General features: G+C 42.6%; 44 protein-coding genes and 1 pseudogene. 25 read left to right on the forward strand and 20 right to left on the reverse strand.

The genetic code is table 11. The annotated features are described in order from the left end of the window. A partial coding sequence (locus LN893_RS14005) for a hypothetical protein (RefSeq protein ID WP_229971084.1) occupies positions 1–235 on the forward strand: 235 nt, incomplete at its 5' end. Positions 236–315: 80 nt separating this feature from the next. On the opposite strand, the gene LN893_RS14010 is transcribed toward LN893_RS14005, so the two are convergent. From LN893_RS14010 to LN893_RS14025, 4 genes are all read right to left on the reverse strand, one after another. Further along, positions 316–576 carry a hypothetical protein gene (locus tag LN893_RS14010; RefSeq protein ID WP_229971086.1) on the reverse strand — a complete coding sequence of 87 codons (261 nt, stop codon included), beginning with the start codon at positions 574–576 and terminating at the stop codon, positions 316–318. Positions 577–719: 143 nt separating this feature from the next. Then, a complete protein-coding gene (locus tag LN893_RS14015; RefSeq protein ID WP_229971089.1) occupies positions 720–1,400 on the reverse strand; it encodes an SMI1/KNR4 family protein in 681 nt (226 codons plus the stop codon). A 14-nt stretch (positions 1,401–1,414) separates the two neighbouring features. Beyond that, positions 1,415–2,233 (reverse strand): hypothetical protein, encoded by an 819-nt coding sequence (locus LN893_RS14020; RefSeq protein WP_229971092.1) that lies wholly within the window; start codon positions 2,231–2,233, stop codon positions 1,415–1,417. A gap of 81 nt (positions 2,234–2,314) precedes the next feature. Continuing rightward, on the reverse strand, positions 2,315–2,761 hold the full coding sequence (locus LN893_RS14025) for a hypothetical protein (RefSeq protein WP_229971094.1): 447 nt from the start codon (positions 2,759–2,761) through the stop codon (positions 2,315–2,317). A gap of 302 nt (positions 2,762–3,063) precedes the next feature. On the opposite strand from LN893_RS14025, the gene LN893_RS14030 reads away from it, so the two are divergent. Further along, the gene (locus LN893_RS14030; RefSeq protein WP_229971096.1) at positions 3,064–3,636 is read left to right on the forward strand and encodes a recombinase family protein; all 573 of its coding nucleotides are present in this window, start codon (positions 3,064–3,066) and stop codon (positions 3,634–3,636) included. 17 nt (positions 3,637–3,653) lie between these two features. Next, positions 3,654–4,292, forward strand: coding sequence for a class I SAM-dependent methyltransferase (locus LN893_RS14035; protein ID WP_229971098.1), 639 nt, complete (start codon positions 3,654–3,656; stop codon positions 4,290–4,292). A gap of 144 nt (positions 4,293–4,436) precedes the next feature. Here LN893_RS14035 and LN893_RS14040 read toward each other — a convergent pair whose 3' ends face one another. Further along, positions 4,437–4,679, reverse strand: a complete 243-nt coding sequence (locus LN893_RS14040) for a hypothetical protein (RefSeq protein ID WP_229971100.1) — start codon at positions 4,677–4,679, stop codon at positions 4,437–4,439. Positions 4,680–5,545: 866 nt separating this feature from the next. Between LN893_RS14040 and LN893_RS14045 the strand changes: the two genes are divergently transcribed. The 4 genes from LN893_RS14045 to LN893_RS14060 all read left to right on the forward strand — a co-directional run bounded on the left by LN893_RS14045 (position 5,546) and on the right by LN893_RS14060 (position 8,769). Continuing rightward, complete coding sequence (locus LN893_RS14045) at positions 5,546–6,538, forward strand: replication initiation protein (protein WP_255710069.1); 993 nt, start codon at positions 5,546–5,548, stop codon at positions 6,536–6,538. Between the two features lie 738 nt (positions 6,539–7,276). After that, positions 7,277–8,035, forward strand: coding sequence for a ParA family protein (locus LN893_RS14050; protein ID WP_229971105.1), 759 nt, complete (start codon positions 7,277–7,279; stop codon positions 8,033–8,035). A gap of 3 nt (positions 8,036–8,038) precedes the next feature. Further along, positions 8,039–8,377 (forward strand): hypothetical protein, encoded by a 339-nt coding sequence (locus LN893_RS14055; RefSeq protein WP_229971107.1) that lies wholly within the window; start codon positions 8,039–8,041, stop codon positions 8,375–8,377. A gap of 65 nt (positions 8,378–8,442) precedes the next feature. Continuing rightward, on the forward strand, positions 8,443–8,769 hold the full coding sequence (locus LN893_RS14060) for a GIY-YIG nuclease family protein (RefSeq protein ID WP_229971109.1): 327 nt from the start codon (positions 8,443–8,445) through the stop codon (positions 8,767–8,769). Between the two features lie 642 nt (positions 8,770–9,411). Here the strand turns inward: LN893_RS14060 and LN893_RS14065 are convergent. Next, complete coding sequence (locus LN893_RS14065) at positions 9,412–9,972, reverse strand: hypothetical protein (protein ID WP_229971111.1); 561 nt, start codon at positions 9,970–9,972, stop codon at positions 9,412–9,414. 1,245 nt (positions 9,973–11,217) lie between these two features. On the opposite strand from LN893_RS14065, the gene LN893_RS14070 reads away from it, so the two are divergent. Continuing rightward, positions 11,218–11,997: a hypothetical protein gene (locus LN893_RS14070; protein ID WP_229971113.1), complete on the forward strand. Its 780-nt coding sequence runs from the start codon at positions 11,218–11,220 to the stop codon at positions 11,995–11,997. Between the two features lie 439 nt (positions 11,998–12,436). Here the strand turns inward: LN893_RS14070 and LN893_RS14075 are convergent, their stop codons facing one another. Continuing rightward, a complete protein-coding gene (locus LN893_RS14075) occupies positions 12,437–12,952 on the reverse strand; it encodes an SOS response-associated peptidase (RefSeq protein WP_229971114.1) in 516 nt (171 codons plus the stop codon). A 317-nt stretch (positions 12,953–13,269) separates the two neighbouring features. Between LN893_RS14075 and LN893_RS14080 the strand changes: the two genes are divergently transcribed. From LN893_RS14080 to LN893_RS14095, 4 genes are all read left to right on the forward strand, one after another. Further along, a complete protein-coding gene (locus LN893_RS14080; protein ID WP_229971117.1) occupies positions 13,270–15,348 on the forward strand; it encodes a C1 family peptidase in 2,079 nt (692 codons plus the stop codon). Between the two features lie 245 nt (positions 15,349–15,593). Next, positions 15,594–16,028 carry a hypothetical protein gene (locus tag LN893_RS14085; RefSeq protein ID WP_229971119.1) on the forward strand — a complete coding sequence of 145 codons (435 nt, stop codon included), beginning with the start codon at positions 15,594–15,596 and terminating at the stop codon, positions 16,026–16,028. A 142-nt stretch (positions 16,029–16,170) separates the two neighbouring features. Next, positions 16,171–16,893: a DUF8737 domain-containing protein gene (locus LN893_RS14090; RefSeq protein ID WP_229971121.1), complete on the forward strand. Its 723-nt coding sequence runs from the start codon at positions 16,171–16,173 to the stop codon at positions 16,891–16,893. A 46-nt stretch (positions 16,894–16,939) separates the two neighbouring features. Beyond that, the gene (locus tag LN893_RS14095) at positions 16,940–18,148 is read left to right on the forward strand and encodes a pentapeptide repeat-containing protein (protein WP_229971124.1); all 1,209 of its coding nucleotides are present in this window, start codon (positions 16,940–16,942) and stop codon (positions 18,146–18,148) included. Positions 18,149–18,164: 16 nt separating this feature from the next. On the opposite strand, the gene LN893_RS14100 is transcribed toward LN893_RS14095, so the two are convergent. After that, the gene (locus LN893_RS14100) at positions 18,165–18,326 is read right to left on the reverse strand and encodes a hypothetical protein (protein WP_229971126.1); all 162 of its coding nucleotides are present in this window, start codon (positions 18,324–18,326) and stop codon (positions 18,165–18,167) included. A gap of 362 nt (positions 18,327–18,688) precedes the next feature. On the opposite strand from LN893_RS14100, the gene LN893_RS14105 reads away from it, so the two are divergent. From LN893_RS14105 to LN893_RS14120, 4 genes are all read left to right on the forward strand, one after another. Beyond that, positions 18,689–22,447 carry an NACHT domain-containing protein gene (locus LN893_RS14105; RefSeq protein ID WP_229971127.1) on the forward strand — a complete coding sequence of 1,253 codons (3,759 nt, stop codon included), beginning with the start codon at positions 18,689–18,691 and terminating at the stop codon, positions 22,445–22,447. Positions 22,448–22,693: 246 nt separating this feature from the next. Further along, entirely contained in the window at positions 22,694–22,903 is a 210-nt protein-coding gene (locus LN893_RS14110) for a helix-turn-helix transcriptional regulator (protein WP_229971130.1), read from the forward strand. A gap of 5 nt (positions 22,904–22,908) precedes the next feature. After that, on the forward strand, positions 22,909–23,244 hold the full coding sequence (locus tag LN893_RS14115; RefSeq protein WP_229971132.1) for a HipA N-terminal domain-containing protein: 336 nt from the start codon (positions 22,909–22,911) through the stop codon (positions 23,242–23,244). Next, a complete protein-coding gene (locus LN893_RS14120) occupies positions 23,241–24,263 on the forward strand; it encodes a type II toxin-antitoxin system HipA family toxin (RefSeq protein ID WP_229971134.1) in 1,023 nt (340 codons plus the stop codon). Before LN893_RS14115 ends, LN893_RS14120 begins: the two co-directional genes overlap by 4 nt. 274 nt (positions 24,264–24,537) lie before the next feature. Here the strand turns inward: LN893_RS14120 and LN893_RS14125 are convergent, their stop codons facing one another. Beyond that, a complete protein-coding gene (locus LN893_RS14125; protein WP_229971136.1) occupies positions 24,538–24,978 on the reverse strand; it encodes a hypothetical protein in 441 nt (146 codons plus the stop codon). An 82-nt stretch (positions 24,979–25,060) separates the two neighbouring features. After that, a complete protein-coding gene (locus tag LN893_RS14130; RefSeq protein ID WP_229971138.1) occupies positions 25,061–27,061 on the reverse strand; it encodes an NHL repeat-containing protein in 2,001 nt (666 codons plus the stop codon). Between the two features lie 1,931 nt (positions 27,062–28,992). Between LN893_RS14130 and LN893_RS14135 the strand changes: the two genes are divergently transcribed. Next, positions 28,993–29,577, forward strand: a complete 585-nt coding sequence (locus LN893_RS14135; RefSeq protein WP_229971140.1) for a DUF2256 domain-containing protein — start codon at positions 28,993–28,995, stop codon at positions 29,575–29,577. A gap of 683 nt (positions 29,578–30,260) precedes the next feature. On the opposite strand, the gene LN893_RS14140 is transcribed toward LN893_RS14135, so the two are convergent. The 5 genes from LN893_RS14140 to LN893_RS14160 all read right to left on the reverse strand — a co-directional run bounded on the left by LN893_RS14140 (position 30,261) and on the right by LN893_RS14160 (position 35,936). Further along, a complete protein-coding gene (locus tag LN893_RS14140; protein WP_229971142.1) occupies positions 30,261–32,720 on the reverse strand; it encodes a TonB-dependent receptor in 2,460 nt (819 codons plus the stop codon). A 344-nt stretch (positions 32,721–33,064) separates the two neighbouring features. Further along, positions 33,065–33,772 carry a DUF4097 family beta strand repeat-containing protein gene (locus tag LN893_RS14145; protein WP_229971145.1) on the reverse strand — a complete coding sequence of 236 codons (708 nt, stop codon included), beginning with the start codon at positions 33,770–33,772 and terminating at the stop codon, positions 33,065–33,067. 30 nt (positions 33,773–33,802) lie between these two features. After that, positions 33,803–34,633: a DUF4097 family beta strand repeat-containing protein gene (locus LN893_RS14150; RefSeq protein ID WP_229971147.1), complete on the reverse strand. Its 831-nt coding sequence runs from the start codon at positions 34,631–34,633 to the stop codon at positions 33,803–33,805. Positions 34,634–34,666: 33 nt separating this feature from the next. Further along, the gene (locus LN893_RS14155; protein ID WP_229971149.1) at positions 34,667–35,437 is read right to left on the reverse strand and encodes a HEAT repeat domain-containing protein; all 771 of its coding nucleotides are present in this window, start codon (positions 35,435–35,437) and stop codon (positions 34,667–34,669) included. After that, a complete protein-coding gene (locus LN893_RS14160) occupies positions 35,424–35,936 on the reverse strand; it encodes a GFO_1088 family ECF-type sigma factor (RefSeq protein ID WP_229971151.1) in 513 nt (170 codons plus the stop codon). The genes LN893_RS14155 and LN893_RS14160 overlap by 14 nt, the downstream gene beginning before the upstream one ends. Before the next feature lie 116 nt (positions 35,937–36,052). Here LN893_RS14160 and LN893_RS14165 point away from each other — a divergent pair, with 116 nt between their 5' ends. The 3 genes and pseudogenes from LN893_RS14165 (at position 36,053) to LN893_RS20975 (ending at position 37,369) form a co-directional block, all read left to right on the forward strand. Then, on the forward strand, positions 36,053–36,358 hold the full coding sequence (locus LN893_RS14165) for a helix-turn-helix domain-containing protein (protein ID WP_229971153.1): 306 nt from the start codon (positions 36,053–36,055) through the stop codon (positions 36,356–36,358). Between the two features lie 96 nt (positions 36,359–36,454). Further along, positions 36,455–37,048 (forward strand): annotated as a pseudogene (locus LN893_RS14170) (IS630 family transposase); the annotation flags it as partial. A 66-nt stretch (positions 37,049–37,114) separates the two neighbouring features. Continuing rightward, entirely contained in the window at positions 37,115–37,369 is a 255-nt protein-coding gene (locus tag LN893_RS20975; RefSeq protein WP_439651214.1) for a TIR domain-containing protein, read from the forward strand. A gap of 360 nt (positions 37,370–37,729) precedes the next feature. On the opposite strand, the gene LN893_RS14175 is transcribed toward LN893_RS20975, so the two are convergent. Together LN893_RS14175 and LN893_RS14180 are read right to left on the reverse strand one after the other, a co-directional pair. Further along, entirely contained in the window at positions 37,730–38,605 is an 876-nt protein-coding gene (locus LN893_RS14175) for a DUF5694 domain-containing protein (protein ID WP_229971157.1), read from the reverse strand. A gap of 27 nt (positions 38,606–38,632) precedes the next feature. Next, positions 38,633–41,092, reverse strand: a complete 2,460-nt coding sequence (locus tag LN893_RS14180; RefSeq protein ID WP_229971159.1) for an outer membrane beta-barrel family protein — start codon at positions 41,090–41,092, stop codon at positions 38,633–38,635. Between the two features lie 213 nt (positions 41,093–41,305). Here LN893_RS14180 and LN893_RS14185 point away from each other — a divergent pair, with 213 nt between their 5' ends. Beyond that, the gene (locus LN893_RS14185) at positions 41,306–42,325 is read left to right on the forward strand and encodes a sensor histidine kinase (RefSeq protein WP_229971161.1); all 1,020 of its coding nucleotides are present in this window, start codon (positions 41,306–41,308) and stop codon (positions 42,323–42,325) included. A gap of 158 nt (positions 42,326–42,483) precedes the next feature. Further along, on the forward strand, positions 42,484–43,224 hold the full coding sequence (locus tag LN893_RS14190) for a LytR/AlgR family response regulator transcription factor (protein ID WP_229971163.1): 741 nt from the start codon (positions 42,484–42,486) through the stop codon (positions 43,222–43,224). Positions 43,225–43,906: 682 nt separating this feature from the next. Here the strand turns inward: LN893_RS14190 and LN893_RS14195 are convergent. Together LN893_RS14195 and LN893_RS14200 are read right to left on the reverse strand one after the other, a co-directional pair. Next, positions 43,907–44,632, reverse strand: a complete 726-nt coding sequence (locus LN893_RS14195; protein ID WP_229971165.1) for a LytR/AlgR family response regulator transcription factor — start codon at positions 44,630–44,632, stop codon at positions 43,907–43,909. Further along, positions 44,601–45,638 (reverse strand): sensor histidine kinase, encoded by a 1,038-nt coding sequence (locus LN893_RS14200; protein WP_229971167.1) that lies wholly within the window; start codon positions 45,636–45,638, stop codon positions 44,601–44,603. Before LN893_RS14200 ends, LN893_RS14195 begins: the two co-directional genes overlap by 32 nt. 373 nt (positions 45,639–46,011) lie before the next feature. Between LN893_RS14200 and LN893_RS14205 the strand changes: the two genes are divergently transcribed. From LN893_RS14205 to LN893_RS14215, 3 genes are all read left to right on the forward strand, one after another. Next, the gene (locus LN893_RS14205) at positions 46,012–47,334 is read left to right on the forward strand and encodes a serine hydrolase domain-containing protein (protein ID WP_229971168.1); all 1,323 of its coding nucleotides are present in this window, start codon (positions 46,012–46,014) and stop codon (positions 47,332–47,334) included. 141 nt (positions 47,335–47,475) lie between these two features. Continuing rightward, positions 47,476–48,387 (forward strand): ABC transporter ATP-binding protein, encoded by a 912-nt coding sequence (locus tag LN893_RS14210; RefSeq protein ID WP_229971171.1) that lies wholly within the window; start codon positions 47,476–47,478, stop codon positions 48,385–48,387. Next, entirely contained in the window at positions 48,384–51,944 is a 3,561-nt protein-coding gene (locus LN893_RS14215) for an ABC transporter permease/M1 family aminopeptidase (protein ID WP_229971173.1), read from the forward strand. The genes LN893_RS14210 and LN893_RS14215 overlap by 4 nt, the downstream gene beginning before the upstream one ends. Before the next feature lie 29 nt (positions 51,945–51,973). On the opposite strand, the gene LN893_RS14220 is transcribed toward LN893_RS14215, so the two are convergent. Continuing rightward, the gene (locus LN893_RS14220; protein WP_229971175.1) at positions 51,974–52,150 is read right to left on the reverse strand and encodes a hypothetical protein; all 177 of its coding nucleotides are present in this window, start codon (positions 52,148–52,150) and stop codon (positions 51,974–51,976) included. Positions 52,151–52,414 lie beyond the last annotated feature (264 nt).

A 52,414-nucleotide genomic window follows, 5' to 3' on the forward strand; every position in this document is an offset into this window, starting at 1 on the left:
CAGCTCAACTACAACCTCTTTCACGATCCACTGGCATAGAAGAGATCAACCCAATTTTCCTGAAGGAGCCATGACCCGTTCTGAAAAGTATTGCTCCCACCGCCCGTGCCTTTGGAACTGGAACACGGGTAGGCTGTGCAGAGGCATGCCACTCTTGGCAGCTAGTTTACTGTTGCTATGGGATGTCGTCTCTTGCGCTTTTCCCGAAATTAGAGGGTTAAATGAGACGAATTAGGTGAGGATTTAACGGCCGCGTTCTTAAGATGCCGAAGCGTCAGCGAGGTAACTTAAGCATTGTGTTGAGCAATCGTTTTTCTAATTATTTACCTTTCGCATGAAGACTTTAGCGTGCGAGCCGACTTCAATTTCAGCCGATTCTACTTCATAGCCTTGTTTCTTCAATTCTACAGTCATCGGAGGACAGCCGAAAAATCCACCACTTATACTTTCAACTTCAAAATGACCCTGCAGGTCAGTATAGCCGAAGTCATTCTCGTCATTTTGTTTGTACACATATACACTATCAATCGGCTCAAGTGTCTCTGCGTCAAGCACAGTTCCGTATACATCCTGCATACAATCGCATGAGCTCAGAAGAAATAGTAGGCTAAGTGATAGTGCTGTTCTTTTCAATTTCTATAATTATAAATGCTGCTCAACGGTCTCGTACAGGCAACGGGCGAGGCGCAAGCCAAGCATGAAGCCTGTGCTGTGTTGAGCTAAGAAATTTTTAAGGTGCCTTTACCTAAGAAGCCTTTCCAGTTCTGTACTGCTGGTCCATCAAGTAGAAGTATGTCCTGCTCTTCATCGTAGAACGGCTCGAACTGCCAATCTTCAGGACCGAAACAGCCAACATTAGACCATCTGGTTATAAAGTCGACGAAGTTATAGCCAAGCCTTTTCCCATGCATATCACTCCCATCATGGCTAAGAAATACTACTGGACAATCTGATGTTCCATTAGACATATCAAAGGCAATTAGGTCTCCAGTAGCTACTCGAATGAAAGGCACCTTGTGCTGCCATACCTTGTCATACTCATCGTCTGGGTTGTTGAAACACTCGTATATCCAACCATCATAACTTTCCTTTAAATCAGGGAGTGACTCAAAATCCCAAATCTGCTCGTAACCAGCTGAAAATATTTGGCGGTAATCACCTTCTGTTTCTTCCCCTTCAATTTGAAAGAAGAAGTTTATGCCAGAAGAATAGTTAGTAAAAACATCAACAAACTCTTCAGGCAAGGTTAGGTCGAGCTGCTTTTCTGTTTCACGAACTTCTTGAAGGGAGACAGGTGGCTTGATGGTTAAGTCATCTATAATTTCCCACTGTCTCTGTTTTGCTATGCTGAGAATCCATTCCCAGTTGCTTTTCCAGTTACTCCAGATTTCTTTATTCATGATTTTTATTTAGCTCAACGGCTCGTACATGAGGTGAGTAAGGCGTAGCCGAAGCTTTGCTCATGTGCTTGGTTAGGCACAGTGTTATTTATTATTGGCTTAAAGATTCCGTAGTCTGTAAAATCATCCGAGTAAAAGGTTTTTAGTGGCTTGAAATAATAGGTTCTTAAGCAAACTACTGGACTGTTCTCTTTTCTCTCAATGACTTCTGCCGTGCTTTTTTTATACTTGTGCTTGTTGGCTTTTCCCTTAAATAGCTCTTTTATTTCCAAGCGCATAAGTTTTCCATTTGAGTCAGTAATGAGCTTTATGTTGCCTTTTTGAAAACCAACATTCTCTTTTCCTTCCAGATTTACCCCAAAGATTTTTTGAAGGCCAAAAAGGTACAGGCTATCTTCTGTCTCTTTAAATGTCTGAAATCGATATTCATTCAGGATACATCCTGCATCAGAGTACCCGCTATACTCTTTGTAGTTATCAATCTCTAAATGAATATCAGAAATACGTACTTCTTGATTCGCTACAGGATTCAAAGAAATACTGTCATCACCAGCTTTTTGTAGGCTTATTGCATGGATTTGGCTACTGTTAGGAACTTCCGTGAAATATGAAATCGGTAGATTCCGCACCTTGTTTACTTCAAAATCTTCTGTCGAGTCCATTATCACAATTCCAAACTGATGTGAGTCTCGACCACCCCACGCATCATATTCATAGATAACTTTGTTACTATTCGGAATTCGTTGAACATGTAAATACGTATCCCATTCGCCGCCACCACAGGAAGACAGAAACAATGCAATTATACAAATGCTCTTTTTATGTTTCATCATATTGGGCCTAACGGCTCGTACATGAGGTGAACAAGGTTCTATCCGCAGTTTAACTCATGTGCTTTGTTAGGAGCAGACATTTTATTTAGTGACTACTTTCTGAAAATAATATCTTGTTGAGATACTATCATTTTCATAATAGGTCATGATAAACTCTTGATTTGTCAGCACTTCAATTATAGTTAAGTCGCCAGTAATTGGAATATAAATTTTATTTTGCTTTAACAGGAAAGGCTTAAATCTTAGCTCTTCATTACTTCTGTAAGTACTATCTCTAATTTCAAGAGTAAAATTCTTTACATCTACGATGCTTACTCTTTCTCCTTCCTTATTTAAAATTTTGTAAGCAGACCAGAGTCCCTGTAGTTGCTCGAAATTTATCGTGTCATTATTTGTTGTTAACCTGTTTTCATAAACTTCCCATTCCATATTGTTTTGAGTTGCTGAAACTGTTTTCGGGCTTGTATGAGAAGTACAGCTTAGGAGCAGAAGATTAAACAGTAATGGAGTACGATAAATCTGTTTCATTTTTTTATTGTTTGCTCCTAACTAGCGGATATACGGAATAAACATACGGTTTATTGTCGTTTTTGACAGATAACCGTAACTGGACTAACGAATATACTATATATTAAACTTACAATAACTGGATCCTCCCCTAAAACTTCCTGTCTCATAAAACCCCCGTTTTACGAGACTGCACCGACGCTTGCGGGCCACTTCCCAAATCAGCCCCCCAGAGCAGCTTAGGAAATCGATGTATTCCCGAATTGCCGTCTCACAAATCAAAAAGGATTTGCTATATTTGAGACGAGTTAATGATACAAATCATGAAGATAGGATACGCCAGGGTCTCCACCCAGGACCAGAAGCTGGAGCTGCAGACAGACGCCCTCTCCCACTACGGGTGCGACCAGCTCTACAAAGAAAAGAAGTCGGGCAAGAGCAAGGACAGGCCCGAGCTGGAGAAGATGATCTCCCAGCTCCGCGCGGGCGACACGGTGGTGGTGTGGAAGCTAGACAGGCTGGGCCGCTCGCTGCGTGACCTGATCGACCTGGTCTCGGAGTTCCAGGATAAGGGGGTGGACTTCGTGAGCCTGCAGGACGGTATCAACACGGCCACGGCCACGGGTCGCTTCACCTTCAACATCTTCGCCTCCCTGGCTGAGTTCGAGCGCGAGATCATCCGCGAGCGCACCAACGCGGGGCTCGCCGCGGCAAAGTCAAGGGGGCGGCGTGGCGGCAGGCCGAAGGGCCTTTCCCCAGCGGCCATGGAGAAGGCAAAAACGGCCAAGGTGCTCTTCGACGCAGGCACCAGATCAGTGGATGAGATCGCCAAGATCCTGGGCATCGGAAGAGCAACATGCTACCGCTACATCGACGGCATAAATAACCTAGATTGAAAGCAAGCTGAAAAGAGATGACGACAAGTGAAAACGAAACACCCGAGTTTTGGGAGAAGAGCTTTATCGAGAAACAGGAAATGTGGGGCTTTGAGCCGTCACATTCCGCCACCTTAACGAAAGACTTCTTTGTCGAAAATACCGTTAAGCATATCCTTATACCTGGCATTGGGTACGGGCGGAATGCACAGATTTTCAGGGAAAACGGTATAGAGGTGACGGGCATAGAAATATCCAAAACCGCTATTGAAATGGCAAGGAAGCATTACGGCGAAGAGATGACCATCTTCCATGGCTCTGTAACAGAGATGCCCTTTGACAACTCCCAGTATGACGGTATATTTTGCTACGCTTTGATTCATCTATTGGATAGCGCCGAGAGAAAGAAACTCATCCGTGACTGCTATAATCACCTGTCAGAGGATGGGTACATGGTCTTTACGGCCATTTCGAAAGAAGCCCACACCTACGGCAAAGGCAACTTCATCAGTAAGGATCGCTATGAGATATTCGATGGTGTTAGCATGTTTTTTTATGACAAAACCTCCATTCAGGCGGAGTTTGACGAGGTTGGACTATTTGAAATCACAGAAGTCACTGAGAATTTTCCGTTCTTTCTGATTAAATGCAGGAAAGGCCGCAACTTTACAACCTGACATTGCATGGCTATAAGCGGGTTAAGGGTATTTGACTGGACCGATCTTGGGCTGTTGATGCTGACGGCATACCCTCTACGTTCGTAGAGGGATGTAACAAAGGTCTGAAACATCTTAAAGCAGAGGCTCGGTGACATATAATGTTTACACATTCGGCAGCTCGATGCCTCCCAGGTACGCCTCCAGCAGCCTGGTGTCGGTAAAGCCTGAGGCCAACACGATTCCGTTGGACTTCGGGCAGTACCACAGTTCACAGAAGAAGGCGCCCAGGTGGTAGAGCGCCAGGCGGTACCCTCCCCTGGTGCGGGAGCCTAGAAAGGTGCCCTGCCGCCACACGGCCGCGACACGCTCGTCAAGCGCTAAGGAGTTGAACTCTTGCACATCCATATCAGGTGATTACGTTATTGGCCTGTACCAGTGCATGCGCGACGGGTAGTTATGGCTAGACTTTCTTTCTCATCTCTTGCAGCAGAAAACAGCTTCTCTTCTACTCGCTCAATTCATGATCATAACAAGTAATTAGGTTGTAAAAATCAAATTTGATATAAGTTGTTGAACTTTGAATTAAGCTTAATATGTAAATCTTATGGAATGCGTTAAGACTGTTAGCACACCTTTCGATGGTGGGTTTTACGACTTTCTATGGTGACTTTTACGAGTTCCGATGGTATATTCATCAAAAACTCCCTTTGCAGCCTTATTTGACCGTCTGCTATATATAAGATACGAAAAAAAACTGATATTACTCGTAATTCTCTCATAGAAAGATTTTGGTTTGCCTTACTTTTTCGCTCAAAAAGCTCGTAAAAGTCTAATACTTGCCTCAACTATGAGACTTTTACTTATCTAGATCAACTTAATTCCATTCTCTCTATCATCGAGTAATTCTTCTTTATAAAAAAATAAATAATTAATGGTAATTACTTATTAAATATACCTTTATTATATAGTATTATTTTATTTTATATTTAGAAGGCGTAACACTCATAAAATCAGAATTTTATAATGTTTTTGATGGTGACTTTTACGAGTTTCGATGGTAGGTTTTACGATTTACTGTGGTGACTTTTACGAGTTTCGATGGTGGCTTTTACGATTTACTGTGGTGACTTTTACGAGTTTCGATGGTAGGTTTTACTAATTCCGATGGTGGCTTTTACGACAACTATTAAAAATTAAGAATTTTATTCATAGTTAATAGTATTGTTATATATTTGCTTAAAATATAATGGAGCTATACGAATTTAATTCATATGCTAAGTGTAAGACAGTCAAGGTTAAATCAAAAAGTAGCACAGCATAACTACTTAATTAGAACACCCTTCAAAATGGGTATCATTGAAAGTCGGTTATTCACTTTGATGCTTTCTTCTATCAACAAAGATGATAAAGATTTCGGAGAGGTCTTCATTCCTGTCTCACATATAATTTCTTATAATCCTTCAAAAGCAGCCTATAGCATGATCAATGAGGCTTGTGAAAAGCTTTTCGACATGAAGCTGAATTTGAAAGACATAGAAAACCCTGATGTTATGATGGATAATCTTCATGTCTTTCGAAGAATGAAATTGGTAAAAGGTAAAGGTGTTTATGGATGGTTTGATGCTGAAATAAAACCTTACTTGCTTGAGTTACAGGGAAACTTTACTCTTGGTGAAATTGAAGAACTATTGTCTTTGAAGTCTGCACATGCTCACAAAATGTACTGGTTCTTACATTCCTTGAAAAGCTTGAATGAATTAAATAAAAAATTAACCAAACCAATTGCTGTCGACGAGCTTCGAGAGTTATTACTAAATGATACAAGCAAGTATAAGAAGTACGGAGAATTTAAAAAATTCATTCTTACTCCAGCTTATGAAGAGCTCTCTCGTACTGAGTTAAAATTTGAATTTGAAGAATTAAAAACTGGTAAGGCTATTACAGCTATACAATTTATCTTCCCCTATTCCGAAAATAAGAAGAACGGTAAGCAAATTTCAGATAAACAACCGTTACCATTACCTTCTCAATCAAACTTGTTTAGCCAGCCTGCTGCTGAGCTCACAGGTATTGAGCTGAATGCATGGAATCAAATGATAAAGTATGGTCTTGAGAGCAGACAAGCAGAATATTTTCTATCAAAGTTGAAGGGGGAGGAAATTACAAAAACGATTCATAAAGAATATATTCTTAAAAAGGATAAAGTTTCTAATTCCGCTGCTCATATATATGAGGAGTTAAAAAAGCTTATTGGAAGAAAATAAGGAAATAAGAATTACTAACTTGTTTGCAACTCTATTCTATACATCCTCTGTAAAATAAGAATTTAATAGCTCTAGCCCCTATATAACTTTTACGGTATTAACCTTCATTTTAGATAATATGCATATTTATATTCTAACACTCCTAATACACGTAACATATAAATATGTGTTATATGTGCTAGAAATGTTAGAATATAAATTATACATAGATACGCAATCTGATATAACTGTGTATTGAGTTTACTTCTATTGCTAAACCAGCTGGCTTGAAGGTGCATTACTTACTCAAGTTTTTCAATAGTATAAGACTTCTTGAGTAAAAGCTTATTCTTGTAAAGTTTATCATGTTACATATCAGGAGGCCTTTGGTCTCCTGATGAATCCTTATTGATTGCCTTCAATAAAGATGTTTTAGAAGCAGGAAAAAGAAAGGTAAAAGTAATATATGAGCTTATAAAAAATATCCTTCAAGTCTCAATATATAGTCTTTGTAATCTCTTCTCTGCCATACTGTGACCACGTACCCTTTACTGGGCTAGTGCCTCTTCCCTACATTAGTTTGATTGCTAATCAGAAACATTTGTTATCACAATTCTAGAATCTGGTTTTTATATTTCTTATCTATATATGTTAGAAATGATAACATATATAGATAAGAAATATAATCAAATGATGTTATTCTGTATTTATTTTCTATATTTGATTTAAAGTTTATAAGCACTAACCATTCTTGATTATATGGTAATAATAACAGTTATAAATAATAAAGGGGGTGTATCTAAAACTGTTACATCAATAAACATTGCCTCTTATCTTAGTAGAGATAGTAAGGTGTTACTGGTAGATTTAGATGCGCAAGCGAATGCTACTATTTCAACGATAGGTGAGACAAGCAATGATCATGTGGGGCAATGGCTGGTAGAAGAAAAAAAGTTTGCTGAGGTTGTAAAGCAGTATGATACATCCTTCGATGTTATGCCTTCTGCAAGAGCATTAGATAACTATTCTAAACTAATTGGAACCGAGCCAGATTATCAGTTTATTCTAAAAGAGAGAATAGAATCTGAAAAGCTTCAACAAGAGTACGATTATATTGTTATTGATAATGCCCCATCTTTATCAACTCTTGCTTATACAACGTTCTTAGCTGCTACACATGTGGTGATTCCGTCAGCCCCTGAAGAGCATAGTATATCAGGAATAGCGAACATCTTACAGACTGTGGTTAATGTAAAGAAGAGATATAATCCAGATTTAAAAGTCGCAGGCATTTTCTTTAGTAAGTATCATCCATCTTATAGAGAAAGGATTGATAATGACATGGTCAATGATGCCAGAGAAGCGTTTGGAGAGTTAGTGTTGCAGACGAGTATTAGAAAGAACGTTTCAATAAAAGAAGCTTTGGCCTATAAAAAGTCTGTCTTTGACTATGCTCCTGAAAGTGCAGGGGCCCAGGATTATCAAAAGTTAGTTGAGGAGATTAAAACCAAAATATAAGGAATGGCAAAGAATACTAAATCATTTTCAGGGTTGAACAAAACAATTAACAGTTTTGATGCTGAAATGTTAAGCACGCCGAAGTTAGACCACAAAGCTGATACCAAAGAGTCGAATAATGAGGCAGAGGATGAGGATGAAAATTTAATTCCTTTTGCAACCCGACTTCCTGAATCGCTAATAACAAGATTAAAGCAACATCAGTATTGGGATAGGGAATCTATAATGGATACAGTAATAAATTCATTGAATGAATATTTGGTGAAGTTTGAAGGATCTAACAAAGCTTTGCCTGAGTCAATAATTAACAAACAAAAGAAAAGAAAGTCCAGCAAGAAATAATTTATAATCTAACTAATATTTCATTTTTATCAATGTTAGAAATGAAATAAAGAATAGTATTTCTAATGAATATAGATGTGTTTCATAATTATAACCGAAAGGATTTATTGAAAGAGTTTAGGCATTTGAGATATGTTAAGAACAACAGATCGTACTTCCTTTACTTTATCTTTGAATGTGGTGAGTGTATTTATGTAGGGGAGACGAGCAACATCTTTTGGCGGATGGTTAAACACAAGGGTAAATGCTCCGATACTACTGTGATCTACCTGGAGGAGTACCAGGATAAGCAGGAAGTGCTGAAGCTGGAAAAACACTACATCCGAACCCTGAAACCAAAGTTCAACAACCGCTACTGCCTGGAAGGGCAGCTGGAGCTTTTCGCCGCCTAAACAGGGTAGGATAGGGGCATTATTACTCTGTAGTTATCTAATAGATCAAGCTGTAAGAAACATCCCCAGTAAAGATATTCTTTGCTGGGGATGTTTTGATTTACACTGGTTAAAGAATAAGGCAATTCAGCTCAGCTATCTCGCTTTATTAAATCTCCTTTACCCGTCTCAAAAGTAGCAAAGCTGTTTTGAATCTTAGGACGGGAATTAGGGAATCGTTGCATCGTGCTGCTCGGCAGATCAGGGACATTTTTACTTTGACCGTTACCGCTCAGATTCTTCCCAGCATTAGGGGGTATAACGATACGCCAAAAAGCGGGTTGGTTTTGGTTTGGTTTCGGTTGCAACTGGTTTGGAAAAGGTTGCTCAAACTGGTTGCTCTAGATTTGAAGATGTTTGTTTTTGGGTTGATTTGGTTTGCCTCTAGCCCAGGATATCCAAAGGCAACACCTAGAAATAAAATCTGGAGCGTTTAAACGGTCATTTGATACCGTTGCCAAGGAGAGGTAACTATTAAGTTGGAGTAACGGTGTTTCAAACAATGGACTTTCAGTGCCCCATTTTGGCTGAGGCAATGACTATTCTGTTGATAAAAAGGTCCAGAAATAGCCTTGTTTCAATCGTAGACCTAATATTTCTCTCCTATTCTGTAGAAGGCTTTTTCTTTTGACTACTAGGCGAAGGCTTTTGAACCAAATTTGGATTAAACTCTACTGACCCAATAATTTCTTCTCCTTCAAACTTAGCTTTAGCAAGTTCATCCAGAGTTATTGCACCTGTGTAGTATCGCATTAAAGCATAATTTAGCTTTCGCCATGCTTTTCTTGCATTGTTCCCTTTTGACCCAACATTGAAAACAGTTAACAATGTTAGGAAAACAGTAGAAGAGAAAGCCAATAGACGTGTAGGCAGTTCAGTCATCCATGGCATACCAACAAAGGCTGTCAATGCAAGGGAACTCACAGTTGCCAATGTGCCGAAAACAATTGTAAGACCATGAAGCTTAACAGCCGATTTATGCCAAACGTTAAGAGCATTTGTCACTTCATATAATAAAGCATTCTTATGTTCAGGATTTATATCCTCACTTCCCTTGGATGATACACCATTAAAGCCTAATATATTGCCAAGTGCGGCACCATCAGTGCCAGCCTCCCCATTTGCTCCTGGAACCTGTGGGTCTGTCTTAATTTCATCTGCCATGACTATCAATTTTTATAAATAAAAATAGTATAATTTTAACATTATTAATTTTATTTTACTTTTTTTTTAGATGTTTTTGCTAAAAATTCCAAACAACATACCTAAATTTTTGCCTGTGTATCAATAATGTAGTGTATTGGTTATGGAGGCATAATCCTAGAAGCGCTGTCTGTATTAAGGAATACCTGTCAACCTGGTATAGGATTAAAAATAATAGCCAGTCAACACTTTTTAGGAGAGGTTACGGTGGAGGCAGTTTCGCTTTGGTTTGAAGAACGTCTGCTCTTTGGGTACCAGAGGTTTGAAAGTGTTTGATTTCGGTTTGAAATGGTTTGGTTTTGTTTGCTACAGGGCCTATGCAGGCGCAGAGCAACGTCAGTTTCCAAACAAAGGCAATAAGGTAGCAACAGGCTGTTGCTACAGCCATTCTACTGGGTCTAGCCCTTTGGTTATGCGTTCAGCAGAAGATCACCGGAATCTGTAGCGGTAAAACGGCTGTATTGTGAGACAGTTGCAGTCAACCTATAGCAGGACTAGACATAGGGAAGATAAGCGTATGCCTTCGTTTAGCAAGTAATTGTGAGCAACTTCAGATATAAATACCTAATAGTAGGTATTACATTTAAAAAATAAAATAATTATAATTATATCATAAATTCTTAACAAAGAAGAATCTAATATTTTTAAAATGAAAGAAACTTTGTAAAATTTAGGTATAACGCAACTAGGAAACAGGTGTTTTTAGCATTTGCACCAAGTTTGTGATAAAACTGCCCACAACATATGTATAGGACTGAACTGCTAAAGTTGAGTTCGCATTACGCTTATACTTGACCTGTTTGTATGCACTTTATATAAGGAAGAATGGTAATTGATATAAATCAGAAGAAAATAGCCTTCGGTGATAGGTACACCTAATGGCGTACATTAGCCAAGACGTTGAGATAGTAATTGTAAAGGATTACCTGAAGTACTTACTATTTGTCTCATAAAACCGTCCTTCTAAGGTAACAGCAACCGAAAATTAATCCAATTTATAACTAATAATTAGCTTATATATCTGTTGTTCTGCCCTGGCTAATTCTGATTTTCATAAAGTTGCCTTTTTTTAAGACAGTTGCTGTTAACCTATATCAGGACTAGACAGCTATCAAAATTTAGTTCTTTAGTGCTAGAGGATCACAGCCAAATTTATGATGCCTGTCCCTTATCGAAGTTATAAATGCACAGTTTTAGAAGCAATATATGAAGCCAATTCAGCGTAAAGCCCTTGCAACTCTCATCGGTATCGTTTCTATCATAGCTTGCTTTGTTTGGATGGTATATGGAGGTATATTAAGTGAGGAATTGGCATGGCGCTTTGGTTTGATAGATCTTGCCGTAGGACCTGATGCCAATAAAGACGCTGGCACTGGTCCAATGCCAGCCAGAGTCCCAGACGAAGTGAAGTCTTATTACTTGGTGGTGCTTGGGGCTCTTCTTCTTGCTAGTGGATGTAGTGCGGCCCTTTTGGTCCTCAAGGGACATAGGAGATTCCAGCTTAGGTTGGGAATCTATCTTGGCTTCCTTGTAATTTTGCTTCCTGCAGCATTTTTTAATTACTTCCACGGATCAGGCGACTTAGCACTGGAAGCAAAATACCAAGTGATATTTAACCTGATTCTGGTCTTTCTAGGTGCAACTATCTGTTTAACAATATCTAGTTGGAAAGCTGATGCTCCAGATACTAAAGTATTGAAGGTTATGATTTTTACACTTCTTCTATTCTCCGCAGTTCTTGTACCCTCTCTGTTTACGTTACTCTGGATACTTTGGAGCTTTGGAGGTATGTCCCTTGAACAGGTACAGTTGGTAAGCTTAGACACAGTAATCAAGACTGCTGGGGTGATTTCTCCAGTGGTTACACTACTTAAGTATTTCCAAGAGCAAAGAAAACTTGCAGAGTTACCATCTACATCTCAAGGTGATACTCGTATGCTCCCCACTGGAGCGGCTGGCGTTCGCCGCCGAGGACGCCGTAACTAGATGTTCTTAGGAGGTATTTATTTGCCTACAATGTCTGGCTATCTTCCCCTTCTCTAAATATAATAAAACTCATTTACAGCCCCTACTTAATATAATTTCGCTTATGAGCCACTAGTAAGACTTCCGTTTTATAATCTCATTAAATCGGGGTATAACGATACGCCAAAAAGCGGTTGGTCTTAGTTTGGTTTCGGTTGCAACTGGTTTGGAAAAGGTTGCTCAAACTGGTTGCTCTAGGTTTGAAGATGTTTGGTTTTGGTTTGAAATGGTTTGCTACAGAGCCAGAGCAACGCCAGTTCTCTGGCAAAGGCAACATCAAGCAACACTGTCCGTTGCTCGATGTTGCCCATATGATCATGGCTGTCCCAAGCCCCTCTCTGGTTTGTGTACTTGTAAAACGGCCGTTTTATGGGACCACTGCTGTCAACCTATGTTGGGACTAGACAGTTTCTACTCCAAAACAAAAAGGTGGTGTAGGCTTACTTAAAGTTCGGCCATTTGGAAGTTGTAAAAACTCGTAACTGAGCTCCTCCCCCGTCTCTTTGTCCGCCCACTCGTCCCACAGCCCCGCAAAGCAGAAGAGGGCTTCGTCCTTCAGGAGGAAGCGGTACGGGACCTTGCCCGCGGCCGTCGTGCGCCACTCGTAGAAGCCGTCGGCGGGCACCAGGCAGCGCCTGCGGTTGACAAGCTCACGGAACATGGGCTTCTCGGTCAGCATCTCGGCGCGCGCGTTGATAGTTTTGTGTTTGTAACCTTTGTCCTTGGCCCAGTGCGGCAGCAGGCCCCAGGAGAGAAACTGCAGCTCGTCTGGCGCATCGCTGGTGATAACGGGCAGCAACTGTGAGGAGGCCGCATTGAAGCGATTCTCCGCCTCGGCCTGCTGCAGTAGCCTGACGGCTCTGACCGAGCCCTTGGGTTCCCTGTTCTTGCTGATGATGGAGTAGCGTCCGCACATGACTTTTGTGTTTGGTGTACGAAAATAAACTCTGCGTGTGCAGTAGGCAACAGTTCATGGTCATTTTAAAACGCAGCGAACCTCAAGAATACGCCTAAATTGGTTGGACGTTGCAAGCCTAATCAGGTTGAACTTAGATTGCTGGTATGCTTTTACTCTCTTTATTGTAATACATTTAAGTATAAATTTGTCTTGCATTTTAAAAATATAAATTATAACTTTTATAAAAATATACTTAGTAATGGTTGGTAAAGCTCTGTTAATGAAATTCTGATCCCCAAAACCGTTTTCCCCACATGTCTTAGAGGCTTAAACATATGTCAGAAGTTATCCAAAAACACAAAATGGAGCCGTACCGTGGCTATGTGCTTAACGCCAGGCCCGACACAGTGGATTTCAGGGACAAAATCTACTTGGCCACTTTGTTTGAAGTCCCTATGAGAAAGGATATAAAGGAGTACCAGTCCGTTGGGATCCCGATCCTAGACCAGGGAAGTGAGGGGGCCTGCACAGGCTTTGGCCTTGCCACTGTTATACACTTTCTGTTAAGGACCAGGAAGACGCATAGTTTCACCGACGAGATAAGCGCCCGCATGCTCTACGAAATGGCGAAGAAGTATGACGAGTGGGAGGGGGAAGACTATATCGGGTCAAGCGCGAGGGGCGCCATGAAAGGCTGGCACAAGCACGGCGTGTGCCTAGCCTCTAAATGGGCCTATGACCAGCACGTACCCGACAAGGACCTTACTGCGGAAAGGGCGGAAAACGCCGCTGGCTTTCCCCTAGGTGCTTATTACAGGGTAAACCACAAAGACATAGTTGACATGCACACGGCCTTGGCTGAAGTGGGAATCCTCTATGCGACGGCTCGGGTACATGACGGCTGGTTCAGTATCACCCCAGAGGGGGAGATCCCGTACATGGGCCAAGAGATAAGGGGTGGCCATGCCTTTGCGATCGTGGCTTTCGACGAAACAGGGTTTTGGATACAGAACTCGTGGGGGCCGACCTGGGGCAAGGACGGCTTCGCTCTGATCACCTACGATGACTGGCTAGCCAACGGCACAGATGTGTGGGTGGCCAGGCTAGGGGCGCCAATCACCTTCAGAAGTTCAAACAGTATCGCCAAGTCCTACTCTGTTGCTGCTTCCGCTCGGGACGGCATGTCCTTCAAAGACCTGAGACCGCATGTGGTAAGCCTGGGGAATGACGGGAAGCTGAAAACCACCGGCACCTACGGCAACTATTCCAGGGACATAGAGCGGATCTTTACAGAGTATATTCCCGCCATAACAAAAGGCTGGAAGAGGAAGAGGATCATGCTGTATGCCCACGGCGGTTTAGTTGACGAGGCAAGCGTGCTACAGCGTTTAGCGGATTACAGGCAAACATTATTGGCTAAGGAGATCTACCCCCTGTTTTTCGTATGGAACTCCGATTTGTGGTCCACCATTAAAAACCTGCTGCAGGATGCACTGAACCAGAGAAAGCCCGCGGAGCGCGTAGGTTCAGTGTTTGACTTCATGCTGGACCGGTTGGATGACGCCCTTGAGCCACTTGTTAGGTTTCCTGGAAAGCTTGCATGGGAGGAGATGAAAGAGAACGCTATGGCGGCGTCTGATACAGGCGGAGGGACGCTGTTCACCATACAGTGTCTTTTGCGGTTTATTAGGGATAACCCGAACACAGGAATACATTTAGTCGGCCACAGTGCGGGAGGTATCTTCTTGGCTCCTGTTGTCAGGCTGTTAACGGAACAGTACGGCCAAAGCATAGACTCCTGTACCCTATGGGCTCCTGCCTGCACTATGAATGATCTGGATAAGTACTATTTGCCCGCTGTGGCAAACAAGGCGATTGATAAGTTCGCCCTCTTCACTTTGACGGAGCAGGCCGAACAGGACGATAACTGCTTTCATATCTACAACAAGTCCCTGTTGTACTTAGTCTCCCATTCTTTCGAAACCATTGTCAGAGGAACAGGCATATTGGGGATGCAAAAGTACATCGAGAAGCACCGGGGCCTGCTGGAGTTGATCGGCACTGGGCGAATAGACTTAGTCACTTCCCCCAATAACAACCCGATTCCCTATGCCTGCGGGGCACGCCGCCACGGGGACTTTGATAATGACGAGCAATGCTTCAATTCCACTGTTGCCAGGATACTGAAGTCGGACCCTTTCCTGATATATGGAGACGCCGCCATACCTAGTGATAACATGCTGGTGGATGGAGGGGAAGCTGGAACAAGGGCTGGGGCTGTGCCATCAGGGGGAGAGCGAACCGATAAAGTACCCATTGGACCTTCACCGGTTGCGCCCCAGGTTAAGATGAGGCCCTCCAGGAGTGACATGGCAAGCAGAAGAGACTATATCAACAGAAGCTTGTTTCTGTAAATCAGCAGGCTAGATTTAATGATAGGAAATTCAGTTCTCCCCTAAGTAGGTAAGCTAGCATTTTCGAGACAACCAAGGGGTACGCGATTAACTCAGCTTCTCATATTAGCAAAATAGCATACTCTCTAGTGCGAATAAGGACTTGTCTTGGCAAGCCCAGTGGAAAACTGCAAGCAGGTAATATATTTTACGTTCTTCTTTACCTCCATTCGCAATAGACCTTAACATGTAAAAATCAAAGAGACATGAATGAATTAGAAAAGCAACAACTGAGGGATTCATTGAAATTGTTCTTTAGAAACCTTCAAGGATTCATAAATATAAAAGTTGAAAGCGAGAAGCATAATGAAGCCAGACAGAAGCTTGAAGACCTGGTTCTTGATTGTTTTGCTCATATAAATACAGCACCTGGTATTAAAAGTTCAGTCATCGATTCAATTATAGATTCAATCGATGATTTGTCAGAGAAAGAGCAAAAAGCTATCGTCTTACTGAAAATGGAAATAGAATATTACAATTTGAAATGTAAAGGAGAGAATAAATACAGTGCAAAAGATGGAATTGAAAACGGAAAGACTGTGAAAGACAGTATTGAAGACTTATTTTCACTTCCAGAATGGGTTAAAAAGATATTAAAGGTCTTGAACGAAATTCTAAGTATAGTTAAAACAATAGTTTGACAACAAAGCCCTATATAAGTAGCAGTCTCACTCTATGGTAGAATAATGAGAAGAGCATAATAATTACTTAGCACAATCACACCTTTACTGTAGCTGCGCCACAGCAAAGCCCAACACGTTGTACACTATTAAAAACAACAAAATGATAGAACAATTGCCTCACTGGGTAAATGTGTTGTTTCTGCTAACATTGGTAGCAACAGTTGTAATTTTCTATTATGCAAATGGTAAAAGAAAAAAACTGCTTGCTGGACTCATTCTTTGGGGCGTCTTGCAATCTATTTTAGCCATTACAGGGTTTTACCAAATCACTGACACGCTTCCTCCAAGGTTTATTTTGGTATTATTACCAGCCACCATAATGATTGTGGTTGGGCTTTTGCCTAAGTATCGTAATAAGCTGTTAAAAAATAGAAATCTAGTATTAAGCACCCTCCTTCATACTGTAAGAGTACCAGTAGAAATTGTTCTATTTTACCTCTTCATGTATGGAATGATACCAGAACTGATGACTTTCGAAGGAAGAAATTTTGATATAGCAGCAGGGTTAACAGCACCAATTGTCGGAATATTGATTGTTGCTAAAAAAGTAAGCAACACTATGCTGATTGCTTGGAATGCTTTGGCCTTATGCTTAGTTCTTTTCATTCTATTCAATGGTATACTGTCATCTGAATTACCCTTTCAACAGTTTGGATTTGAGCAACCAAATAGAGCCATAAATTATTTCCCGTTTATTCTCCTTCCAGCTGTCGTTGTACCGATTGTAGTTTATACCCATTTAACGGATTTGATAGCACTTTTAAGTGAAAGAACAACAGTGTACAACAAGGCACAGGTTTTGAAATCTGCTACCCCTCGTTAATAGCTTGTACTAAACGTTATGCGTAATAAAAAAGGACTAACAGACGATGAATTTAGTTTTGACAATTATAGCTGCCATCCTTACAATTCTAATATTGATATTCATCCCAAAGTTCATTTCTAAAAGGATAGAGAGACAGTTTGCAATAGATGATCTACAAAAAGCAGTTAGTCTACATGACCTAGAGAACAAAATTCGTCAAACAATTGCACAAATCATTGGTGGTGTAATTTTACTCTTTGGGGCTTATACTACTATTGAAAAAATTGGACAAGATCAAAAAGGGAGACTAGATAATAAATTCTATGAGTGTACAATTGAATTATCAAGAACAGATACTTTAAACAACTTGCGAAAACTGGGAGCAATTTATATGTTAGAGGATATAGCAAATGAATTGCCAGAACAGTATTACCATACTAGTATTGAAGTGTTTACTCAATATTTAAAAATCAATCATAATGTAATAAAATCTTTTGACACAATACCTGACGTTATGAAAGGGGCAGTTATGAACGTATTAGCGAGGCGGCAATTCTACTTTGGAAAAGGTGAGAAATTTCCGTTAAATCTAACAAGTTTAAATCTTCGAGGAGTTCAGGTTGAAAATTCTAATTTTGATGAAACACTATTCTTAAATTCAGATCTTTCTAATAGCCACTTTAGCAATTCATCTTTTAGTGGAGCAAATTTCAATGAAGCTATAGTCAAAAACGCTTCTTTTTTTAATTGTGATTTTACAAGAGCACAATTAGGCTCTGTTAAATTTAACTCTACAAATATTGCTGGATGCAATTTTTCAAATGCAAGTTTATGGTCAACTGACTTTCGAAAAGCTCAAATGGCTATTGCAATGGATAATTTCTTTTCCAACGAGGTTGATTTTACTGGCGCTGATTTGTTGTTTAGTAATTTGGATAGCTTAGATTTAAGATCTGTGATTCTCAAAGATGCAGACTTAGCTGGTGCAAGTTTGAGGTATTGTGACTTATCAGAGGTTAATATGGAAAATGCTAGGTTCTGGGGGGCGACTCAAAACGATAAACCTATTCCTACTGACTTGAGTTTTTCGAATTTGAAAAAAGCAAATTTATTAGGTGCAGATTTACAAGATGCGATCTTAATAAACGCTGATTTATCTGAATCAAATATTGAAAAGGCATATTCTTTAGAAGGGGCTAATTTAACATCAGTAAAGGGACTAACGATAGAACAAAAAAAGAAATGCAAGGAACTAGGTGCTATAGGATTATGATAACTACGCATAACAACTAGGTCTTCGTTGGGTGCGGAGTGACACTGTGAAGGCCAAGTTTCTGCATAATTTGCTTGGCATCTTCACCGCCAAAAAGTAAGCGAAAGGCTGCTGTTACCTCTTTGACTTCATCGCTATAATGATAACAGTTAATTAGTTTTCGAATGTGGTCTTCCATAGGGATAGTTTTTTGTAAACTGTCAATCTATTTCAGGAGAAGACCCGGTGGCCCGTCCTAAAAAATGTTGACCAACTTTGAAGTTCTAAGATTTTCCCTTCATACCTTAAAGATGTGGCAACATACCCATCCCCAGTTGATTTTACAATTTGTAAATGCTCTCCCTAGAGATGAAGGTGTAGCCTTTTGCACTTTTATACTCCTACAGGAATACATTTGATTATTTTTATTTATCTTACTTGAAATATAAAGTATATTCATTTCTCTTACTATAGCTATTTTCTGCTATAGATATGCTGCAAACAATTTATAATTTAGTCTATTATTAAAAGTCATCATAACCACGAACGTAGTTTTGCTATATGGATTATTTATTTGAGAATTTAGGTGATGAAAGATTTCAAGAATTCTGTAGTTCTCTCGTTGCTAAAGAATTCCCTAATTTTCAATCATTCCCAGTTGGACAACCTGATGGAGGAAGAGACTCTTTGGTGTATTTTATGGATTCACCTACCAAAGACTTTATTGTTTTTCAAGTAAAATATGTTCGTAATCCAAATTCAATTATAGACGTTCATAAGTGGTTAATAGAGACATTACAGGGAGAAGCGCCTAAGATTGATAAATTAATTCCTAGAGGAGCAAAGCAGTTTTATTTATTGACAAATGTAAGAGGTACAGCACATCTTGATGTAGGGTCAAAAGACAAAGTTAATTCCACCTTTGAAAAAAGCATCAAAATACCTTCCTTATGCTGGTGGAGAGATGATTTATCTAGGTTGGTAGAAAAGGATCCTATATTCAAATGGTCATTCCCTGAAATATTGAATGGACAAGACATCTTAAACTCTGTACTCTTCCAAAATATTAATGAAAATAAGGAAAGAAGAGAAAGTGTAGTTAAAGCATATTTGGCTGACCAGTTTGCTATAGACAATGAAGTTAAGTTTAGGCAAATTGATTTACAAAATAAACTACTTGATTTATTTACTGATGTACCGCTGAGAATAAAAAAGTTAAATCAGAAAAATAAGACTCTTAAAAGAACACTTGAATATTTTGAAAGCAATAACAGAAAAGTAATTTCCTTTGAAGATAGCTTTATAATTGAAGAACGTGAAAACCTTGGCGCAGCAAGCTTTCTGTTGCATCCAAAGATCCAAAACGAAATCCAAAGAATATTATTAGAAGGAGGCCCTGGTCAAGGTAAATCCACTATCTCTCAATATATCTGTCAAGTTCATAGAGCTCGATTATTAAATAAAACCTATGATCTACATTTACTCCCTGAACATTTAAAAAGTACACCAGTTAGGTTACCTTTCAAGATAGATTTAAGGCACGTTGCTGCATGGGTGGAAAATAAAAATCCTTATCAAGGACGCTTTGGGGAGGAGTACTTTTCGAGCATTTGGAAAAATTCACTTGAATCATTTCTAGTTGGTCATATTGTTTACCATTCTCAAATTAATGAGTTTAATTCTAGCGACTTGATAGCGATAATAAAATTAAGCTCTGTACTTTTTGTTTTTGATGGCTTCGATGAAATTGCAAATTTAAAGATACGTGAAGAAGTAATTGATTTTATTAATAAAGGAATAAACAGGTTATTAGAAAATTCTAAATCTATTCAAGTATTAATTACAAGTAGACCTGCTGCTTTTTCAGATACTATTGGCTTTTCTGTTGATACTTATCCTCACTTTGAGTTAACAGATATTACACCTTCTATCACAAAAGATTATGTTGAAAAGTGGATTAAAGCAAGTAGATTAGATAGTAGAGAGGCTTCCGACATAAGACGACTTGTTGAGGAAAAATTAGAAATGCCACACCTAAAGGACTTGGCAAAGAGTCCAATGCAGTTAGCTATTTTTATAAGCTTGTTAAGAACAAGAGGTGAATCACTGCCAAACAAAAGAACAGCATTGTATGATAGTTATATAGAACTTTTTTTTAATCGAGAGTCAGAAAAAAATCCAACAATAAGAGATCATCGAGACCTTATCATTGATATACATCAATATTTGGCATGGGTATTACATTCTGAAGCTGAACTGCTAAAAAATAGTGGCAGCATTCATATCGATGATTTAAAAGCTAGATTAAAAATTTATTTAACTAAAGAGGGGCATAAAACAGATATTGCAGACCAATTATTCCATGTTATGGAAGAGAGAGTCTGTGCTTTAGTCTCAAGGGTTCAGGGAACATACGAGTTTGAGGTTCAACCTCTAAGAGAATATTTCTGTGCAAAGTATCTTTATAACACCTCTCCATACTCACCAGCTGGAATGGAAAAAAAGGGGACCAAACCTGATAGATTTGATGCAATTGCACGTAATTTTTACTGGCATAATGTTGTTCGATTTTTTGCTGGCTGCTTTGATAAAGGCGAGCTTCCAATGCTAATACAGAAATTAAAGGAGCTTCAAAATGATGAAATATTGAAATACACTAATTATCCTCGTTTGATTACATCTCAAATTTTGTCGGATTGGGTTTTTACGCAATATCCCTTACTTCTTAAGGATGTCGTTAAAATAATTGTCGATGGAATTAACATTGGCAACATAATAAATCAAGAAGGCAGAAGAGCTAATAATGAACCAATTTTATTGCCTAATGAATGTGGTCGAACGGAAGTAATTGAAGAGTGTTTTGATCAACTTAAAAAGTTTCCGCATAATGATTATGCTTCAGAGTTGATAGGTCTAATTAAAAATAATCCTTATCAAACACTAGAATATTGGAGTAAAAATTTACAATACGTAGAAGGGAAAAAGCTTACAATATGGCTAGAATATGCTTATATGCTTGAAATTATTCATAAAATTGATGAATCAACACTTATAAATATTGTACAGAAAGATGATTATTCCCAGCAAATTAAAAAGCTACAAATATTAATTGATGGCAATAGATTGGAAGTAATCAACAAACAATTAGCCTTAAAAAAGAAAGTTCTTGATGGAGTAGTTGACAGTAAAATATTTGTTTATAATAGAAGATATTCATCTCATAGCTTACAATTTCTCACACTGATTTTACATCCATATTTATTATCAACTATTCTGAATAATGATAAACTAGATTTACCCTTCATCAATTTAATTTCTCGTAGAATTAGTCACTATCCTAACGGAAACAATCAATCTAAATTAATTACGGAGTTTACAGTACATGATGAAATAGATAAAGCTATTGAGGCTTTTTCAAATCATATAGCTCCGTCATTAAATAGAAATGTTTCTGAATGGAAGAATAGCATTGAGCCTTGGGATTTATTAGTTGAAGGTTTTAGGCATGCATTTCAAAATAGATGGTCTATAAATATTGTAGCAGTTATTGCAGCAGGTATAAAGTCCAAAGACGAAACTTATGAAAATTTTGATGTTCTTAATGATGATACAAGGTCTTTGTGTAAACGAGTGAGATGTGCTAGAATGAAATCAGGGAGTATTCGGTACTGGGAAAACCAATTAGATAATCCTCAAGATATTATATTTACATTACTAGTTTTATTCACTTGGGCAACTGCAAAGATTATAGTATATTTTTTTGATAAATTAGAATTGATTATAAGTGAGTTATCATCAGAGGAATTATCTATCTTACTCAATGGACTTAGTAAAACTGCTAGAATATCTATATTCAATACTGCTCAAAAATCTGAGATAGAGAAAAACTTAAAATCTAAGGATTTGGGTAACGGAATTTTACTCATACTAAGTCAAAGATTCTCGGAAGATTCTAAAAAGAAATTCATTTATGATAGTGTTAAATGTCGTGTTATCAAGTCAGAAGATATTTCTGAGCAAATATTAGACTATTTGATAGGAAAATATATTCACAATACAAAAGACAAAGAATTGCTAAGTGAAGTCAAAGCAATGTATTCTTCTATTTCAAACTACAACGAAAGGAACTTGTATTACAATAGACATTTTGTAAATGAAAAAATAGAAATTCCTATTGAACTTGCTAAAACTATAATGAATGATTCAAAAAGCTATCCTCGTATAATAGCATCTCATGCTGAAAGGTCATGTAGGCTATATGCTAATAAGCACCTTAAAGCTGTCGGACAAATAGCACAAGATGAAAAGTGGTTTGATTAAAGTAAACTAAACAATAAATAGTTTTTGAAAAAATTAAACTCTTTAATTTAAAATAGTATCAAAGATATAGGCTGTTCACTCCTCTTTTAAGTTTATCATACCCAGAATAAATAGCGCATCATACTGCTTTTTATTAAGTATTACATTTAACTAACTATATAAAAGCAACAAGAAGTGCATTATAATGCACTTCTTGTTGCTTTTATATAGTTAGTTTTTTAATTTCACATCAAAAAGGGCATTATAATGCACTATCTATTGGGGAAAACCATCAAGGAGCGAAGAAATATGTTACATCTTACTCAAGAGGATTTAGCAGCTATGGCAGGTGTAGCACTGCGTACGCTTAAATCATTAGAAGTTGGAAAGGGAAATCCTTCAATCAACACACTGCAAAAAATTTCAGAGGTACTTGGCATGGAGGTAAGGCTAGAGGTTAGAAAGTTAGATAACTAAAGTATATGAGAATAGCACAGGTATATTGGAACGACATACTAGCAGGCACATTAACAGAGGTAAATCCAAATGAATACATTTTCTGTTATGATAATGCTTACTTTATTGACTCGGCTCTTCCTGCTATAAGTCTGACCCTGCCTAAAAGGCAACAAGTGTACAAAAGCAATTTCCTGTTTCCTTTCTTCTTCAACATGCTTGCGGAAGGAGTGAATCGTAACCTTCAAAACCGGCAGCTAAGAATAGATGAACATGATTACTTTAGCCTACTGATGGCTACAGCGCAGTATGACACCATTGGAGCTATCACAATTAAACCAGAACAGGAGATTAAAAGATGAGCTTACCAGATATTCAATATTGTCCTGGCACCTTAGCCCTTAACTTTCACACATACAGTTCCGCCTGTCTTCGCAACATGTTTAGCGGCAAGAAAGTGAGTCATATCCTTTCTTACCTGCCCCCGCAGGAGAGTGAAGCAGACGCCGCACAATTTATGGAGAATCGTAAACGAATATCCATTTCTGGTGTACAGGAAAAGCTTTCACTGCTCCTAGAAAAAGATAAATTGCGCCTCACTAGGATGGGCGAACAAGGTCAGTACATTCTCAAGCCTATTCCTAGAGACGTAAAGCGCCCAGACCAAGTGCCAGCTAATGAACATCTGACCATGCAAATAGCACGTCAAGTTTATAAGATACAGGTGGCAGAAAATGCACTTACTTTCTTTGAAAATGGGGAGCCAGCCTACATTACAAAGCGCTTTGATTTAAAGTCTGATGGTACTAAGCACAGACAGGAAGACTTTGCCTCTCTGGCAGGTAGAACCAAACACACAGCTGGCAGTGACTTCAAGTATGAAGGTAGCTACGAAGACATAGCACAAATCATTAGAAAAACAGTACCTGCTTATCTAGTGGAACTGGAAAAGCTTTTTTCATTGATATTGTTCAACTATCTGTTCTCTAACGGAGATGCTCATTTGAAAAACTTTTCTTTGATAGACACAGAGTACGGGGATTATATCCTTAGTCCAGCTTATGATCTAATTTGTACCCGCTTGCATGTAGATGACAGTTACTTTGCTCTTAAAGATGGTCTATTCTCTGGGGACTATGAAACAGATAGCTTTAAAGCAAACGGCTTTTATGCGTATGATGACTTTAATGAATTTGCGCTGATGATAGGGCTTAAGGAGAAACGAGTAATCAAGATTATTAATACATTCAAACAGGATTATCAAGCGGTACATAGGCTTATTAACAGTTCCTTTCTTCGAGACGATATAAAAGAGGAATACAGAAACCACTACTTAGAACGGTTAAAAATGCTTAACTATTCAATGGAAAAGAGAAATTAACAGGCAAAGCCTCAACAATCAAAAAAAGCAGTAAACATATCAGGTAAGTATTATTTTCTAAAGGAGAATGATCCTATGTTGCTATTGCTCTTGTTTAACATAACCTTACTTATCGATCTGTAAACAAGGAAGGCTCCCCGATATGGAGAGCCTCCTTTTATAAGAACATCTTAGTATCCAGGTTTTGAACAAACAGATAGACAGCACAATTTTTCTGTCGCCTCATGCATGACCGTTCTCGCACAAGCAACTGCAAATCGATAGTGGCAGAATATTATTTTAGGGGTTTGTACCTCTCCCCATAAATAGAAACTCGTCCCAGATCTTTCAGCACCATTACTCCCATTAGGTCATACTTGCCCACCGGGTAATTGCCGTTATTGCCATCCATATATTGTATCAGAAGCGTGTACTGGTATCTTTCTTCAGATCCTACGCGCTTTCTGATGGTTCCTTGCTCATCACAGTCAATCCAGAATCTGATCTTGATCGGATCATTCATGTGTGGCTGGAAAAGACCTGTACCGTCGTTGTTCAGCAGGATGATCGGTTCCCCTTTCCCTTCATACAGGTATTTGCCTATTATTTCTTGCGGGAATTCCTTAGAAACGGTGTAAGTGTTGCCCATTACTTCAATGGACTCAACTTTGGTCTGTGCCTGGGTGAAATGCACTACTGCTATAAAGAAGATGAATAGTAAAGATAGCTTTTTCATTTGGTTATTTATGATGTTCCTGTTCTTGAGACTCTCTAGTTTAAAGCTAATTGGGACCACTATTTTCAATTCTATCATTTAATTACTTATCCCATCTTTGCACACGCTGATTGTGAGTATCAGCTATATAGATGTATTTTGAATCAACATATATGCTTGAAGGGTAACTAAGCTGGTCAGGCCCACTTCCAGATTTACCTCCAGCTACTGTGTACCCTTCACTATCTCCTGGAACATATGCAAGGACTTGATCATAATAAGAATCTGATATATAAATTGTTCCATTCTTATCTACAAATATATCTGTCACCTCAAACATGGCATTTACTGTGACAACGCGCGTACCACTAGAAGCACCAGGTGCCCATTTAGTAACATAGTCTGTTACATTATCTAGCACATATAAATTGTCATTATCGTCTACAAAGACTCCTATTGGGGATCGAAACTCATTGTCTCCACTGGCCACGGTCACGCCGCTTGTCGCACCGGGTGCCCACTTTTGAACTCGTCTATTGTCACTATCAGCCACATACACATTTCCAGCTTTATCGACAAAAATGTCATTAACGAGACCGTCTACTGGGTCTATAATAGTAGTCCCACTCATCGCGCCTGGAGCCCATTTCACTACCCGAAGATTACCTTCAACTATATAAAGATTACCTGTAGCATCTACAAAAATGTTCGTAGGACTGGAAATTTCACTCATAGGAGGACCTCCACCAGCCACGGTCACGCCGCTTGTCGCACCGGGTGCCCACTTCTGCACTCTGTTGTTCTCAGTGTCAGCTACATAAATATTGTTAGAAGCATCTACAAAAATCCCTTTTGGATTAATAAAACCTTCATTACCCCAAATAGCGCCATTGCCGCCTGCTACTGTCACTCCTTCTTTATATGCCTTAAAAGTTGCATTTATTTTTTTAGTGAGTGCCTTCTCTAATTTTGTGTCTGTGTAGACTATGTCGAATGAGAAAGCCTTGTCCTGTGTTATGGTGGCACTTTTTGCCGTCACGTTCATGCCACTCTCCGCAGTGGTGGCCGCAAGCTGTATAGCAGGATCTGATACATTCTTAATACTGAGCTTGCTTCCAGGAAGTGCGTACTCTTTTACAAGCGGCTTAGCCCCTATGGGGTTAGCGTACGCAGGTATGTCAGTGCCTGAAGTGGGAAACCAGCTCTTCACCTTGTTGGCTATACTGACAGTTTTGTCATACAGGTCCTGAAACTTGGTCACATAGGTGAAGAGGCTTGCAATCTCAGACACCGTCGAGTTCTTATCTGACTGGTTCAGGTTTCGGAAACTTGCCTTGACACTTAGAAGCTTCACTTTGTCCTTGTAGAACAAGATCTCTCCTGCAGTCGGCCCAGCCATGCGCTCTGCGCCTGTGATCTCTTCAAGCACACCCGTCAGGCTTGACACCTTCTTTAAATCAGAAAGTGCATGAAGTGAGTATACAAAACCGGCAGTAAGAAAACCAGCCGCGGCCACCTTGTCGACTAACCACGGTGATGGAAGCAAGATTAGCTTAAAGCCTGCATAAGTAAATGGAATAGCTTTCACAACGTTACGGCCAAAGCTCTTTGCTGTGCTCACCAGTTCTTCTCCTACGTCCTCTCCGCTTGTAGTCCCGGTTGTCCTTAAGTTACTTTCAGGCTTGCCTGTATTCAATATAAAGTCTTCGTCATTCGGCATGTTAGACCGAAAGAAATAGGCGACTTGCAGCTTTTCCTCGGCTGATAGCTTGGCGAAGTTCTCCTCCATTACTTGCCTCTGCTCATTAAGGACAGTTATGTACCGGGCATCCAACTGGATGTCAGCGTCATTCATATGCGCTTCCAACCGAGTGGCTATCTCCCCGATCTCATTTGTGAATTGCGCGGCCACTGCATCTGTATTGGTAATGGTGGCATAGTTGCCCACCGTTATCTCGGCCTGCTTTTGGAAGCCAGCACCAGAAAAGTCTACAGTGGCCTTTCCAGATGGCACAGCCGGCATGAGGAACATAAGCTGATTATCATCTGCAGCAACGGCTCTAACATCAATCCCAGCTACATTGATCATCGTAGTTTCTGTCACAGTCACGGCTTTCCCGGCCTGGGCGAACACAAACTGCCCAGGTGTGGCCGAAGTTGTGATCAATGAGATGGTGTCTGCCTCTGTTGGGGTTGGTTCTTCTTCTGATTTGCTGCAGGCGGCAAGGATGAACAGAAGAAAGACAAGGGTGTAAAGTCTCTTCATGTAATAAAGATTGGCTAATAGAAATTAAGTTGCTGATAATCTGCAAAATTAACTTTCAACCTCGAGGTGAACAATACCTACTTTTAGGTATATGTATAAATATATATTTTAATATAAAGCGCTCTATAGCTAGGGAAATAGAAGGTGGCAAAGATTTGGATAAAGCTTACAAACAATTTGTTTAAAGCGGTTTACAACTCACTCCAATGAGGATTGAAGTCTTTTTATTGCTGCCGGCTACCTGCAGTTATACCCGCATTTAAATGAGGAATGACGTTTAAGAACTCGTCTTCTAGTTTCAAACCCGATTTTTTCTTTTGACGGCCCTGATACACATGGATATAGGAAACCCGCAAAGCTCCTTGAGGACTTTCGGGTGTTCGGACGTCCATATTGGGAATGGCTTAGCGGCTCAACCTCAGACGCCAAGGCAGGATCTAATTTCCTGAAAGTTGTACTATATCAACAAATCTGTATTGATATACAAAATGATTGGCTCTTTTCGCTAATACTGGAATCAATACCGCCGTCTTTGTGTCTGTCCTTTAACTTTTAGCCAAAGTTAATATTTCATAGTGTTAGATTAGATTGTTGTGGTATGATAGGGTAGTCTGTGGCTACCCTTTTCTTTTCAGGAGACTCTGCAACTGCAGCAAGGAGCCTTAAAAGTAAGGCAGCTCTATATCCTTCAGGTACGGGTCCGGCAGTCTTTCGTCTGTGAAGCCCAGCGCCAGCTTGATCNGAGACTCTGCAACTGCAGCAAGGAGCCTTAAAAGTAAGGCAGCTCTATATCCTTCAGGTACGGGTCCGGCAGTCTTTCGTCTGTGAAGCCCAGCGCCAGCTTGATCTCGATGGACACTGGGCAGTACCACAGCTCACAGAAGAACCCGTCCAGGTGGTAGAGCGCAAGGGTGTACCCGTCTTGGGCGGCAGTACCCAGGAAGGTGCCCCGCCTCCGTACCGCTGCGGCACCGACTGCACGCCGAACCACCGCGCGTAGATGTAGGTAGGCATTGCCCTGCTCTCTTGTGGCGGTAATGGATGTGACTATCCTACATGGTACTGCCAAAGTAAGGCCTCAGCTCCGTCACTTTTATAGCTGGATAAGTTTGCACTTAGTTTAAGAAACCTCTGCTAGACATAAGATTACTTATCGGCAGCGCGGCGCCTCTGTGCCTAGGATGCGGTCATGGAATGCCCATTTTCTTTTTACGAACGCATGCTTGGGAAACGGTATAGCCAATGCCTATCAAGCCCCCTTCTTCAAATAAAGCAGCCAATTAGTGGCTGCCCTTCTTAGCTGGTTGCAGGTGCAGCGTCCTGAAATGCTGTCTGGCCAGGCCTCCCGCTACGCCTCCGGGCGCCTGCAGTTTATGGCAGACGACTAGCAAAAGCGGCAGTTTTGTATCGTTAAAAGGTATACCTTTTAACGATACAAAACGCGGGCAAGCGCGGCACTCGCAGCATATTAAAGCGGAATATACCGCTACAAACCTACGTGTAGCTTTTAGCGACACTATTATACTTATATAATTTAATATATACTATTGTATTACAGTTATATATGTTGTTTATATAAACCATTACTTTAACAAAAAGCCATGATCTGATGTATCAAGTTAATGCACGAATCTGTATCAATAAAAGGTTATCTAAAGCGTGTGTCGAATCTTGTTCTAACCTATCTAAAGCTAAAATAAATCATCTTTTACGTTATAATTACGTAATTATAACGTAATTTAAGCACGTTATAACCAACATCAGCACCCATGCCCAAATTCAGCAGAGAGGAGTATCCGCCGAACTCTAACCCCTTCGATAAAGTCTGCCCTTATTGCTCTCGCGCCTTCTGGACAATCAAACCCAGAACGATCTACTGCTCGCCCAAGTGCCGCGTTTACGCAAACAAGAAGAAACGCGAGGCCCAGGTGGCAGGCACTGCCGAGCACAAACAGCCGCACCCTACCCAAGGCGGAAGCAACACGGTTCCGATGATCACAGCCGAGGGCAAGAATATGCGCATGGTTTTCTACGACCCGTTCGACGAGAAGCTCAGGGAAATAGACCCTGTGGGGGAGCTGGAGCTGAGGCACCATAGCGGGGTGGCGGTTCTGTCTGAGGAGACGCTGGCGGAACTCTACAATCTGCGCCTGAGCAGTTGCGAGCTCCGTAAAAGGAACGCAAGGCACGTGCTGCAAGAGGACAGTATCATGAACCACAGGTTTCTGACACCGCAGCAGAGCAGGTTCCTGGCCCAAGAGCAGGCAAGGATGGAGGCTGAGACGCAGAGGCTGCGCACAATCCTGCAGCGCCTCGACCGAGCGAAAAACCCATCTCTGTTTGACATAATGTGAGTTATAAGCGAAACCCGCCTGATTGGCTGGAATCGCAGGTGCTGTTTTTGGTACTTTCGCAGAGTGCAGGAATTGCCTGCAGGGTGGATTATATTGACTGGGATATATCCTATATTCGGCAGCCCGTTACGGTTATTCATCGCAATCGACAGATAACCGTAACAGACTTCCATTTATTCCCTAATTACCAGCAATATTTCCCTGATACAAAGACACTATTTATGAATAGAAAATTATACCTTCTTGGGATCTTTTTTCAGGATTGTCCATTGTATGCGGCTTATTCCAGAGTTACATTCATTTCCTGTTCGATGGGGGTATGTATGTACTTCAGCCATTTGCATACTGGTATCTGGCAGTGAATAGTGTAGCTCTAATTGGAGCCGTGTTCCTGCTGAAATATTTCCATTACAAGAAATTAAGGGTGATGCTTTAATGTAAAAAGACGAATGGCTACAGGAGCCTTTCGTCTGACAAAGAATCGAGCGTTTCGATGGTAATATGATATGGTTCTGCACGGCACTATAAAGTAGCTCCCTGCCTGCTTCGTTCTTTTGTAAGCGAAAGGTCCCCACACTACGAACCTCATCCTTATCAGCGAGGATGAGGTTCCATATCTTGTACCATATCTAAAACATTTTCTGCTGATTTACATGATTTTAACAGTTTCAAGCACCATAATATTAGTTTGTGCGGTTTACTTCCTCAGGCCCGCTGCTTCTTCTTTTTTGTTCTACTTTTTGCCCCCGGCTAAAGTTGTACCTTAAACTAAGACTTATAGTTCTTACACGAAAGTACTGGTCAAAATCGCTGACATTACCTGCAATGTCTGCCGCCCACAGAAACCTGAACGATTCAAATACATCCACTACATTCAGGGCCAGGTCTATTTTGCTATCCATAAAGCTTTTCTTCAAAGCAAAATCCACCCGGTAGACCGGAGCCATTCTATACAACCCGTTTGCCTGAGGTCCTCTCACCAACAGGTTCAGCTCTGTTCTAAAATCCTTGGGCAACTGAATGGTATGCAGCGACTGGAGGGAAACCAAGAACTGTTCATTCACAATTTCACCTAAGTTTGACTGAAATGTGTTCCTGTTGTTAAAAAGCGTCAGTGTGTTTTGCGAATCCCATTTATTCATGATTTTAAAAGGGGCTACAGCAGTCAGGCCATACTCGGTCCCGCTATTCAGGTTACCCGTCGTGTATACAGTAACCCCTTCTTCCACATCAAGTGTCGGCACCTCTTCCAAGGCATCTTTGAAAATATTGTACTTGAAAGTAACGATATACTTGCTTTTGAACATCTGGGTAACGCTGAATGCATGGGTGTACTGAGGACGCAGGTAGGGGTTTCCCTGGTAGTAGGTAAAAGGATCACGATAAGCCTTGAAGACATTCAGGGATCCATAACTTGGGCGGTTCAGTCTTCGGGTATAATTATAGTTTATGGTATAGTTTTCACTGACATTTTGTTGAATGAACAAGCTGGGAAACAGATCGGTATAGTTCCGCTTGGTAACATCACCAGTGGTGATCAAATTAGCAATGGATGCCGTGTGCTCTACCCTTAGCCCCCCCTGTACACTGATATTTTTAGTTACAGGGCCACTCCAGTTGAGATAACCTGCATAGATGCTTTCTTTATATCTAAAATGGTTTGTTCTCTGAGGATCCAATACCAAAGCGTCGTTATTGAAATAAAAATCAAAATCATTGTCCGATGTAACCTGGCTTGCTTTTGTACCCAGTTCAACTTTGTACACTTTGTTGATGGGAAGTGTAAAATCGACCTTGCCCGAATAAATATCAAAGTTGCTTGGTGTATTGGAATATAGCAGATCTGTGGTTTGTTCCCCTGTTGCTACATTGGTATAGTAGTTGTCCATGTTGGTATGACCCCGGTTCCATATCCTGACATAATCGAAATCCGACGTCAGCATCGTGCCCAAGGTATCCAACTTGCCTGTGTAATGGAGATTGGTTGAAATATTACTGTAGGTGTTTGAACTGATGTTGTCCGCATCTATGAATTGGGAAGGATTACCAGGCTCATTGCCTATGTAGGTTTGGGTAAGAAAATCCTGTTCGACCCTGTTCTTAACAAAGGATCCCATCACCCCTATACTATGGTTATCATTTAAATTATAATCGGTACCCATACGCACCGTTGGAGGGCCCTGAATAAGGTGATTTCCTTCCGCTGTCTGATCGAAATAAATGGTTTCCCTTTCTCCATAAAAAATCCTTGTGAAGGTCGCATCCCTGCCACCTACCCTTCTGGAGAAATCAGTACTGACAAACGAGTTCCAGTTACCACTTTTATGATTGATTCGTCCAGATACCGAACCACCATGCTGTTGCCTGAAATTGTAATTGTAAGCAGTCTGCACAAACCCATTTGTACCCTGCAGTGTATTCTTCTTCAGATTTAAATTCAAGATGCCTGAAGTACCCTCAGCGTCATATTTAGAAGATGGATTTGTGATGACCTCTATATTTTTCAAATTCTCAGCAGGCATACTTTCCAGCATGGTACGCAGGTCTTGGGCCGATAAGTAGGTTAATTTGCCATCAATCATAACGGTTACCCCGCCTTTGCCATTCAACTGGATATTGCCTTCGCCGTCGACAAAAACCCCAGGTGCCCTGGATAAAACGGAAAAAGCTGTATTACCCGCTGCCATGGCAGTACCCTCCACGCTGACTACCATTTTGTCTGCTTCCATGGTTATGGTTGGGCGCAGTGCCGTCACATCAACGGTTTGTAAAGTTTTACTGTCTGTTTTGAGTATAGTGACTCCAAGGTCTATGGCCTTTTCTGAATTACTGATATCCATTGCTTCCGTTCTCTTTTCTATAAAGCCCAGGGAAATATACTTTATAAAATACCGCCCCGCATCCGGTACCGTCAACTCGAATTTTCCCTCATCATTGGTAAGGGTTGTTGTTGCCAGCGAACTGTCTACAGCTTTGAGTAAGACCACATTCACAAACGATAGTGGCGTCCCTTTATCATCTGTTATTTTACCATGGAGCCTGAATTTAGCCGAGACATTGTTTTGTAGGGTATCTGTTGTCTGAGCGTGGCTAAACGAAAGGGAAAAAAGGGCAACAATGAGGAGAATCAGCTTACATTTCATATAATTTATTTTATTGGGGCTTTCTAAATTTTACTGATAGGGCCAAATAGCCCCTTCCCGTTGATTCTTTAAGACAATGGATCAGTTCCATGTTCAGGATTCATGCTTTAAAATTTCCTGTTATAAACACGGTTGATTGCATGTCAGGGCGAACAGATTCTCCTCTCATACCTGGCTACTACCTGCGTTTAAAGCACGCTTTGCAGGTGTAGCTTAGTAACAGCATATAGGCTGCCTCATCACCTGCTTCAGGCGCTAACAGGAAATATGAAGTTTAGAAAGAAATTTTTATGCCGAAGTGCTAACCTAATGGCATGTCTTGTGTTATGCTATCCCACAAACTACTATTCCTGCTTCCGGAAATAAATATCGTTGCTGATGCTTTCCAAGTTGATAGAAGAACCTCCTTCATTTACTTTCCCTTTGAGTTGATGTCCTGCAACAGGAGCCTTTCCTTTATTTGGTAGGACTAGGTCCATGTCAGAGTAAATTTTCCCAGATGTTGTTTGCAAAGAGACAACGGCTCCTTGATACTGGGGCCAGTTCATATCCACAAAGCCACTGATGGACTTTGCTTCTACAGGGCCTGTTAACCCCTTGAGCTCAATATTGCCGTCGGTGGTTTCTACCGTCAAGTCCGCATTGCGGGGCACAAAAATTTCGTAGTCAATGTTTTTACAAATGAAACTTACGTCCTTCGTGCTTTCGATATACAACGTGCTCTCTGCCCCGTTTTGCGGGCAATCTTCCAGTTTTCCTGCTTTCAGGATTTCATAATCCAGGTCCATCTTTACGCGGGCACTTTTGTCGTCACTCTCAAACTCTAAGAGCACCACATCATTTAATCTGCCGCCGTTAATCTCATAGGTAGCTTTTACGGAGGCTTCTTTTTTATCCCAGGCGGTAATTTTGATGTTATCGCCGAACTTGAGTTGCAGCTCTACCTTGTTGCTCGCAGGTACCTGTAGTGTTCGCTCCACACTTTTAGGTTGGGCCTGTAGGTTTGCAACACTTGCCAGCACCAGTAATGCCAGAATTACCGTCTTTTTCATAGTTTTAAATGCTTTGGTTGAGAAATTGTTTTATTTGCTTTTTCGGATGAACATATCGCCGCTAATGGTGTAAAGTGTCATTTCAACGCCACCGCCGTTTGTTTTGCCCTGGATGTTGGTGCCTCCTGTCATCCTGGGTAAGTTGCTTTTCGGTTCTTTTGGGATATTCATATCAAGGTCGGAGTAGATCTGTCCCTGAACCGATTTCATTTTAAAATCTGCTTTGGTACCAGCGGGCAAATAAATTTCTACTGTACCGGTAATAACTGAGACAGCACTCGGTTTGCTCTGGTTCAGGCTAGAGAATTTAATGACGATGTCACTGTTGGTGGCATTTGCCACTACTGGTCCGGTAATGTTGGTCAGGCTGGCGTTCCAATTTTGGAGCTTCAGCTCTATCTCACCGTCCAGATCAGACATATTCAGGTTGCCATCAGTCCAGTTGGTTTCATGGAAGACCACAGCAACATTCTTGGGAACCTTAATTATGTACTTTCCGTCCTGGCGGGTTGTCTTGCTGATTTTAACCCCATTGTTTTCCTTTATGACGTGGAGCCCCAGTCCCGTATTGTCTTCTAATTGGTTGTAGAGTGGTTTTAACCCTGCAGCACGCGCGGGTGCCCCCTGATAGTTTTTTGCCTCTATCACTACTTCATTTGAGTTATGGCCTATTACCTGCACATCACTGTTGGACATAGTGACAACTACCTGGTTGCCCTTTGCGTTTTCCAGTTTTGTGGTGTGGGTCAGGGTCTTGCCCTGATTCCGTTGAACCCTGGTGCTACTGGTAGATATTTGTGCAAGGGTAGCAGAACTGTTTAGCAGCAGGCATAGCGATGCCAGTAACATTAATTTTTTCATGTTATCGTATTAAAAACTTGATTAAACTTGAGTCTATATCAGAATACCGATACCTTCTTCGGCTTTGCTTTTAACTATAGGAAGTAAACCTTTCTGTTGCGACAGTGCTTTTAACTGCTGCAGGGCACTTTTCTCTTTCAAAGCAATTAGTATATCAATCAGTGCAATCTGTACCAATGGGTCGGTCTGTATGGTTAAGGACTCTACAAAGGCACTCCTGACAGCGGCATTGTTACTGTACTGGTAAAGTGCTTCACTTGCGGCGAGCCGCACGTTCACGTTAGGGTCAGTGTTCATGGTGCGTATGAGCACTTTCAATAGGTCATTATTTGGGTCAGCGTTAAATTCCTGGCTTACCAGGCTGATGCGTTCACTAGCAGAAGAACTTGCATTTAGTGCTGCTTTTATTTCTTTTACTTCCTGGCGCAGGGCGGCTACCTCTGTGTTTGGAACGGTAGTATTGTTCTGCTTAAATTGAATGCCTGCCCAAAAAGCGCCTACCAGTAATAAGATGCCAGCTGCTACACGCCAGTAAACAGATAGCTGCTGTAGCGGGAAAAAGAATTGCTTTCCTTGTGAGTGGGCTTGATTTTCAATTTTTTCAAATAGCCAATCATCCGATAAAGCTTTATTTAAATGTTTGTCTCGCTGTGTATGTTGCTGGAATAAACCGGAATACTGTCTTAAATTTTCTGGCAGCAGCTTTGTCTTTTGGAAAAAGTCCCTTAGGTGATCTTCTTCTGCTAAGGTTGTTTCACCTTCGTAATACTTCTGAAGCAGTGCTTCTATGTTATCCCACTTCATAATTCTCCAATTTAAAAAAGCCGTCTCGTATACTTTTTCGAGCCCGCGACAGCAGAACCCGGATGTTGTTTATGTTTAAATTAGTTATCTGTTCGATTTCCTCGAAAGAGCAGCCTTCTTCTTCGCGTAAGTGCAGGATAAGTTTTTGCTGCTCTGGCAGCATGGCCACCAACCCTTGCACCTTATTCAGACTATCTACAACCTCTGAGCGCTGGTAGGGACTTGCCTCATCTGAACTAAGCTCCATACCCGCAATATCTATTTGTTTTCTTACCTTGCCCGCCTTCAATTTATTCAGGCACATGTTTTTGGTTACCGTCATGGCAAAAGCTTCTATACTGGTATAAGTATGTAATTTATGCCTGTTAGTCCATAGCTTTAGGAATACATCCTGCAGCATGTCCTCCGCCTCTTCTTTATTATGAAGCATGAGAACAGCCAACCTGTACAGCTTATCCTTAGCAGGAAGAACCTGGGTTTTAAACTCTTGTAGATCCATTCAATTAAAGAGACAACGCGGGTAGGCAAACATTACAGTAATCAACGAATTTATTTTTAAGTAATAGGAATGTTAAGTAGAGGGACAAAAATGGGTATATAGTTGTTACTGATGCTATGCGAACCATCAGATTAACAGATCAAGAAGAGAAAGAGCTGCTGGAGATTTACAAAAGCAGTGGGTATATCATCGAGCGCAAGCGCAGCCAGTGTCTGCTTCTTTCGCACCAAGGGAAGTCCATCAATGAATTAACCGGCATCTTTGGTGTTACCCGTTTAACCATCACCAACTGGCTTGACAAATGGAAGCAAGGTGGGCTGGCGGGCATTCGGCTGGAGTCGGGTCGGGCCGCAAGCAAAAATTGGCTGGTATCGGGCAGGAGCAGCTGGAGGCCTATGTTGAGGAGCATAGCTGGAATCTGAATGCCGTACTAGCTTTGCTAAAAGAAAAGCACGCAGTAGAGGTGAGTAAGAAGACCCTGCAGCGCTTTTTAAAAACGTAGCTGTTACTCTTTCAGACGGGTGCGTCACAGCTTGAAAAGCAAACAAAGGCCTGATGAGCTGGAGGCAAAGCAGCAGCAACTTCTGCAACTGGAATCCTTGCAGGAGCAGGGCTTCCTGCAGCTCTACTACTATGACGAAAGCGGATTCTCGCTCACCTCGGCACTGCCTTATGCCTGGCAGAAGAAGGGTAAAACCATAGAAGTACCTGCGGCCAGGGGCAAGCGGATCAATGTAGCGGGATTGCTTAATAAGCAGGGAGACTTTCATTACCAAACTCATACTGGCCCAATGGGCAGTAAAGAAATTATCTGTCTGCTCGACAGCTTTTGCCAGGGGCTAGAGCAAAAAACGGTGGTGGTTGTCGACAACGCGCCAACTCACCGCTCTAAAGCTTTTATGGAGAAAGTAAAATGCTGGCAAGAGCAGGATTTGTATATTTTCTTTCTGCCGCCATATTCTCCGGAGCTAAACAAGATTGAGATGCTCTGGAAGAAAATCAAGTACCAGTGGCTCGACTTCAAAGCCTATTTGTCTTGGAATAACTTACAGCAACACCTGGAACACGTGCTCCTTAACATTGGTAAAAAATATATAATTAATTTCGTCTAAGCACTTATATATGGGATATAGAAATGGAAATTACGCAGCGTTTTATGTTGCAGAGCCGTCTAACGAATGCGCACTTGGTGCACATGCCACAAGGGATTTTTGCTACTACAACATGCGAAAGGAAAAGACGCTTTATTTCCCTTTAATGACTCACATGATAAGACCTACAACGTCCGTGATAACAGCATTTGGGAGAAAACATTGAAGCCACGGCTGAGAGAGCGAATAAGAAATTCAAAAAATATCGTACTTTTCCTGAGTTCTAACACAGTTAGTTCAAGAGCGCTAAGAGAAGAAATTGATTACGGAATAAATGATTAGGGACTGCCGGTTATTGTGATATATCCAGAGTATTCCTCGAAGGAAAGTCTTCTGATGAATGGTTCTTTGAAACAGTCCATAAAAAGCCTTTGGGACAAATTGCCCACTTTTAGAGATTCGATGAATAAGGTTCTGACACTACATGTCCCTATCAAAAAGGAAATCATTGAGGCCTCTTTAAAGGATAGCGACTTTATGTTAGCGACTAAGACGACTGCCAATTACTACTGGTACAAACTATGAAAAAGGTTAGTATCTTCGACAGGAGGGTAGTTGGGAATTTCCTCAAGATTACCTCGGGGATTAGCACAACGCTGTCATTGCTAGTTCTATTTGTTGATATATACGGTATCTCATTCTTTACTTCACAAACTCATCTAGCCTCCGCAGTTTCATATCAGGAGCATTTTCCAGCAAGTGTTTGAGAATGGGCACATGCCCTGCTCCTACCAGTATTAAAATTCGATCGTTTTTGCTGGCAAGTCGCTGTAGGTTTGAGAACATACGAATGTTGCGGTTGTACCACCTGGTAATGAAACCGTCTGCCCCAGCTGGCTCTGCATTCGTGCCGATGCGGGTGTATACAAGGTATACACCGTGGTTTATGCGCAGTGCCTCATCCGAATTCATCAGGAGCAGGTACTCCTTCAAAGGCATCTGTTTTGCAATGGTATCGTCGTAAGCAAAAAATTGGTTATACTTGTTGTCCCAGTCCTTTACCAATGGTTCCCCCATCTCATACTGTTTCGCCATCCAGACAGAGTCCTCAGATGCAAGCGAAAAGCGGAAAGGGTTGGCATCGAAAGCATAGACTCTTTTGTGCTGCAGCTGCCTTGCCAACCTAAAACCAATCTGATAGGTTTCGTCCCGCTGTGTCTTCAGGTCAGCTGGCTTAAAGCTATCGTACAATTTATCCAGCTTCTGCTGCGAAGCCACTGGGTACTCTACTACAATTTTGGTTGGTTTATACTTTGCCAGCAGCTTTGCAAGTTCCTGTACCTGCTTTTGTCGCTCCTCAGATAATATGTCCACCTGCATGCTTTCCTCAGTTTTGTAGGCGTCCAACCCAGGGTAATCAAAATGAAACAGCCCCAGCAGCAGCACATCAGCTTTCACCAGCGAATCAGGGAAAATTTCCTGTACCCGCTTCTCGACTTGGTTTTTAGTTAGCTTTTGAGCCACTGAAATATTGACCATACTTAGCATTGCCAATAAGAGTATAAACTGCTTTTTCATATGTTGCTTCTGATATTTTAAAGATAATTACAGCCTTCCCTCCTCTTCGCCTGTGCCTGTGCGGCGGCTGCGGGCGGTTCTGACTTTGTTATTGCCGAACTTATAGTCGAATGTCAGGTTAAGGCGGCGGCTCTCCCACTGGTTTTGCCAGTACATGTTCACGTTGCCGTAGTTTAAGGTGGCTCTGGCACGGCTGGTGTCGAATACATCGCGCAGCTTCAGGCTAACGGTGGCTTTTCCGTCCAGAAAGGTTTTCTTGGCCCCTAAATCTATCTGGTAATTGGCTCTGGTGTTGTACAAACCCTCAACCGAAGGAGACCCGTAGTAGCCCGAAAGCTGCAGCCTGTAGTCTCTCGGCAAAGTGAAGCTCTGGTCTGCGCTGGCCGACCAGCTGATTTGCGACCTGCTGTAGTCTGTGCCTAAAACAGGTGTGGCAACGGTAGCGTAGCTTCCCTCCAACTGCAGCGTCGAAGTCCACCAATCGTTTACAGGCACCGTGCCGCCGCTGCTAAGGCTCAGGTAGGTGGATTTGCTCAGGTTCTCGGGCCTGCTGATGCTCACCTTCGTCTCGTCGTTCTGCTTGATCACACTCGTCACAAAGTTGCTGGACTCCAGATAGCTGATGCTCAGCAGCTGAAAGCTTTTGTAGGTATAGTTAAACTGCAGCGAGTTAGAGAAAGAAGGCTGCAGAAACGGATTTCCCTGCATGGCGGTGTAAGGATCGGAGTAAAACGTGAAAGGGTTCAGGCTGCTGTAAGAGGGGCGGCTGATGCGGCGGCTGTAGGAGGCCGAGAACTGGTTGTTGTCGTTGGCACTATAGCTAACAAAAACGCTCGGGAAAAACCGCAGGTAGTCACGGTCCACTGCCTCACCTGTGGTAACTGAATGGCCTTTGGCAGCTGTTTGCTCCGCCCTTAAGCCTGCCTTCATACTCAGCTTCTTGCTGAACTTTCGGCTCAGGCTAAGGTAGCCTGCGTGTATGGCTTCGCTGTAGATAAAACTGTTGGTGCGGCCCTTATCGTTTACCCAATCCTGCTCCTGTAGCTCTTCAAACCTGATGTCGCTGTCGTTGCTTACCCAGCTGGCCTTTACGCCCGCCTCCGCCCTGTAGCCTTTCCCGAAGGGGTGCACATAATCCGCTTTCAAAGATTTTATACTCGCCTCGGCGCCGCTGAAACCGCGCAATTGGGTGGACACCTGCGCCACTTCCCCCGCTGCACCGTAAAAGCTGTTTGTGAACAGGTCCTCGGCCTCGCTGCTGTAGTTCACATAATCCGCATCGAAAGAGAGCGTGCGCCCTGTGCTGTCGATCTCAAACCTATAGTTCAGGTTCAGGCTGTAGTTGTCGGAATTTGCTTCTTTGGGATTTGTCATGTCCATGCTCCCGAAGGCCGTGCCAGCCGCATCATAGTTAACAGAGTTACTGGTGGTGAGCGTGCGTTCAGGCGAGGCATAGCCTTTTGCCATCACGCCGACAGTATGCTTCTTGCTGATGAAATAGTCGGCTCCCGCCGTCACATTGTAGCTTTTGGTGATCGGGTGCCAGTAGTTTACCTGGTTGTAGAGGCTGTCGTTGATGTTGCGTTTCAGCGTCAGGCGGTTGAAGGAGTTATAGTGGCCCGCGTTCAGGCGGGTGAAAAAACTCACCTTGCCTGTGTTATAGTTCAGGTTCAGGCCTCCCCACACCTTCTCGTACTTGCCCTGCCCCACGCCCACGTTGGCCGTCCCGTTCATGCCCAGGGTCTCGTCTCTTTTAAGCTGAATGTTGATGATTCCTGCTGTGCCCGCCGCATCGAAAGAAGCAGGCGGGTTTGCCATCAGCTCTACTTTACTGACCGCCGAGGCAGGCAGTGATTTCAGGTAGTTCTGCAGCTCCGCTCCAGACATATAGGTCATCTTGCCGTTGATCATCACCTGTACGCTGCCGCTTCCCCTGAAGATGATGTTATCGTCCTTGTCCAGGCGCACGCCAGGCGCATACTTGAGCACCTCCAGCGCATTGTCGCCTGCGGTGTTCAGTTGCCCCACGTTCATCACCACGCGGTCCGCCTCCTGCTCCAGCAGCGGCTTCTGTCCTTTTACCACCACCTCCTGCAGGGCATTGGCTTTCTGCTGCATGGCTATGGTCGGCACCTGCACCTGCTGCTGCTTTACCTCAAAGGCGGTGCTCTGTGCAGGGGAAAAACCGACCATCAGGGCTTTGACGCTGTACTTGCCAGGCTTCACCTGGGCAAAGGCATAAGCGCCTGCGGCATCCGTCATCTCAGAGGCTACCACCGCCGAGTCTGGCAGCTGCAGCAGCAGCACCGACACATAGTCCAGCGGCTTCAGCGAGGCTGCCTCTGTAACCGTGCCATTGACTGCGGCGGCTGTCTGTGCCCTGGAAGTAAAGGCGGTTAAGCAGAAAGCGAGGCTGCATAACATGAAAAGACTTCTAAACGCCTTTTGTCCTTTGTCTTTTGTCGCGGTGGTAGATGTATTTTTCATGGCTCAGGTTTTTCGTTTCGTTGATGCTGAGCCAAAGGTGCGGCATACCCTGCACTATAGGAATTAAACTATCCGAACCACCCAAAACATTATCCGAAACCGAAAAAACGGCGAAACTGGGGGTGATATAAGAAAAGCAGGTGTTGGCATCACAAAGCAAGGGTTTGGGATAAAAAAGGTGCGGTTGAGGGAAGTTCTTTTTAGCTTTAGAACATGAATGCGACACAAAAAAAGATAGCGCTGCACCTGTTGGGCTGGATGCTCTACATCGGCTATACCTTTTTGGGCTACTTCCTCTACAACTGGGACTACAAAATCATGCTGCTTAACATCAGTCAGGATGTGCTGCACCTGGTGGAGTTTTACCTCTGCTACCTGCTGGTCTTCCCGCTATGGATGAAGTATAAAAACTGGCTGGTGCTGGCGGTAAGCGTTGTAGCCGTCATGTTTCTCTACACACTTCTGCGCTATACCATAGAGGAAGTGCTTTTCCAGGTATTCTTCGGTTTCAGCAACTATAGCGCGGGCACCTCGCTGTCCTATTACATTTTCGACAACCTGTACTGGGCCATGCCTGGCATCTTCCTGGGGGCCGTGGTGTGGGCTTTTGAGGCAACGCTGAAGCAGGAACGCGAGAACCGTACCCTAAAGCAGGAGAAGACACAGGCAGAGCTGGCTTTCCTGAAAACGCAGATCAACCCGCACTTCCTTTACAACACCCTTAACTACCTGTATTCACTGGCCTATCCTGTGTCCGACAAGCTGGCCGACGCCATCATCAAGCTGTCGGACCTGATGCGCTACATGCTCTACGAGAGCAAGGACGGCCGTGTGGAGCTGCAGAAGGAGGTGGATTACCTGGAGAACTACATCAACATTTACCGCCTCCGCTTCGAAGATAATTTTTTTGTGAATTTCAACATTCAGGGCCACGTGAACGGACAGCGGGTGCCTTCGCTGGTGCTGATCCCATTTGTTGAGAACGCCCTGAAGCACGGTGTGGTGGACGATGCCGCGGCGCCTGTCAGCATCAACCTGCAGCTAGTCAACGACAGCCTGTACTTCGATGTGAGCAACCGCATCAACCAAAGCCAGAAAGACCAGACCACGGGCATCGGCCTTACCAACATCCGCCGCCGCCTCGACCTGCTTTACCCTGGCTCTTATACATTGGATGTAAGCGAAGACGGGAAGCGGTACCAGACAAGGCTTAAGCTGCAGCAGGTGAATTAGATCAGGACTCAAAAGAATCGATGGGCAGGATCAAGAACCATGATCATTGTCCGTCGCAGGTTCATTTGATACATAAACCTTACCCACACCCCACCCAGCGAATCCCAGTTCGGATAACAACTCTTTAACTTTCTAACTCTTTAACTCCCTAACTTAAAATGATCCGTTGCATAGCTGTAGATGACGAGGCGTACGCTGGCAAACTATTAGCCGATTATATTCAGAAGGTTCCGTTCCTGGAATTGGTGGGCACCACCACCAGTCCCATTGAGGCCATCAACTGGGTGCAGGAGGGACGCGTGGATTTGGTGTTCCTGGACATTCAGATGCCAGAGCTGACAGGTATACAGTTCATGAAGATCTGCGGCGGCAAGTGCAAAGTTATACTCACAACGGCTTACCCTGAGTATGCCCTGGAAGGATACGAGCACGATGTGGTAGACTACCTGCTCAAGCCTATCCCGTTCGACCGTTTCCTAAGGGCGGCACACAAAGCACAGGGCATGATGCCACAGCAGCAGACTCCGACGGTAGCTTCCGCCGCACCTGCGCCAGTTGCCCCGGCTCCTGCCCCTGAGTACATGTTCATCAAAGGCGAGAGCAAGAACAAGTTCTTGAAGATAGACTACAGCGACATTCTGTATGTGGAAGGGCTGAAGAACTATGTGTCCGTCTTTCTGCGCTCAGAGCGAATCGTGACCTACCAAACCCTCCGCGACCTGGATGAGCAGCTTCCTCAGCCCCCTTTCTACCGCGTACACAAATCCTACATCATCTCTATCGACAAAGTCAGGATGGTCGACGGCAACACCGTCTACATCGGGGACAAGTCCATACCCGTGGGGGAAACCTACCGCGAAGGCTTTCTGAAGATGATCAGGGAGAAGGAGCAGCAGTAGCTTTGGAGCAGGGTTAGCGCCGACGCCCAACTTCACTACTTGTTTGTGCAACTCTGTTATCCGTTCATGAAGGTATAAAGCACGCCTAGAGGGTCCAGATAAGCCCGAGCCAGCGGCGGAACGGCCACTGCGGTTTCGATAGTTACTTGTACAGATTCCACAGCTGTCAAAACAGCTCAACTGCTGTATTTGCTGCCTTCAGAAAGGGAAGAAACTTGGTAAGGAATCTAAAGTGGCAAGACGGGCTGTATGCACCACCCTTGGCAACTGACTTATTGGCGACCTGGCGTTGCCCGCATACCAGAAATAGAGGGTTAAATGAGTCTAATAGTTGGGGAGCAACGTTTTGCAGCTATCAGAAGGTAGCAGCTATTTCGGAGCACTGCACTGTTAATCAAGCGGAAACCTCTGTAGAAGAACAGAGGTTGGGTTAACCACTGAAACGCCACTTTTGTGGCTGCTGTTATGTGCTGCCTTTACTGAAACGTTTATATCAACAAAAAATAACTACCTAACTGAATCCCTCCTGTAAACTGGTGCAATATAACCTTTTTCCATAGCCGTCAACAGATGTGTACAATCTCAATTTGAATTAAGTAGTATTTAGAAATTTGGAAATTTGGATTTTGCCACAACGATCTGGTCAACTTGGAAAAAGTCTCATAGCCTATGAGAAAATATACTAAAGGCCCTTCAACTTCCTGAAGAATCTATCGCTATACGTGCCGCTGATCGGAACGATCTGATCCGCTATCCAGATCCTATTCTTCTCAATGTGATCTATCTTGTCGATGGCCACCATATACGATTTGTGCACACGGGCAAAGTTGTGGGCGGGGAGGTGCTCTTCCAGTTTAGCAAAACTTGTAAGCGTCAGGATTTTCTCTTTGGCAGTGCGTATCTGTAGATAATCCTTCATGCCTTGTATAAAACATATGTCACTGGTGGCAATCTTTTGTATGCGATGCCCAACCTTCAGGAATAGGTATTCCTGTTCGTTTATATAGGCCGGTTCTACGGCTGTTTCAGAAGGCTGCTGTTTACTGCTTTGCTCCTGAAACAGCCGTAAAACTCCCTTATAAAACCTTTCAAACGAAAAGGGCTTTACCAAATAATCCTTCACATTAAGTTCAAAGGCTTGCAGGGCATACTGATCATAGGCCGTAGTGAGAATGATTAAAGGACGAGGGTGCAGCATCGGGATGAAGTTCAGGCCATCCAGGTCAGGCATGTTGATGTCGAGGAAAAGCAGGTCCGGATTATCTTTCTTTAATTGGCTGGAAGCTTCCAGAGGACTCATAAAGCTGCCTTTTAGCTCCAGAAAAGGCACTTTTGCAATATACTCTTCCAGGATTTCCTGTGCTAGGTGCTCGTCATCAATTATATAGCATGTTAGTTTCTCTCTCATGGTTCTGTAAGTGGTGACAAGGTATTGTTAGCTCTACAGTAAAGAACTCTTCCTTACTTGTTACCTTTAAGGTATGTTGGCCAGGGTATAGCAATTGCAGTCTTTTTTTTACATTATCCAACCCAATCCCGCCAGGCTCGTCCAGTGGTTTAGAACCGGTGCTTCTGATTGGATTATGCGTCATGAAGGTAAGGCTATTATCACCTATCGCAATCTTAACTTTTATGTCACCGATATTCAATCGTGCCGGGCTGTGTTTATATGTGTTCTCGAGCAGGTTGATGAGTACCAGCGGAGCAATTTCGCAGGAGTTTATCTCTCCTGCTATGTCTATATTTACCACGGGTGCATTTTTATACCTGAGCTGCTGCAGGCTTATATAGTCCTGCAGGTAGTTTATTTCTCTCTCAAGAGGCACCGTATTAGCGGTAGACTCATAGATCATATAGCGCATCAGTGAGGATAAGCACCTTACTGCATCAGGTGCAGACTCAGATTGCTTATAAACCAACGTGTGAATGTTATTAAGAGTGTTAAACAGGAAATGCGGATTGATCTGCGATTTCAGGTAGGCCAGTTCTGCCTGTGCAGCTTGTTTTTGAGAGCTTTCCCTTTTCAAGGTATCGGTAAACCAGTTCTCGGTTGCCCGTGCCCCCCAGCTAAGAACCACACATAGTAAAACCATACTGAAAAGTTTAGTAAAGTACTGATCCAGGAAAGTGCTCAAATCATTACTCCCCCCCTCCGCCAGTAAAAAAGGAAGAGGGCCTGCCAGTAAAACAACGGTAAGGCCAAGTAAGTAAAGCCCGTACCTTTTCCTGTTCAGATAGCGTGTTAAAAGGAGAAAATGGCTGTAAAAAACGGCTATGCCTGCCAGGATGATGGTGCTTGATAAGTACAGCCAGTTTGGGTGACCTTCACTCCAGAATACCCAACAAAAAAACAGGAAGGTCAGCAGCCAGCCTGAGAGATGAAAAACAGTAAACTTCTTTTTAATATCATTCATATAGCAAAGGTATTTTTTCCTTCTCTTAACATCTAAACTACTCTGCCAGGCTTGTGTATCAATCTGCAAAACAGCTTATCCGCTCTTCAAGTGCTATGGCAGAGGCAAAACAGTAGGTGGTCGATTACTTTCCGGACCTTGCATATCTCTTTTCCCATTCTTTTCCAGTTTCGGTTCCTTTGGTCAGGAAATATGATTGAAGGTAATCAATGTAGCACTTGGGCGCAATGGGGTTCACTCTTAATCACAATCTGTACTTCCGCAGTGCTTGCTGCTGGTGAAAGCACTGCAGGACACCTGAAATAGCTTATAAAACAATACCCTTACCAGCTTTGATTCAAAAAACTGCCATAACCATTTAATATTTACTGATATGAAAAGAATCATATTTTTAACGTGTTTACTTTTTGTCGCTTTCAACGTCAAAGCACAGGAAATAAACAAAGCCAAACTGGACAGCCTTTTATCTATGGTAGAGGAGTACCAGAAGGGAATGGGAAGTCTATCTATCTTCAGGAACGGAAAAGAAATCTATCAAAAGTCAATTGGTTATTCCGATACCGAGCACAAAATCGAGGCAGGTAAAAATACCAAATACAGAATCGGCTCTGTTTCAAAAATGTTTACCGCCACTATTATCATGCAGCTTGTGGAGAAAGGGAAATTAACAACCGAATCAAAACTGAGCGAATTTTTCCCAGATCTGCCTCATGCAGATAAAATCACAGTGCTCCACCTTTTAAAACATCAAAGCGGAGTTTTTGACCTTACTAATTCCCCCACCTTTGATAGATGGAAGCTTAATCCTAAAACCAAGGATGAGGTCCTTGGATTAATCAAGACCAACGAAACAGTCTTCAACCCAGGGGAAAGAACGCAGTATTCCAATACAAATTATGTGTTGCTAACCTATATAGCCGAAAAGATAGAAGATGAAGATTTTTCAAAAATCCTTAAAAGGAGAATTACCAAACCGCTTCGTTTAAAAAACACCTATTTAGGTTCGGCCATAAACCCTAAAGACAAGGAAGCCTTTTCTTACGCTAAAATGGGTAATTGGCATAAAGGAGAAGAAACACATTTCAGTATTCCACAGGGAGCAGGTTTAATTGTTTCTACACCTACCGATCTTAATACTTTTATTTGGGCCCTGTCCAACGGAGAGCTGGTGAACAAGACCTCTCTGGAAAGAATGCAGGAGATGGAGGGGGGCTATGGAATTGGACTGAACCCGATAAACATAGATGGGGAGAAGATGATAGGACATACAGGCAGAATAGATAATTTCTCTTCGGTCTTATGTCTTGATCCGGTAAGAAACATATCATTTGCTTATACATCAAACGGAGTTGATATGCCTGCCATAGACTTGCTGAAGGGTATTTTTAGTATCTCCTTTGGGAAAGAATATAAACTACCCTCTTTCTCAGCTCCTTATGTTAACAAACCCGAAGATTTAAAACCTTTAGAAGGTGTGTATGGGAATCAGACGTTTCCACTAAAAGTCAAAATTTATACTGCAAACGGCGTCTTGATGGCAGATGGAGTAGGGCAGAAACCTATCTATTTAGAAGCCATTGAGAAAAACAAATTCAAATTTGAACGGGCAAACCTAACCTTAGAGTTCATTCCCGCAGAAAATAAAATGCTGTTTACCAGGGGAGATAGAACAGAAGCATTAGAGAAGGATATATAATTTATCACTGATGCTATACCTGCTCCTTATAAATAATAGTTGCTTCAAAAACTTCTGAAAAGCCATCTGGTTCCGGGAAAGTATGCTCCAGCCAGAAGCCCGGTTCTGTTAAATCACTAATAGCTACATAAGATCTATACAATGGGCTTATCCATTCAAAACGTTTCCAAAACCTATGCCAACGGCGTAAAGGCACTACAGCATGTATCATTGCACATCCCTTTGGGCATGTATGGTTTATTAGGCCCTAACGGTGCCGGCAAGTCCACTTTGATGCGCATACTAGCCACTCTGCAGGAGCCTGACGAAGGGCAGGTGTTTTTAGGGGATACGGATGTGGTGAAACACAAGGAGGTAGTCCGCAAGACCCTAGGCTATCTTCCCCAGGATTTCGGACTCCTAAAAAATGTTACCGCAGGGAAACTACTTGATCACTTTGCCATACTTAAAGGCATTACACATCGGGCATCACGGAAAGAAGTGGTGGAACACCTGCTCCGGCAAACAAACCTTTGGGAAAAGCGCAAACAGAAGTTAGGAGGCTTTTCAGGGGGTATGAAACAGCGCTTTGGCGTAGCGGTGGCATTGCTGGGTAACCCAAAGATACTGATCGTTGACGAACCGACAGCAGGGCTTGATCCGGCAGAACGGGTACGTTTTCTGAACCTGCTCAGTGAATTGGGCGAAAGCAGTGTTGTCATTCTTTCTACCCATATCGTGGAAGATGTAGCTGAACTATGCACGAATATGGCTATCATCAACAAAGGTGAGATTCTGCTTGAGGCTCAACCCCTGCAGGCGGTTAAGGATCTCGAGGGAAAGATATGGCGCAGGGTAATAGAGAAAAACATGCTATCTTCTATGGAGCGTACCTATGAGCTAGTCTCTACCAAATTAGTTAGCGGCAGAACCATGATTCATATCTACAGCCAGGTAAACCCGGGTAATGGATTCGAACTGGTGGAACCCGATCTGGAGGATGTGTATTTCAGCACCATGGCAGGATATTACACTGCCGGCCAGAGCCTACAAAAGAAGGGAGCGGCGCTATGAGGGCCTTGGAAATTTTCCGGTTTGAAGTATATTATCAGTTGCGCCGGCCATCAGTCTGGATCCATTTCTTTGCTGTGGTGGGACTTCTGCTAATGGTGCTGGATGAGTTGGTAGAGTATGCGCGAACGGTGGAGGTAGTGCTCATGAATGCCCCGTTGACGGTTGCGGATCTTTCAGGTTTCTCGAATAGGTTTGGCTTACTGCTTGTAGCGGCATTGGTGGGCGATGGAGCCATGCGCGATATACAGGCCCGGATGGATCCGCTTCTTTACACAAGCTCCATCAGCAAGATGGCCTATTTAGGCGGCCGGTTTCTCGGCACCTTTATTTTGGCTGGTGTACTGCTTTTCGCGGCTGTTGCTTTAAGCCTGCTAATTGGACACTATGCTTATGAAGTAGATGCATCCTTATACGGCCCGTTCAGTCCGCTTGCCTGTCTCAAGGACTGGCTATTTTTAACCCTGCCAAGCGCCTTTTTCGCAACAGCCCTGCTATATGCCTTCGTGTTGGTTAGCCGGCGAGCCATGGCTGCTTATATCGGTGGCTTACTGCTTTTTATCCTTGGGCAGTTTAGTCTGGGAATCACAGGGAACTGGGAGTTGGCTGAGCTGGTGGATTCCTCTGGCCAAACTGCAATAAGTGCGTTGCAGCGTTCACTAACGCCGCTTCAGGCAAACACCGCATCAGTTGAGTTAAAAGGGTCTCTGCTTGTCAACCGTATCCTTTGGTCGTGTATCTCAATTGCTGTGGGCTTGATGGCCTATGCCCGCTTCCAGCTTGCCTGTCACACATCAGGGTTCCGGTGGAAGCGGACAACTATCTCCTCTGCAGACATGCCTGTAGAGGAGCGTTCGCTTCCGGTTAAGGTATTACCTGTTGCCAGGTCATTCGACATCAAAACCAGCATCTACCAAACCAGTGCGCTCGCAGTGCGCTTTTTCCGGGAAATTTTAATGAGCCCGGCGGGTTTGACCTTTCCAGTTATGGCCATTGTCGCTTTCCTTGCTGTGGGCATATCCAACAAAGGCCCTTTTGCCCATGCGATGCTGCCTGTTACAAGCCGGATAACTACGTTGATGAACCACACCGCAATAGAAGTGATTGTTGTATTGCTGATTACACTTTTTGCAGGGCAATTGGTATGGCGGGAACGTGATGCGCGACTAAATGATATTGCTGATGCGGCACCTGTGCCGGACACGGTACTGATTGGTAGTAAGTATTTAGCTTTAACGCTTCTTTTGCTAGCGTTACAAGCAGCCGTAATGCTAGGAGGGATGAGCCTTCAGCTCCTGAAAGAATATTATCAACTGGAGATTGGCTTATACCTGCAGGTCCTCTTTGGTTTTCAACTGATAGATTATCTTTTGTTTGCCGCTGCGGCAATGGTAATTCATGTTCTGGTAAATCAGAAATATGTAGGGCACTTAGTGGTGCTGATGTTTTACCTGTACACGCTGCTGCCATCAAAACTGGGCATTGAGCACAAACTGCTTGTGTTCGGTTCAGATCCAGGGTTGGCTTCTTCTGTGTTCTACGGTCAAAGCGCCTTTATCGGTCCCTGGATTCTGTTTAAAATCTACTGGACAGGCTGGGCTATACTCTTTATGATTGTAACGAGGTACTTATGGGTGAGGGGCAGAGAAACCAGATTCAGACAGCGGTTTCAGCAGGCATTTAAAGGGCTCAAGCGTTCCCCATTATCAGTTGGCTTTGCATGTTTACTTGTTGTTTTAACAGGAAGCCTGGTCTTATACAACACCAATATATTGAATGACTATGATACTGCAGCCGAAAGAATTGAGCGGCAGGTAAATTATGAACGTCTTTACGGCAAACATAAAGGCATGCCACAGCCACACCTTACAGGTACTACGCTGCGCATTGAGCTATACCCTGAGAAAAGAGAAGCTTACATAGAGGGTACTTATCAGCTCAAGAACAGTACTGGAAAAAGTATTGATTCTATACATGTAGCCCTTTCCGCAGAAGTTGAAACCAGCAAAATAAGTTTTAACCAGAAAGGCAGGATCGTCCTTGATGATAAAGAACTGGGGTATGCCATCTATTCTCTGGAGCAGTCTCTTCAGCCAGGAGACTCTTTGCAGATGCGTTATAACATACGCTTTCAGCCAAAAGGTTTTACTAACCGTGGAATTGCTGCAACTGTAATAAATAATGGCACGTGGATCAGTAACTGGGAATGGTTGCCTGCTGTCGGTTACCAAACTGACCGTGAATTGCGTAGTGATGGGCTACGTGCCCAATATAAGTTACCCAAGCGGCTGGCGACAGGAGCGCTTCATGACACTGTAGCCCTGTATGACCGGAACGGGCGGGAGTGGATCCAGTTTGAAGCGACGATTGGCACTACAGCCGGGCAAATTGCCGTTGCACCTGGAGCCGTCAGAAAGTCTTGGATGGAAAATGGCAGACAGTATTTTCACTACGTTGCTAATTATCCTATCCTGAATATGTACCATATCTATTCCGCCAGCTATAAAGTGCGTGAATCAAACTGGAACAATACAGCTCTCCAGGTTATTCACCATCCGCAGCATGCGCTGAACCTGGACAGGATCGAACACGGAATGAAAGCGTCCCTGGACTATTTTTCGAAGAGCTTTAGCCCATATCAATATGATCTGCTAAAGTTCGTGGAATACCCAGACCCTGGAACAGGTGGTATTTCCTTGCCTGGGGCTATAAGTTACTCAACAAACTTTGCCTTGCTGCATCCAGCCGGAGATAACAGAGGCTTTGATCTTCCCTTTGCCGTGGCAGCACATGAGGTGGCACATCAATGGTGGGGGCATCAGCTTACACCTGCCGATGTTGAAGGAGCACCTTTCTTAACAGAAGGTCTGGCCTGGTATAGTGCATTTGGCGTTGTGGAGCAGGTTTACGGCGCTGGGCACTTGCAAAAACTTCTGGACACCATGCGCAGGGAATTTCTGAATCCCAGGAGCAGAGCCTCTGTACCACTTCTACAGGCGAAAGATAATTTTCAAAAGTATAGAAAGGGACCGTTAGCGATGCATGCCTTACGGGAATATGTGGGAGAAAAGCAGGTAAATCAAGCACTGCAGAACTTGTTACAAAAGCATAAATCAGGTGAGCCTCCTTTCGCAACATCACTGGACTTTTATGCAGAGATAAAAGCGGTAACGCCTGATTCGCTACAATACCTGCTGGAAGACCTATTTTCTAAAAATACTTACTGGGAGCTGGAAACAAACGCCGTCGGTGTGACAAAGGCTGACAGTGGCTGGCTGGTAACCCTGGATGTGTCTGCCAATAAAGTGCAGGTGAACCACCTTGGGGATGTGACGGTTGCTCCGATGAACGATTGGGTTGAGATTGGCCTTTTTGGCAAAGGAAGTGATTTCAGCCAACGAACAATCTACTTGAGCAAGCACAGAATTCACAGCGGGAAAAATCAAATTTTAATTCAGGTAACAGAAAAACCTGAGGAAGCGGGAATAGATCCGCGGCACTTGCTAATCGATACTGAGGTTAGCAATAATATTAAGCAGGTAACGGGTGCCTCGTCCTGAAGATTCCATTCTCAAGAAACCCCAGAATTTTAGGACGAAAAAGAGGAGCTCACCCGAAATACCTTGCTGATCATAAGCAAAGTTATGGCAAAAAGCCCTTTTATGCCAACTGGAGGGGGTGGCGATTGTAGTACTTTGGCAGGAGCAGAAACTTGCAGCAGGTTGCTTTCTATTGTGCTGCCTCTATCCAATATTAGTTCATCCATTTACGTATATCAAGTAGTTACTTGCAAGCCAGAACAAAACTAAAGATTGTACAGAAACCCAGTAGAAGCAGTCATAGAAAATCTCCTGCCTGAAAAGATTTTTCTCTATTGCAAAGGAAGCTCCTACAACCTTTAGCTTACCCTTTTGGCTGTTAAGCTAAAGGTTGTAGGCAGCCGGTACTGCTTAAAACGGCACGGGAGATCTTTTAAAGCCGAATCAGTGTTACCTGATACAATCGCATCAACTCCTGCCTATTTTCGCTG

Origin of the sequence: Pontibacter harenae, assembly GCF_020907245.1 — a bacterium.
In the GTDB taxonomy this organism is placed as follows: domain Bacteria; phylum Bacteroidota; class Bacteroidia; order Cytophagales; family Hymenobacteraceae; genus Pontibacter; species Pontibacter harenae.

Coding starts and splice junctions, on each gene's coding strand:
- LN893_RS14030 (WP_229971096.1), top strand. CDS start 3,064: ATGAAGATAGGATACGCCAGGGTCTCCACCCAGGACCAGAAGCTGGAG.
- LN893_RS14145 (WP_229971145.1), bottom strand. CDS start 33,772: ATGAAAAAGACGGTAATTCTGGCATTACTGGTGCTGGCAAGTGTTGCA.
- LN893_RS14035 (WP_229971098.1), top strand. CDS start 3,654: ATGACGACAAGTGAAAACGAAACACCCGAGTTTTGGGAGAAGAGCTTT.
- LN893_RS14135 (WP_229971140.1), top strand. CDS start 28,993: ATGCCCAAATTCAGCAGAGAGGAGTATCCGCCGAACTCTAACCCCTTC.
- LN893_RS14160 (WP_229971151.1), bottom strand. CDS start 35,936: ATGGATCTACAAGAGTTTAAAACCCAGGTTCTTCCTGCTAAGGATAAG.
- LN893_RS14010 (WP_229971086.1), bottom strand. CDS start 576: ATGCAGGATGTATACGGAACTGTGCTTGACGCAGAGACACTTGAGCCG.
- LN893_RS14060 (WP_229971109.1), top strand. CDS start 8,443: ATGAATATAGATGTGTTTCATAATTATAACCGAAAGGATTTATTGAAA.
- LN893_RS14050 (WP_229971105.1), top strand. CDS start 7,277: ATGGTAATAATAACAGTTATAAATAATAAAGGGGGTGTATCTAAAACT.
- LN893_RS14065 (WP_229971111.1), bottom strand. CDS start 9,972: ATGGCAGATGAAATTAAGACAGACCCACAGGTTCCAGGAGCAAATGGG.
- LN893_RS14220 (WP_229971175.1), bottom strand. CDS start 52,150: ATGGATGAACTAATATTGGATAGAGGCAGCACAATAGAAAGCAACCTG.
- LN893_RS14185 (WP_229971161.1), top strand. CDS start 41,306: ATGAATGCGACACAAAAAAAGATAGCGCTGCACCTGTTGGGCTGGATG.
- LN893_RS14150 (WP_229971147.1), bottom strand. CDS start 34,633: ATGAAAAAATTAATGTTACTGGCATCGCTATGCCTGCTGCTAAACAGT.
- LN893_RS14155 (WP_229971149.1), bottom strand. CDS start 35,437: ATGAAGTGGGATAACATAGAAGCACTGCTTCAGAAGTATTACGAAGGT.
- LN893_RS14080 (WP_229971117.1), top strand. CDS start 13,270: ATGTCAGAAGTTATCCAAAAACACAAAATGGAGCCGTACCGTGGCTAT.
- LN893_RS14140 (WP_229971142.1), bottom strand. CDS start 32,720: ATGAAATGTAAGCTGATTCTCCTCATTGTTGCCCTTTTTTCCCTTTCG.
- LN893_RS14040 (WP_229971100.1), bottom strand. CDS start 4,679: ATGGATGTGCAAGAGTTCAACTCCTTAGCGCTTGACGAGCGTGTCGCG.
- LN893_RS14045 (WP_255710069.1), top strand. CDS start 5,546: ATGCTAAGTGTAAGACAGTCAAGGTTAAATCAAAAAGTAGCACAGCAT.
- LN893_RS14015 (WP_229971089.1), bottom strand. CDS start 1,400: ATGAATAAAGAAATCTGGAGTAACTGGAAAAGCAACTGGGAATGGATT.
- LN893_RS14215 (WP_229971173.1), top strand. CDS start 48,384: ATGAGGGCCTTGGAAATTTTCCGGTTTGAAGTATATTATCAGTTGCGC.
- LN893_RS14190 (WP_229971163.1), top strand. CDS start 42,484: ATGATCCGTTGCATAGCTGTAGATGACGAGGCGTACGCTGGCAAACTA.
- LN893_RS14125 (WP_229971136.1), bottom strand. CDS start 24,978: ATGAAAAAGCTATCTTTACTATTCATCTTCTTTATAGCAGTAGTGCAT.
- LN893_RS14115 (WP_229971132.1), top strand. CDS start 22,909: ATGAGAATAGCACAGGTATATTGGAACGACATACTAGCAGGCACATTA.
- LN893_RS14085 (WP_229971119.1), top strand. CDS start 15,594: ATGAATGAATTAGAAAAGCAACAACTGAGGGATTCATTGAAATTGTTC.
- LN893_RS20975 (WP_439651214.1), top strand. CDS start 37,115: ATGCGCACTTGGTGCACATGCCACAAGGGATTTTTGCTACTACAACAT.
- LN893_RS14090 (WP_229971121.1), top strand. CDS start 16,171: ATGATAGAACAATTGCCTCACTGGGTAAATGTGTTGTTTCTGCTAACA.
- LN893_RS14210 (WP_229971171.1), top strand. CDS start 47,476: ATGGGCTTATCCATTCAAAACGTTTCCAAAACCTATGCCAACGGCGTA.
- LN893_RS14120 (WP_229971134.1), top strand. CDS start 23,241: ATGAGCTTACCAGATATTCAATATTGTCCTGGCACCTTAGCCCTTAAC.
- LN893_RS14175 (WP_229971157.1), bottom strand. CDS start 38,605: ATGAAAAAGCAGTTTATACTCTTATTGGCAATGCTAAGTATGGTCAAT.
- LN893_RS14110 (WP_229971130.1), top strand. CDS start 22,694: ATGCACTATCTATTGGGGAAAACCATCAAGGAGCGAAGAAATATGTTA.
- LN893_RS14020 (WP_229971092.1), bottom strand. CDS start 2,233: ATGATGAAACATAAAAAGAGCATTTGTATAATTGCATTGTTTCTGTCT.
- LN893_RS14070 (WP_229971113.1), top strand. CDS start 11,218: ATGAAGCCAATTCAGCGTAAAGCCCTTGCAACTCTCATCGGTATCGTT.
- LN893_RS14195 (WP_229971165.1), bottom strand. CDS start 44,632: ATGAGAGAGAAACTAACATGCTATATAATTGATGACGAGCACCTAGCA.
- LN893_RS14205 (WP_229971168.1), top strand. CDS start 46,012: ATGAAAAGAATCATATTTTTAACGTGTTTACTTTTTGTCGCTTTCAAC.
- LN893_RS14055 (WP_229971107.1), top strand. CDS start 8,039: ATGGCAAAGAATACTAAATCATTTTCAGGGTTGAACAAAACAATTAAC.
- LN893_RS14180 (WP_229971159.1), bottom strand. CDS start 41,092: ATGAAAAATACATCTACCACCGCGACAAAAGACAAAGGACAAAAGGCG.
- LN893_RS14095 (WP_229971124.1), top strand. CDS start 16,940: ATGAATTTAGTTTTGACAATTATAGCTGCCATCCTTACAATTCTAATA.
- LN893_RS14165 (WP_229971153.1), top strand. CDS start 36,053: ATGCGAACCATCAGATTAACAGATCAAGAAGAGAAAGAGCTGCTGGAG.
- LN893_RS14200 (WP_229971167.1), bottom strand. CDS start 45,638: ATGAATGATATTAAAAAGAAGTTTACTGTTTTTCATCTCTCAGGCTGG.
- LN893_RS14075 (WP_229971114.1), bottom strand. CDS start 12,952: ATGTGCGGACGCTACTCCATCATCAGCAAGAACAGGGAACCCAAGGGC.
- LN893_RS14100 (WP_229971126.1), bottom strand. CDS start 18,326: ATGGAAGACCACATTCGAAAACTAATTAACTGTTATCATTATAGCGAT.
- LN893_RS14105 (WP_229971127.1), top strand. CDS start 18,689: ATGGATTATTTATTTGAGAATTTAGGTGATGAAAGATTTCAAGAATTC.
- LN893_RS14025 (WP_229971094.1), bottom strand. CDS start 2,761: ATGAAACAGATTTATCGTACTCCATTACTGTTTAATCTTCTGCTCCTA.